The sequence below is a fragment of the Rhizobium sp. SG570 genome (assembly GCF_012275345.1).
Taxonomy (GTDB): Bacteria; Pseudomonadota; Alphaproteobacteria; order Rhizobiales; family Rhizobiaceae; genus Rhizobium; species Rhizobium lusitanum.
In genome coordinates, this window is the sequence record NZ_JAAZQI010000010.1 from 1 (window position 1) to 57,671 (window position 57,671).

At 57.9% G+C, this 57,671-nt stretch carries 43 protein-coding genes and 2 pseudogenes (1 of these 45 running past the window's edge); 22 read left to right on the forward strand and 23 right to left on the reverse strand.

The genetic code is table 11. The features are described 5' to 3' along the window. Window positions 1–96 precede the first annotated feature (96 nt). Window positions 97–1,128 (forward strand): annotated as a pseudogene (gene dinB, locus FHT28_RS20005) (DNA polymerase IV); the annotation flags it as partial. A gap of 122 nt (window positions 1,129–1,250) precedes the next feature. On the opposite strand, the gene FHT28_RS20010 reads toward dinB, so the two are convergent. Next, on the reverse strand, window positions 1,251–1,781 hold the full coding sequence (locus tag FHT28_RS20010) for a phospholipase D family protein (protein WP_168597131.1): 531 nt from the start codon (window positions 1,779–1,781) through the stop codon (window positions 1,251–1,253). A gap of 145 nt (window positions 1,782–1,926) precedes the next feature. Here FHT28_RS20010 and FHT28_RS20015 point away from each other — a divergent pair, with 145 nt between their 5' ends. Next, complete coding sequence (locus FHT28_RS20015) at window positions 1,927–2,142, forward strand: hypothetical protein (protein WP_168597132.1); 216 nt, start codon at window positions 1,927–1,929, stop codon at window positions 2,140–2,142. Then, window positions 2,135–2,719 carry a hypothetical protein gene (locus FHT28_RS20020; protein ID WP_168597133.1) on the forward strand — a complete coding sequence of 195 codons (585 nt, stop codon included), beginning with the start codon at window positions 2,135–2,137 and terminating at the stop codon, window positions 2,717–2,719. Before FHT28_RS20015 ends, FHT28_RS20020 begins: the two co-directional genes overlap by 8 nt. Window positions 2,720–2,743: 24 nt before the next feature. Here the strand turns inward: FHT28_RS20020 and FHT28_RS20025 are convergent, their stop codons facing one another. The 4 genes from FHT28_RS20025 to FHT28_RS20040 all read right to left on the reverse strand — a co-directional run bounded on the left by FHT28_RS20025 (window position 2,744) and on the right by FHT28_RS20040 (window position 7,097). Beyond that, complete coding sequence (locus tag FHT28_RS20025) at window positions 2,744–3,097, reverse strand: hypothetical protein (RefSeq protein WP_168597134.1); 354 nt, start codon at window positions 3,095–3,097, stop codon at window positions 2,744–2,746. Between the two features lie 237 nt (window positions 3,098–3,334). Continuing rightward, complete coding sequence (locus tag FHT28_RS20030) at window positions 3,335–4,591, reverse strand: MFS transporter (RefSeq protein WP_168597135.1); 1,257 nt, start codon at window positions 4,589–4,591, stop codon at window positions 3,335–3,337. Window positions 4,592–5,222: 631 nt separating this feature from the next. Then, a complete protein-coding gene (locus tag FHT28_RS20035) occupies window positions 5,223–6,401 on the reverse strand; it encodes a Fic family protein (protein ID WP_168597136.1) in 1,179 nt (392 codons plus the stop codon). Between the two features lie 456 nt (window positions 6,402–6,857). Further along, window positions 6,858–7,097 (reverse strand): helix-turn-helix transcriptional regulator, encoded by a 240-nt coding sequence (locus FHT28_RS20040; RefSeq protein ID WP_081938754.1) that lies wholly within the window; start codon window positions 7,095–7,097, stop codon window positions 6,858–6,860. A gap of 134 nt (window positions 7,098–7,231) precedes the next feature. Here FHT28_RS20040 and FHT28_RS20045 point away from each other — a divergent pair, with 134 nt between their 5' ends. From FHT28_RS20045 to FHT28_RS20060, 4 genes are all read left to right on the forward strand, one after another. After that, entirely contained in the window at window positions 7,232–8,359 is a 1,128-nt protein-coding gene (locus FHT28_RS20045) for a hypothetical protein (protein ID WP_246704902.1), read from the forward strand. 426 nt (window positions 8,360–8,785) lie between these two features. Beyond that, window positions 8,786–12,022, forward strand: a complete 3,237-nt coding sequence (locus FHT28_RS20050) for a site-specific DNA-methyltransferase (protein WP_168597137.1) — start codon at window positions 8,786–8,788, stop codon at window positions 12,020–12,022. Between the two features lie 4 nt (window positions 12,023–12,026). Continuing rightward, complete coding sequence (locus tag FHT28_RS20055; RefSeq protein WP_168597138.1) at window positions 12,027–14,993, forward strand: DEAD/DEAH box helicase family protein; 2,967 nt, start codon at window positions 12,027–12,029, stop codon at window positions 14,991–14,993. After that, on the forward strand, window positions 14,986–15,366 hold the full coding sequence (locus FHT28_RS20060; protein WP_168597139.1) for a DUF6883 domain-containing protein: 381 nt from the start codon (window positions 14,986–14,988) through the stop codon (window positions 15,364–15,366). Before FHT28_RS20055 ends, FHT28_RS20060 begins: the two co-directional genes overlap by 8 nt. 627 nt (window positions 15,367–15,993) lie before the next feature. Here FHT28_RS20060 and FHT28_RS20065 read toward each other — a convergent pair. The 4 genes from FHT28_RS20065 to FHT28_RS20080 all read right to left on the reverse strand — a co-directional run bounded on the left by FHT28_RS20065 (window position 15,994) and on the right by FHT28_RS20080 (window position 24,232). Beyond that, a complete protein-coding gene (locus FHT28_RS20065; protein ID WP_168597140.1) occupies window positions 15,994–17,814 on the reverse strand; it encodes a DUF262 domain-containing protein in 1,821 nt (606 codons plus the stop codon). Window positions 17,815–17,899: 85 nt separating this feature from the next. Then, entirely contained in the window at window positions 17,900–18,505 is a 606-nt protein-coding gene (locus tag FHT28_RS20070) for a methionyl-tRNA formyltransferase-like protein (protein WP_168597141.1), read from the reverse strand. 10 nt (window positions 18,506–18,515) lie between these two features. Then, window positions 18,516–21,674 carry a UvrD-helicase domain-containing protein gene (locus FHT28_RS20075; RefSeq protein ID WP_168597142.1) on the reverse strand — a complete coding sequence of 1,053 codons (3,159 nt, stop codon included), beginning with the start codon at window positions 21,672–21,674 and terminating at the stop codon, window positions 18,516–18,518. Beyond that, complete coding sequence (locus FHT28_RS20080) at window positions 21,674–24,232, reverse strand: PD-(D/E)XK nuclease family protein (RefSeq protein ID WP_246704903.1); 2,559 nt, start codon at window positions 24,230–24,232, stop codon at window positions 21,674–21,676. Before FHT28_RS20080 ends, FHT28_RS20075 begins: the two co-directional genes overlap by 1 nt. Before the next feature lie 481 nt (window positions 24,233–24,713). Between FHT28_RS20080 and FHT28_RS20085 the strand changes: the two genes are divergently transcribed. The 7 genes from FHT28_RS20085 to FHT28_RS20115 all read left to right on the forward strand — a co-directional run bounded on the left by FHT28_RS20085 (window position 24,714) and on the right by FHT28_RS20115 (window position 32,457). Beyond that, window positions 24,714–25,511 (forward strand): hypothetical protein, encoded by a 798-nt coding sequence (locus FHT28_RS20085; RefSeq protein WP_168597144.1) that lies wholly within the window; start codon window positions 24,714–24,716, stop codon window positions 25,509–25,511. Continuing rightward, window positions 25,508–26,155, forward strand: coding sequence for an acetoacetate--CoA ligase family protein (locus tag FHT28_RS20090; protein WP_168597145.1), 648 nt, complete (start codon window positions 25,508–25,510; stop codon window positions 26,153–26,155). The genes FHT28_RS20085 and FHT28_RS20090 overlap by 4 nt, the downstream gene beginning before the upstream one ends. After that, entirely contained in the window at window positions 26,152–29,514 is a 3,363-nt protein-coding gene (locus tag FHT28_RS20095; RefSeq protein ID WP_168597146.1) for an ATP-dependent helicase, read from the forward strand. The genes FHT28_RS20090 and FHT28_RS20095 overlap by 4 nt, the downstream gene beginning before the upstream one ends. Before the next feature lie 86 nt (window positions 29,515–29,600). Next, on the forward strand, window positions 29,601–30,098 hold the full coding sequence (locus FHT28_RS20100) for a hypothetical protein (protein WP_168597147.1): 498 nt from the start codon (window positions 29,601–29,603) through the stop codon (window positions 30,096–30,098). Window positions 30,099–30,102: 4 nt separating this feature from the next. Next, a complete protein-coding gene (locus tag FHT28_RS20105; RefSeq protein WP_168597148.1) occupies window positions 30,103–30,591 on the forward strand; it encodes a hypothetical protein in 489 nt (162 codons plus the stop codon). Next, the gene (locus tag FHT28_RS20110; RefSeq protein WP_168597149.1) at window positions 30,584–31,066 is read left to right on the forward strand and encodes a Mov34/MPN/PAD-1 family protein; all 483 of its coding nucleotides are present in this window, start codon (window positions 30,584–30,586) and stop codon (window positions 31,064–31,066) included. The genes FHT28_RS20105 and FHT28_RS20110 overlap by 8 nt, the downstream gene beginning before the upstream one ends. Continuing rightward, window positions 31,063–32,457: a ThiF family adenylyltransferase gene (locus FHT28_RS20115; RefSeq protein ID WP_168597150.1), complete on the forward strand. Its 1,395-nt coding sequence runs from the start codon at window positions 31,063–31,065 to the stop codon at window positions 32,455–32,457. Before FHT28_RS20110 ends, FHT28_RS20115 begins: the two co-directional genes overlap by 4 nt. On the opposite strand, the gene FHT28_RS36860 is transcribed toward FHT28_RS20115, so the two are convergent. The 6 genes from FHT28_RS36860 to FHT28_RS20150 all read right to left on the reverse strand — a co-directional run bounded on the left by FHT28_RS36860 (window position 32,454) and on the right by FHT28_RS20150 (window position 40,999). Then, window positions 32,454–32,588, reverse strand: a complete 135-nt coding sequence (locus tag FHT28_RS36860; RefSeq protein WP_348645001.1) for a helix-turn-helix domain-containing protein — start codon at window positions 32,586–32,588, stop codon at window positions 32,454–32,456. The two genes, FHT28_RS20115 and FHT28_RS36860, sit on opposite strands and share 4 nt — an antisense overlap. Before the next feature lie 494 nt (window positions 32,589–33,082). Next, window positions 33,083–33,721 carry a hypothetical protein gene (locus tag FHT28_RS20125; protein ID WP_168597151.1) on the reverse strand — a complete coding sequence of 213 codons (639 nt, stop codon included), beginning with the start codon at window positions 33,719–33,721 and terminating at the stop codon, window positions 33,083–33,085. 10 nt (window positions 33,722–33,731) lie between these two features. Then, window positions 33,732–34,925, reverse strand: coding sequence for a hypothetical protein (locus tag FHT28_RS20130; RefSeq protein WP_168597152.1), 1,194 nt, complete (start codon window positions 34,923–34,925; stop codon window positions 33,732–33,734). Window positions 34,926–36,207: 1,282 nt separating this feature from the next. Next, the gene (locus tag FHT28_RS20140; protein ID WP_168597154.1) at window positions 36,208–39,087 is read right to left on the reverse strand and encodes a LodA/GoxA family CTQ-dependent oxidase; all 2,880 of its coding nucleotides are present in this window, start codon (window positions 39,085–39,087) and stop codon (window positions 36,208–36,210) included. A gap of 89 nt (window positions 39,088–39,176) precedes the next feature. Continuing rightward, window positions 39,177–39,536: a hypothetical protein gene (locus FHT28_RS20145; RefSeq protein WP_168597155.1), complete on the reverse strand. Its 360-nt coding sequence runs from the start codon at window positions 39,534–39,536 to the stop codon at window positions 39,177–39,179. Further along, entirely contained in the window at window positions 39,533–40,999 is a 1,467-nt protein-coding gene (locus FHT28_RS20150) for a hypothetical protein (protein ID WP_168597156.1), read from the reverse strand. Before FHT28_RS20150 ends, FHT28_RS20145 begins: the two co-directional genes overlap by 4 nt. Window positions 41,000–41,335: 336 nt before the next feature. Between FHT28_RS20150 and FHT28_RS20155 the strand changes: the two genes are divergently transcribed. From FHT28_RS20155 to FHT28_RS20165, 3 genes are all read left to right on the forward strand, one after another. Beyond that, window positions 41,336–42,949: a hypothetical protein gene (locus FHT28_RS20155; protein WP_168597157.1), complete on the forward strand. Its 1,614-nt coding sequence runs from the start codon at window positions 41,336–41,338 to the stop codon at window positions 42,947–42,949. After that, window positions 42,949–44,052 (forward strand): hypothetical protein, encoded by a 1,104-nt coding sequence (locus FHT28_RS20160; protein WP_168597158.1) that lies wholly within the window; start codon window positions 42,949–42,951, stop codon window positions 44,050–44,052. Before FHT28_RS20155 ends, FHT28_RS20160 begins: the two co-directional genes overlap by 1 nt. Before the next feature lie 190 nt (window positions 44,053–44,242). After that, entirely contained in the window at window positions 44,243–44,887 is a 645-nt protein-coding gene (locus FHT28_RS20165; RefSeq protein WP_168597159.1) for a hypothetical protein, read from the forward strand. A 130-nt stretch (window positions 44,888–45,017) separates the two neighbouring features. Here FHT28_RS20165 and FHT28_RS20170 read toward each other — a convergent pair whose 3' ends face one another. Next, window positions 45,018–46,160 (reverse strand): RHE_PE00001 family protein, encoded by a 1,143-nt coding sequence (locus tag FHT28_RS20170; protein ID WP_168597160.1) that lies wholly within the window; start codon window positions 46,158–46,160, stop codon window positions 45,018–45,020. Between the two features lie 229 nt (window positions 46,161–46,389). Here FHT28_RS20170 and FHT28_RS20175 point away from each other — a divergent pair, with 229 nt between their 5' ends. Both FHT28_RS20175 and FHT28_RS20180 read left to right on the forward strand, forming a co-directional pair. Beyond that, a complete protein-coding gene (locus FHT28_RS20175; protein WP_037200943.1) occupies window positions 46,390–46,632 on the forward strand; it encodes a type II toxin-antitoxin system prevent-host-death family antitoxin in 243 nt (80 codons plus the stop codon). Continuing rightward, window positions 46,632–47,051, forward strand: a complete 420-nt coding sequence (locus FHT28_RS20180) for a type II toxin-antitoxin system VapC family toxin (protein ID WP_168597161.1) — start codon at window positions 46,632–46,634, stop codon at window positions 47,049–47,051. Before FHT28_RS20175 ends, FHT28_RS20180 begins: the two co-directional genes overlap by 1 nt. A 446-nt stretch (window positions 47,052–47,497) precedes the next feature. Here FHT28_RS20180 and FHT28_RS20185 read toward each other — a convergent pair whose 3' ends face one another. The 6 genes and pseudogenes from FHT28_RS20185 to FHT28_RS20205 form a co-directional block, all read right to left on the reverse strand. Further along, a complete protein-coding gene (locus FHT28_RS20185) occupies window positions 47,498–48,259 on the reverse strand; it encodes an ABC transporter ATP-binding protein (protein WP_037200940.1) in 762 nt (253 codons plus the stop codon). Continuing rightward, a complete protein-coding gene (locus FHT28_RS20190; RefSeq protein WP_092574540.1) occupies window positions 48,256–49,296 on the reverse strand; it encodes an iron chelate uptake ABC transporter family permease subunit in 1,041 nt (346 codons plus the stop codon). Before FHT28_RS20190 ends, FHT28_RS20185 begins: the two co-directional genes overlap by 4 nt. After that, window positions 49,293–50,291: an ABC transporter substrate-binding protein gene (locus tag FHT28_RS20195; RefSeq protein WP_245297512.1), complete on the reverse strand. Its 999-nt coding sequence runs from the start codon at window positions 50,289–50,291 to the stop codon at window positions 49,293–49,295. The genes FHT28_RS20190 and FHT28_RS20195 overlap by 4 nt, the downstream gene beginning before the upstream one ends. Before the next feature lie 569 nt (window positions 50,292–50,860). Beyond that, a pseudogene (locus tag FHT28_RS36275) lies at window positions 50,861–51,066 on the reverse strand (IS6 family transposase); the annotation flags it as partial. A gap of 63 nt (window positions 51,067–51,129) precedes the next feature. After that, window positions 51,130–52,485, reverse strand: a complete 1,356-nt coding sequence (locus FHT28_RS20200; RefSeq protein ID WP_168597162.1) for a GntP family permease — start codon at window positions 52,483–52,485, stop codon at window positions 51,130–51,132. A 48-nt stretch (window positions 52,486–52,533) separates the two neighbouring features. Continuing rightward, the gene (locus tag FHT28_RS20205; protein ID WP_210255809.1) at window positions 52,534–53,106 is read right to left on the reverse strand and encodes a gluconokinase; all 573 of its coding nucleotides are present in this window, start codon (window positions 53,104–53,106) and stop codon (window positions 52,534–52,536) included. Window positions 53,107–53,285: 179 nt separating this feature from the next. Here FHT28_RS20205 and FHT28_RS20210 point away from each other — a divergent pair, with 179 nt between their 5' ends. Further along, window positions 53,286–54,302 carry a LacI family DNA-binding transcriptional regulator gene (locus FHT28_RS20210; RefSeq protein ID WP_168597163.1) on the forward strand — a complete coding sequence of 339 codons (1,017 nt, stop codon included), beginning with the start codon at window positions 53,286–53,288 and terminating at the stop codon, window positions 54,300–54,302. Between the two features lie 472 nt (window positions 54,303–54,774). On the opposite strand, the gene FHT28_RS20215 is transcribed toward FHT28_RS20210, so the two are convergent. Further along, the gene (locus FHT28_RS20215) at window positions 54,775–55,638 is read right to left on the reverse strand and encodes a DeoR/GlpR family DNA-binding transcription regulator (RefSeq protein WP_168597164.1); all 864 of its coding nucleotides are present in this window, start codon (window positions 55,636–55,638) and stop codon (window positions 54,775–54,777) included. Between the two features lie 197 nt (window positions 55,639–55,835). Here FHT28_RS20215 and FHT28_RS20220 point away from each other — a divergent pair, with 197 nt between their 5' ends. Together FHT28_RS20220 and FHT28_RS20225 are read left to right on the forward strand one after the other, a co-directional pair. Next, window positions 55,836–56,621 carry an SDR family NAD(P)-dependent oxidoreductase gene (locus FHT28_RS20220; RefSeq protein ID WP_168597165.1) on the forward strand — a complete coding sequence of 262 codons (786 nt, stop codon included), beginning with the start codon at window positions 55,836–55,838 and terminating at the stop codon, window positions 56,619–56,621. A gap of 55 nt (window positions 56,622–56,676) precedes the next feature. Then, window positions 56,677–57,671, forward strand: partial view of a questin oxidase family protein gene (locus FHT28_RS20225; protein WP_168597166.1) — the 5' portion only. It continues 91 nt past the right edge of the window; 995 of the gene's 1,086 nt are visible here — the first part of the coding sequence; the start codon lies at window positions 56,677–56,679; its stop codon lies off the right edge, out of view.

The following is a 57,671-nucleotide window of genomic DNA, read 5'->3' on the forward strand; positions in this document are numbered from 1 at the left end:
CCGGATGCGTAACGAAAGGCGCACGTCCGGTTCGGCGAGAGGCGATGAGAGACCACCCGCTGCGAGGCGGCTAGGCGCTCATCGCCTACTCTACCATTCTATGCCTCAGTCGAACAACGCGACAATCCCGAGCTTCGAGGCAAGCCGGTTGCGGTCGGCTATCCGGAAGCGCGTGGCGTGGTCGCCGCGGCGAGCTACGAGGCACGCAAATTCGGGGTGCATTCGGCCATGCCCTCGGTCACCGCCAAGCGAAAATGCCCTGAGCTGATCTTCGTGCCGCATCGCTTCGACGTCTATCGCGCCGTCTCGCAGCAGATTCGGGAGATCTTTGCGGACTATACACCTTTGATCGAGCCGCTATCCCTGGACGAGGCCTATCTCGACGTCACCGAAAACCTGAAAGGCATCGAGATCGCGACCGAGGTCGCCGAGCAGATCCGCGCCAGGATCAGGGCCGAGACTGGCCTCACCGCCTCGGCCGGCGTCTCCTACAACAAGTTCCTCGCCAAGATGGCCTCCGACCAGCGCAAGCCGGACGGTCTCTTCGTCATTACCCCGAAGAATGGGCCGGCCTTCGTCGAAGCCCTCCCCGTCAAGAAATTCCACGGCGTAGGGCCGGCGACGGCGGAGAAGATGCAAAAACTCGGGATCGAGACCGGCGCCGATCTGAAGGCGCGCGACCTTTCCTTCCTGCAGCAGCATTTTGGCAAGTCGGGACCGTATTTCTACTGGATCGCCCGCGGTGTCGACGAGCGCGAGGTCAACCCCGACCGCATTCGCAAATCGATCGGCGCCGAGGACACATTCCGCGAGGACATTCATGATCTCGAGACCGCTCGCGCCGGCCTGCAGCCGCTGATCGACAAGGTCTGGCGCTATTGCGAGGCCAATGGCATCCGCGGCAAGACCGTGACGCTGAAGGTGAAGTGGGACGATTTTACCCAGATCACACGGAGTAAGACCGTCGCCGCGCCGGTCGCCAGTGCCGCCGAAATCGCCGAGATCGTAGACTTGTTGGTGTCGCCGATCTTTCCCGTTCCGAGGGGGATTCGATTGCTTGGCGTGACGCTTTCCTCCCTCGATACGGCCGACGAAGGAAGCCAGCCCCAGCTCGCCCTTGCCCTTTGAGCAATCTAGCTAAGTTTAAACGAAAAGCCGGCCGCCGAATGAGCTGCGACAGGCTATTCTGGAAGCTCCGATCAACAGCTTGGAAAGGATGCCTGGCTCGGCCAGCCTTGCGCTACGATCAATCAATTCCCCCGCACGGCCCCCTCAAACGCCCTGGATACCTTCAGCCGGCTATCCCAATTGTCGGAGAACTGCTTTGCAATCTCCGGACTATCCGTGAAGGTGACATTCTCGGCATTCCGCTTTTGCGCTGCCGCCGTGAAATTATAGGAGCCTCCGATCACCAGATGCCCGTCGATCACGATGATCTTGTCATGGGCAATGGTCGGTTCGAAATCGATCCAAACCGGTACGCCGGCTGCTTCGAGCAGAGTCGCGCCAGAGTATTTCCGCTCGTTCACCTTATCGAGGATCGCCAGGACCTCGACGCCCCTCACCGCAGCTCGCTGGAGCGCGTGGATGATGGGCAGCGACGTGAAACCATATGCCTGAACGCGGATGGCGGATCTGGCTCGATCGATCTCCGCGACAATCCGGCCCTCGCACTGCTCTGCAGGCGTGAAGCAGACGCCAACTTCAGCCGTTACCGCCTGAGCAGCGTCGAGCGGACTGGCAAGGATCAGAGCCGCGATGGTGGCAACGGCGATTTTCATATCGTCTCCATAGCATTTCGAGAGTCATCTTGACTCAATCGCTCAACGTGAACATAATAAGAACAAACGAGGCTTAGCAAGCCTGAGTTTTCCAGAATTCTCATGGTTAAGACCGCCGTTGACCGGCGGAACGGAGACGTGCGCCATGCAAACGACCGCTTATACGATCACGCTCCACGACGCGGAGGTCTTCAGGGATCTCGTCACTTTCCTCGGTGAGGACGTCTTTGACCAGCGGCAGCGAAACGGCGCTATCGCCAAATCGGACGCGTTTCGGCGGCGGATTAGCGAAGCCCGAAGCGTGCTCAAGGGCATCGGCGCCTACGAGGGAGTGAACCTGAAGGAGAACCACAATGGATGACTTGATCTATCTGGAAGACGATGCTGACCCGTACGGCGACGAGCCCAAGCCGAAGGCGGACGTCATGACCATCAGCGGCGCCGATGCGATCGCCCTCCATGAATTCGTGCGCCACGTGAACATTCGCTGTTATGACGAACGGTTCAAGGATAGGGGGATGATGAAGTCGCGGGCCTTGCGCGATCAGCTCGACCGCATACGCGAGATCCTCCATACCTTGCTGGACTATCCCTATTTCGAGCCGTTCTACTATTGGTCCCCTCCTAGCGATATGCCTCCAGACCAGGCAGAACCGGAATTGATATCGGCAGTCGCGGATCGATCTGAAGTTCAATTCCACTCGGTCGGCATTTACCTCGCTCCTGACAGCATCCCAGTTGGTACGTTGGAAATCGCCGTTGACGATGAAACCGGCGAAGCATGCGGCATAGTCAGTACGAGGGGAATGACGAGCGCTGCGACATGGACGAAAGCTGGGGCGAGCCTGGACGAGACAATCAAGACCTTCGTCGACGCGATATCGATCGACAAGGATGCCCTCGTTGCCGTCAAATTAACGATGCCACCCCAGGCCTAGACGATGCCGTCAGCAAGGCGCTGATTAACTAGGATGTCTCACCGTTTTGGCGGTGGTCACTTTCTTGCGCGGCTTCTTCGGGATCACCCGGGCGAGAGCGTCCGTGCAGCCCGGCTGGGTGAAGTGGCAACTGACCGACGCTGGCGAGTGCCCGCCACCGCCCAGGCATGTCGATTGAGATTTCGTAAAATAGGGCGTCCGGCGCCCAGTCAGTCTCGCTGTGCCGGTGCCGCACGGCTTGTAGAAGGTTCCGACTTGCGTCTTGAGCCCGTATTCCTTGTAATATGTGACTTCATAATCGCGGCCAGCGGCTGCTTGCGCCTCACTACCGGCGACGATTCCCAACGTCGTTATGGCAAGAAAAAGACCGAACCTCATGGATACTCTCCCTTAGACAGGCGGCGATCGTGACAGGTTTGGATAGTTCTTGCACCATCTTTGAAATGTTTCATCGAGGCCATAGATCCCGTCAACGCATGTGAGGCAAGGCTGGGGTCTTGCAACGAGCTTTGTAAATCACGCTACGCGGTCGTGTCTGGTTTCCTCTTCATCCAGACCATCGATCTCATGAATTTACAGCTCCCCGTCTCCGATTCCGTGCCGACTCTCGCCGCGTCAGTCATCAGGAACCAAGTCATTCCTATTGTTCACTCGACGCCGTACAAAGAGCAACACAAATGCCAAACAGGCGGTAGCGTAGCCACTAACCAGATACGGTGCGGCCACCCCGGCAATCTCCGCTAATCCGGCCCCAAGTGGCGGGGCAGCCATCATCGCCGCTGCGCTGAGCCCTTCGCCTACCGCCGCAACGCGCCCTAAAAGTTCAAGTGGTGTCTCCTTCTGTAGCACCACTCGATAGGGAACGAAGAAACCTGCGCTGGCCAAACCTGTGGCAAATAGAAGTAGACAGAAGGCCGCAGCAGGAATCACGATATCGCCGCGCCCAACATGTCCCATGAAGGCAATTAGCAGACCTCCGACAAGGCCCGAAGCGATCATCAGTTGAAAAGGGTCACGTTGTCCAAAGAATTGTCCGAGAAGCAAAGCACCAATTACTCCGCCCGCGCCTGCGGATGCCACGGATGCCCCAAGTAAGGCGCTCGAAAATCCAATTTCTTTGACTAGGAGTGCAATGAGTCCGTCGTACAGGAATATTAGGAAATAGCCGAGGGCCATTGCCAGAATGGAGGTGGCAAGGATCGGCCTACGGCGAATGTGAACTAGGCCGTCGATAAACTCTTGGCCAAACTTCCCCCGAACCGCTCCCATCCGATCCGGGCGCAGACCGCTAGGCAGGCCAAGGAGAATCAAAGCCGCTATGAGCGACAAGCAAGCATTCACTAGGAAAATCTGCTGCAAGTCGAGGAATACGGTCAAAATTCCACCCAACGCCGGGCCGACAATTTTGGTCAGCTGGTTGATGACGTGGCTAAGACTATTTGCCGACAACAGTCGATCGTGGGTCGCAAGGAGTGGAATTGCAGCTTGCTTTGCGGGCGTAAACAAAGCGTCAGCGCTGGATTTAATGACAACGCATACAAGGAGTACTACCAGATTTGGCGCCAGAACAAACGCCGCCGTCGAAATAGCGCGTATAACGTTACTCGCAATTAACAGTGTTCGCTGATCGGCTCGGTCCACTAGAACGCCAACGGCGGGGGCTAGAACGACATACGGTAAGGCTAGCGCCAAAGTTAAACTCGCGACTGCTACTGGTCCAAGCTGCCATTGAAATGCCACGAGCGCGCTTAGCGCCACAAAGTCCAACCAATCGGCAAGATCAGAGGGGATCTGGGCGAAGAGCAGCCGTCGTAGTTTCGGCACAGTGAGGGGCGTAAGGCTATCAGGCAATCGTTGCAACGCGACCACCATCGATATTGATCTTCATCACAAGGCTGTTCCCTTACTTACCTCGAGCATCTCCTCGCCCGCAACCACAGATTATGATGGAGGATGGGGAATGGCACAATTGTCCAGTATGGCGGCACTGCCAACAATTCTGTCCCGCTTACGAAATATTCGCCCAAACCGTCGCGGCAGGAGACGACGTTTTCCACCTTGAGCCGCTCGGTCAGTTCGAGCTCGAGGCCGAACCGGACTTCGACATCGCCGCAATAGTTTGCCCAAAGTGAATTCCCCGAGCGAACTCTGGATCGCATCAGTGAATGCAGGCCCAAAGCGCATGGCTTCACCGCCTGTAATCACCATCTCGGGATTCAGCATGTTAATCGTGCCGGCGAGGTGTTGACCGATGCGAAAATCGCGTTCGTGTAGGAAGACGCCAGAGCGTGGGTATCTTGATCAGCCGAGGCTGCTCCTAACCCGTCGTTAGCGCGAGCTTCTTTCTGACAAAGTGTTTGACGGTCTGCCTCCATCGCCGGCTCCGAAAACATGTCGCTCCATGAGCGCCCCGGGTAATCAATGGTATAACCGACGAGCTTTCCGACGAGAGTCGCGAACGGCGGTCTTGAAGGGATCAGAACTTTCAACCCACTGATTTTTGTCAGGTAGCAGGCAGCGGATCAGTGCCTTCGTTTAGGATTGCGATATATCTGCGATAGCTGAAGACACGGCCACGTTTACGGCCTGTCACCTCCTCGACAATGCCCAAACGCTCCAAATCGGCGAGTGCCACGTTGACAGTGGGCGCAGACAGGCCGGTCATTTGAACAATCTGGTTTGCTGTATGAAAGGGATTTTGCTGAAAGAGCTCATGAATACGAAGGGCCGATCCAGCTCTGTCGCTCTTGCTCGTGATTTTCTCCCTGTCCTCCTTGAAAAGGTCGACGATCTGAGTGGCGGCTCCAAATGCCTGATTGGCAGTGTCGGCCACACCTGTCAGGAAGAAGTCTAGCCAAGCCTCCCAGTTTCCATGTTCACGGACCTCTTGTAGTAATCGATAATATTCCCTTCGATGGGCCTTGAGGTAAAGACTGAGGTATAGCAGTGGTTTGCGTAGAACGCCGTTCATGCAAAGGTACAAGGTCACAAGCAAGCGACCTATACGGCCATTGCCATCGAGAAATGGATGGATCGTTTCGAACTGGACATGTAGTAGGCCGGCTTTGATCAATGCCGGTAACCGGGATCGATCATCGTGCATAAAGCGCTCGAACGCATCCAGGCAGCTCGCCATTTCCGTCACGGGTGGCGGCACAAAGAGCGCATTACCGGGTCGTGTGCCTCCAATCCAATTCTGTGAGCGCCGAAATTCTCCGGGATCTTTGGTGCCCCCCCGCCCGCTTTGAAGCAGTCGTGCGTGCATCTCTCGGATCAGGCGCAATGACATTGGCAGCGTTTCCAAACGCTCCAAACCGTACATCATCGCATCAACGTAGTTGGAAACCTCACGAATATCATCGACCGGTTGCCCCGCTTGAGCTTCGGTTTCAAATCGCAAAAGATCCGAAAGCGTCGACTGTGTCCCCTCAATCTGCGAGGAAAGAACTGCTTCTTTTCTCACATACATGTAAAGGAACAGCTCCTGGCGCGGGAGCAGCATTGTGATACCATCCAGACGGCCGAGCGCACGCTCGGCCAGACTGAGGCGCTCCAGTAGCGAAAGCACATCGATGGGTGGCTCGGGCGGCAATGGCGGAGGCACAAACGCCCGCACTGTCTCGCTTGCTGCTGATGTTTTGACAAAATGGCCGAGGCGCGGGTTAGGACTGGAAACAGACATATGCTTAGTATGATTTCCATCCACTATTTAAGCAAGTGGCACTTTTTTTAAATAACAAACGACCTTAGATAAGCGCCCTTAATTAGTGGAGATCGTCCTCTCGACCTCAAGAGCAGACGCCAGATTCCGTGCCCACCATGCAATCTTGCTGACGATCGATATAGCCAACGTTGAAATGCCGCCTTCGCCATGCATATTTTGTTAATAGTCCGCTCCAATTTCCGCTCGCCCTCGGCATTGGTGCCTGGTGACGGAAGTGTCGAAATCCAAGGCATGTTGGCCCCGGCACCAGAGAATTTGCCTTCGGCTTTGATATTTGAGCAAAGCTAATGCTTAGCGTCCTCGGTCCTAGGACAACGGACGGAGATAAACAGTCAAGATATACAACATATAGTTGTCAAAATGAAGCTGATCAGCCTGCAAGATCAAAAACTCGCAAAGGGGACAGTCAGTTATCTATGATGGCGGCAATTGCGGCTTCTTGATCCGGATTCCATAGCCATCGCCGTCTTCCAGAATGAATTCTATACCAGCATCTTCCAACACCTGCCTTATGCCGTCCACAGTGCCATTTCGTAATTGTTCTCCTCGTTCCAACCGACTTATTGTCTGGGTTGAAACATTTGCTGCCTGCGCAAGTTCTCGAACTCCCCAGCCTAATGCTATACGGGCTAGTTTGCACTGAATGGCGTTCATTTCACAACCCTGTTGTGATTTCTCTTGCTCAATTGCACCGGCAACTGTACCCTCCTAAGCTGCTGTCGGCTGGCCTTGGTGTTTGCACCACCTCGGCCAGCCTAACCACAATCTAGCTATCTGGAGCTTGGATCATGGCTGATTCTGAGAATAGCAGAACTTTGCCTGCAATTAAGCGTAGAAAAGAAAATCCAGAGCGCGGCACGTCAGAAAACCTGCCGCACATTATCGACCGCCGAAACCTCCTCTCCGTCGCTTCGCGCTTATTGAACTCTCGCATCGAAGATCCTGACGGTCCGCGAACAGAGCCAGGCCCGACGCCCGTCAGAGAAATGTGGCCTCGCTGGTATGCGTGCCACCAACAGCGCGTGAGGGCCACCCGTCTTCGAGAAAAGCTGGAAAAGGAAATGCTCGACGAGGCCGGTGGTCTGCCGGTCGCGACGCTACGGAATGTTGGAATGGATGGCGCCGTCGAGGTTCAATCTTTTGCCGACATCAAACGAATGGCCTCTCAGCTCGATGCCGAACACCTGTCTCAGGCCCGAGCCGAACTTCGTCGGCGCCGGAGACGATGGAAGGAAGCGGATCGGCGATTGGGATACAGTGCCGCAGTCGCGCTCGAACAAGAACTCGCGGAACGAGCTGGAATATCCGGACGTGTCATGTGGATCACACGGCCCTCGTCGCTGACAGAAGTCACTGCGAAGCTCCATTGCCTCATCGTCATGCACGATCCCACCCTGAAGTTCGAAGATGCACCGTGGCCCGAGCTGCGGACGATGCTGAAGGATCTCATCCGCATTGCGGAGAAGTGCCGGCCAAAATCATGCAATGGATTTGCATACCCTGGAAAAAAAGCAGGCGTACGCGGCATTCTAAATTTGGCGATGCAGTACCAAGACGCAGCCAACAAGCTTGGCGAGGGCTCGTCCAAGCCCAACCAGGCACCACGGCGTCTTCTGGCGCTCCATGCGATGGAGCTTTATCTGAATGCATTCTTGCTCGCCAAAGGCGTGGACCCCGCAACGATCCGCGGTTTTCGGCACGACCTCGGCGAGCGGACGCGTTTGGCGTCTGAAGCTGGCCTTGTTCTGCGCAAGCGTACGGTGGCGCATCTGGCAACGCTTTCCGCAAGCAACGAGTATCACGTTGTCAGCTATGTCCCAGAGCTCATGTCCACGCTGTCACAGGTGAACCGAGTGATGGCGACTGTCGATGAGCTCTCACGGAAAGTGCGAAAGGCGTTGCGGGCATCGTCGTGATTACGCCTTACCCAGCCGGCGCTAGCTGGGTTTACCTCACGCCTGCAACATTTGGGTTGCTCTTGAACGGATATGAACCAACGACCCGCCATAATTTCGGATGCAAGGCGGTAAATAAAATGAGCCAGATCAAGCATCTGGTCTATTATGAGCTGTCCGGAAGGGGGCCGCAACCTGTCAGGCCGTTTCTTAGAGGCCAACGGGTAAAGCAGACGTTCTGCGTTGACAGGGACGGCACCACGTAGAGCCCTTAGCGGCCATTTGCGACAACCCTCGATACTGCGCTGAAGCTCCGCCGAATCGGCCATTCGCATACTCGCCTTCTGATCTTCGGTCGGGCGTAAGTAAATTGAATTTCTACGTGCAAACGGACTATTGGCGCGATAGGTAATGGAAAATAAGACCGTTTCGTGAGTTCCTGGCCCCATGTCCGATATTTCCAATCTGATCCTGTCCCTGACACCCGAAGATGGTTCCACCATTAGCAACGGGGCCATGCTAGCGCTGCTGCGCGAGCACATGCCGGACCTTGCCGAAGACGACTACATAGCCGCGCGCGATGCGCTGATCGATGAGGGCGTGCTGGGGCGTGGTAAGGGACGTGGCGGGTCGATCTTCCGTGTCACAGATGAACCGGACGATGAGGATGACGACCTGGACGAGGATGAGAGCGACGAGGACGACGGGTTCGAACTGACCCACACTGAAGAGGCCGCCTCGCGTCAGCGACGGGCCAAGGCCGGAAAGAAGGTCGCGCGCAGGCCGGACGGGCCGGTGCAGGTGCTGTCCTACCGCCACGGCGAGACGCGGGTGAACAACCCCGAGGTCGGGATGGTCCATGCCGGCACCGATCCGGATGGCGACAAGACGGTCTGGGCCTATGACCCGCACCTCGACCCGGTGCTGAACTTCGACTCTGCGCGCGCGGGGATCGAGAAGCTGATCGACGACGCGCTTGCCAGCGACGATCCCGAGCAGATGAAGGATGCATTGCAGGAGCTGAAGCGGCTGCAGGCGCCCTATCTCAATTGGACGGGCAAGGCGGAGCGGACGAGCTTTGAGGTCGATACCGTCTCGCTCCATGTTCATGAACGTGTGGATCCGGCGACGGTCCTCGCCAATGCGGCGAAGCGGCTGAAGGGCAAGAATGCCGCGGCGCAGTGGCAGCAGCCGGACCTGTTCGCGGCGCCGTTCGAGAACCTGCCGCTGCGCCAGGCGCTGGATTTCTATCACCACGAAAAGGGCTGGTCGAACCGGCTGGTGGCGGGGGACAGCCTCTTGGTAATGAACTCCCTCCTGACGAAGGAGAGCATGGGCAGCAAGGTTCAGATGATCTACATCGATCCGCCCTATGGCATCAAATACGGGTCGAATTTTCAGCCCTTCACCAACAAGCGCGATGTGAAGGACCGGTCAGACGACGACCTGACCCAGGAACCCGAGATGATCAAGGCGTTCCGGGACACTTGGGAACTCGGCATCCACTCCTATCTCACCTATCTGCGTGACCGGCTGGTGCTGGCGCGGGAATTGTTGACCGAGAGCGGGTCGGTGTTCGTGCAGATTTCGGATGAGAACGTGCACCACGTCCGTGAAATGATGGATGAAATTCTCGGCGTCGAGAATTTCTTGGGCATTATTTCATTTCGGAAAACCACCGGTCAGGCAGGAAACTTTCTTCCTGACACCAACGATTACATTGTCTGGTATGCGCGGAATAAAAACGCTGCCAAGTTTAATGTCATGTATCAGGAGCGCGAGGGCTTCGGATGGGTTAACTACGATTTCGTCCGGCACGATGAGATCGCCTATCGAAAGATGACGAAAGCAGAGAAGAGCGATCAGACCGCTTTGCCTGAGACTGCGATCGTCTACCGGCGCTCTCCGCTCACCTCTGCTTCCAGCAGCGAATCTACTCTCGTTCCGTTTGATGCGTTCGGGCAAACATTCAAGCCGGGAAAAGGTGGCTGGAAGACGAATTCCGAAGGACTGTCAAAGCTCCAGCGTAGCGGACGATTGGAAAGCTATGGCACCACTCTGGCGTTTCGCCGATACACAATTGATTTCCCGTTTTTCCCTTTCTCGAACAACTGGACGGACACTGCAAGCGGAGGATATGGTGCAGACAAAACCTACGTGGTTCAGACCAATGCTAAGGTCATCGAACGCTGCCTTCTGATGACCACTGATCCGGGCGATCTGGTGCTCGACCCGACCTGCGGCTCCGGCACCACTGCCTTCGTCGCCGAAAAATGGGGGCGGCGCTGGATCACCTGCGACACCAGCCGCGTGGCGATCACGCTGGCCAAGCAGCGGCTGATGACCGCGAGCTTCGACTACTACGCGCTCCGCTATCCGCATGAGGGGCTCGGTGGTGGTTTCGACTATGAAACCGTGCCGCATATCACGCTGAAAAGCATCGCCAACAACCCCGACATCGATATGATCTGGGACGAAGACCGCCCAAAGATCGCGGCGGCGCTGGCCGACCTCAACACCGCCCTGACCGCCAGCCCGCCGAAACCACTCAAGCCCACGCAGGGCGTGCGCAAGGGCAAGTCGGTGGATTTCGCCAAGGGCGAGACCCTGCACGAATGGGAGGTTCCCTTCGACTGGCCGGGCGACTGGCCCGAGCCCGCCCACACGTCGTTCGACGCCTTCCATGCCGCCCGTCAGGCGATGCAGCGCCGGATGGACCAGTCCATCGCCGACCATGCCGAGCAGGAGACGCTTTACGACAAGCCGCGCATCGACCGATCCAAGCTGCGCATCTGCGGGCCATTCTCGGTCGAGGCGGTGCCGGCGCCGACTGTCCTGTCGCTGGACGACAGCATCCCGCCGCAAGAGGCCAATGAGACTGTCGCCCGTTCCGGCGAAACCTCGCGCCAGGCGCTGTGGCGCGACGAGCTTCTGAAGACCGGGGTGCGCGGCAAGGGCGGCGCCATGCTGCGCTTTGCCGAGTTCGAGACGCTGCCGGGGCTGAAGCACATCCACGCCAGCGGATCGCTGACTGATTCGGGCGAGCGTGTCGTCGTCAGCTTCGGCCCCGAACATGCGGCGCTGGAACAACGGCAGGTGGAACTGGCGCTGACCGAGGCCGAGACGCTGCGCCCGTCACCCAAATTCATCCTGTTCTGCGCCTTCACCTTCGACCCGGAGGCCGCGAAGGACATCGACGAGGTGAACTGGCCGGGCGTAACGCTGCTCAAGGCGCAGATGAACACCGACCTTTTGACCGAAGACTTGAAGAAGGGCCGCAGTTCCAACCAGTCCTTCTGGCTGATGGGCCAGCCCGATGTGGACCTGCGCAAGCGCAAGGACGGGCTGTGGGAGGTTCAGGTCAACGGTTTCGACTATTTCGATCCGCGCAAGGGCGATCTGGTCTCGGGCGGCACCAAGCAGATCGCCATGTGGTCGCTTGACGTGGATTACGACAACCGATCCTTGATGCCGCATCAGGTGTTCTTCCCGATGGCGGATGCGAAGGGCGGCTGGAACCGCCTGCGCAAGACCGTGAGGGCAGAGCTGGACGAAGACATGCTGGAGCAGTTCCACGGCACCGTCTCGCTGCCCTTCGAAGCGGGCGAGAACCGTCGCATCGCGGTCAAGATCGTGGACGACCGCGGGATCGAGTCGCTCAAGATCATGTCGCTGGAGGGATAAGCCCATGTCCCTCATCATCAATTCGCCCTTCGTCTGCCCGGCGCAGCATTGGGTCGAGGCCAAGGGCGGCAAGCTGGAGATCAAGCCCGAGCGGCGACCGGCAAGCTACGAGGTCTTTGACGCGCGTAACAACACCAAGCGCACCGATGTGCTGGTTCTGGTGAACACGATCCGCACCCGCGTGGATCAGTGGCGCGAAGACGGCTGGCCCGGCGTGACCATCGTCACCCGCAAACTGTTGGAGCACTGGCACGACCGCGAAGCGCGACAGCATCCGTTCTATTTCTGCCAGCTTGAGGCCATCGAGACGCTGATCTGGTGGGTCGAAGGCGCCGAGGCCTATAAACAGGGCATCGCGATCCCAGGCGATGGTGGCGTCTGGGAGCGGCTCTGCAACAAGATGGCGACGGGCGCGGGCAAGACCACGGTGATGGCGATGATCATCACGTGGCAGGTGCTGAACGCCCTGACCTATCCTAAGCGGAACAAGGATTTCAGCCGCGCCGTGTTCATTGTGGCGCCCGGCCTGACGGTGAAGGAACGGCTGCGGGTGCTGATGCCCAGCGAGGGCAGCTATTACGACGAATTCAACCTGTGCCCGTCCGAGGCCCTGCGCCAGAAGCTGAACCAGGCGGAGGTGATGATCGAGAACTGGCACACGCTGATGCCGCTGAAGGAAGCGGACCGCTCGGTGGTGAAGAAGGGGCGCGAATCCGACGAGGCCTTCACACGGCGCGTGCTGGGCAAGCTGGCGGCGCACAAGGACATCATCGTCATCAACGACGAGGCGCACCACGCCTATCGTAAGCCGCCCGAGGTGAAGATTAGCAAGAAGCATGCCGAGGAGCATGGCATCGACCTCGACGAGGCAACGCGCTGGATTGAGGGGCTCGACCGCATCCACAAGACCCGGCGCATCCAGCGCTGCTTCGACCTGTCGGCCACGCCCTTCGCGCCGACGGGTAAGAAGAGCACCGATACGGCGCTGTTCGACTGGATCATCTCGGATTTTGGCCTGAACGACGCGATCGAGGCCGGGCTGGTGAAGACTCCGCGCGTGGTGGTCAGGGACGATGCGGTTCCGGATGCGAAGACGCTGCGCTCGAAACTCTACCACATTTACCGCGACCCGACCGTTTCCGAAGATCTGAGCCGCAAGGCCAAAGCGCATGAGGCGCTGCCAAAGCTGGTCCAGGACGCCTATACGCTGCTCGGCGCCGACTGGCGGGAAACCCGGGCGCAATGGCAGGAGGCCGGGCATCATGCCCCGCCGGTCATGCTGACGGTCTGCAACCGCACCGAAACCGCAGCCCGCATCGAGACCTATTTCAACAAGGGCGATGCGCACTGGCCGGAATTGCACGCGCCGACCCGGACGCTCCGGGTCGATTCCAAGGTGCTGGAGAAGGCTGAGATCGGCGAGACCGCGACCTCCGACAAGGATTACGAGGCGCGACTGAAGGCAATCATCGACGCTGCGACCATCCCCGAGACCCGCCGCCAGCAGTTCCGCGCCCTGAAGAAGGAAGAACTGCTGCGTGAGATCGTGGACAACGTCGGAAAGCGGGGTGCGGCCGGACAGGATCTGCAGAATGTTATATCGGTTGCGATGCTGTCGGAGGGATGGGACGCCAAGAACGTCACGCATATCATGGGTCTCCGGGCCTTCACTTCGCAGTTGCTCTGCGAACAGGTCGTCGGGCGCGGATTGCGTCGGGTGTCCTATGACACGGACGATAATGGTCTGTTCCTGCCCGAATACGTCAACGTTTTCGGTGTGCCGCTTTCCATTTCGGAAACAGGCGAAGGCGGGGAAGCTCCGCCGCCTCCGAAGCCGACCACCCAGATTGAAGTCCTGCCCGAGCGGGCCCACCTGGAACTTCGCTGGCCGAACGTGCTACGGGTTGAAACGGTCGTGAGACCGCAACTTTCCATGGACTGGAGCAAGGTAACACCGCTCGTGCTCGACCCTGCCAGCACGCCAATCAACGCTGAATTGGCCCCCGCGCTCGGCGGCGCGACCGACATGGGCAAGGTGACAGCCATCGACCTCGAGAAACTGCCTGACGGCTTTCGTCTGCAACGTCTCGTCTTTCAGGCCGCGCGGAAGGCCTTCGCCGAACTCGGCCACGGTTTTTCGGGTAACCACGAGTATCTTGCGGCGCAGTTGGTCAGGATCGTCGAGGCGTTCCTCGACTCCGACCGCCTCGACATTCCGTCGCTGTTCCACTCCGACCCGCTTCGGCGGCGGATTCTGATCGCACTGAACATCGACCTTGTCGTTCAGCATGTTCTGAGCAACGTGACCGAGCAGAACACGGAACGTCTGACGCCGGTGTTCGACGAGGAAAACCCGATCGGCGCCACCGGCCAGATGCGGACCTGGTACACCACCAAACCGTGCTTTCCGACCACCAAGTCGCATATCAGCCACCTGGTTGGGGATTCATCCTGGGAGGGACATGCAGCGAACATCTTCGAGAAGCGCGACGACGTCATCGCCTACGCCAAAAACGATCATCTCGGCTTCCAGATCTACTACATGTGGGCCGGTTCACGGCGACGGTATGTTCCGGATTTCCTCGTCCGCCTTACAGGTGGGACGATGCTGGCGCTGGAAGTCAAGGGCACTGACAGCCCGCAGGACAAGGCAAAAAGGCGAGCGCTCGACGAGTGGATCAAGGCAATCAATACTTCGGGTGGCTTCGGTCGCTGGGATTGGGACGTAGCGTTTGCTCCCCATCAAATTGAGGACATTATCCAGAGGAGAGCGGGCCATCGGTTTGCCGCCCATTCCCTAGTCAGGCTGCGGCGTGCATTCACGGCCGCGAGAATCGATATTCCCGCAGGCACCGAAGGAGTCATCGTCGATAGCTATCCGTCGCGAGATGCATACGAGGTTGAGGTTTCGCTTGCCCCGGCCCTGACAGTAACGGTTTTCGGGAGTGATCTGGAGCCGATCGATGCATGACACCCCGCCTCGGCAGCCACCAGACCAGCAATTGTGGATTGGGAACCCCCAAGACCTTCGCATCGCTGATAATAAGGTCGCTGACTACCTTCTCAACAGTAACCATCAAATAGGAGCGGCGAAGGCCAAATTTTTTGAAGGCGTTGGCCACAAACGTGAAGACATTGAGTCATTTAAGGAAACGATGCGAGAGCACGCTGCTTGCAATCCTATCGCTTCAGTAGAGAAACATGCCTTCGGAACGAAGATGGTTGTTGACTGCTTTGTCGGGATGCCGAATGGCCGCGGTTATTGCATTAGGACGGTTTGGAATGATCACGGAGACGGCCTACCACCTATTTTGATTACCGCGCATCCAATCGAATCAGCCTAAGCAGGCGCTATTTCGGGACGAGGAATCAAACAACATCAACGCTGGGTGACTCGAATCAGCGCGCAATGGAGACCAATGACTAGGCGGGACCTCAACGGTTCCATCTGGCTGAACAAACTGCCATTCACTGACGGAGAATTATGGGCGTAATGAACCTATAGAAACAAACAGAGATTACTGAAACGAACGGCTGCTCTTAGAATTGGAGACTAGGCATCCGAAGGACCGCAATGGGGGCGCAAAGCCTTAGTTGTCTCGCCTTAACGGGAATAGAACCATCAACCCTGTTATTCCGAACTCCATCTGAAACGAATTTGTTGGGGAGGCCAAGTGGTTGGCTTGATTGTGATGACCGGGTTGGGTCCGGAGACGGACCAACCGGTCTTGGCGTGACGGTCGAGATCTGCAGATCTTGATAGAGATGCGGCCTGTAATCAAGCAGCCCTAACGATTTGCATACAGAGTCCCACGGAGCGATATTCAACCCGGACATTTTTGACGGGCCAGCCCGCACTGCAGGTGGGGCTCGAAGCGCTTTATCGCATTTGGTTACCTGCACTGGCTCAGCACCTTAGTCGTGTCAGGTAGTCCGCGCATAACCCTTCGTGCAGCCGCTGATACTCCTTGTCAGTTGCTTGATGCTAAAGGCATTGGGATGTCCCAGACGACCTCCGCCAGTTTACTCAGAAACTCCTGACGCTCTGTGACAGCTACCGCATTCCAAGTTTGCCAGCTTTCAAGCTTGCGCACGGTTGCCGTAATCCTGTCGTCCTTGCCCACCTCGTGCGCTGCAGCATCCGCCTGACACTTCGTTAGCAGAAATTTCGACTGCTCATACGCTACGATTTTTCCGGAATACCGGCCGTTCTGAAGCGCCCTGTTGATCGCTTTCTCGATGAGTAACAGGTTGCCGAGACACTGGCGAATATGAATATCGGCGGCACCCTCGCCAAACTCTTCCATAGCCTCGGAAGAAGCATTCGATGCCAAGATGTGCTCAATGTCGTTGCCGCCGGCCGTGTAGTCGGACAGGCGGTCGCGCGATGCACTCGGGCCGTATGCCTGTAGGTCGATGTGCTGCGTAAGCTTTGCCAGGAGATAGCGAAGACGGAAGCTGCGGAGCTGCCAGGTCTTCAGACCAAGCAATGTCCTCCGGAATTCAAGGGCCAGCGTTTGACGCTCGGCACGCAAGGTCTTCTCCAAAAACAGTTCGAACTGCGCATCACCGATTTTGTTGAGCTGATGAGCAGCTTCGATAATACGTCTTTCGTACTCTTTACCTGACGTGCCGGTCAGTAGCCAGACGAACATGGTTTTCTCCAGTTCGTCGGCAAGTTTGCTGAAAGTCGCAGGGGACAGCGAGCGACCAGCAAGCAGGAGAATAAAGTGCTGTTTTACGGACTTTCCGCCGAGGAGACGGATGTTGATGATTCCCGCCTCTTCTTCGCCAGATATGTTCAGGCCCTTTGAGAAGTGGGCATACGCCTTGGCAGCGTCAAGGAGCTTTCCGGCAAAAACGAGCGGTTTTTTCTCGTGATTGGTTTGCTCCGCGTTCTTCCGAAACCAATCGTAGATCGCGTCTTCACGAAGACTTCCATCTACGTCATGCGCCGCCAGCAGATAGTACCTCAAGAACCGTAGCGGCTTTTCGTTCGCCTGATAGATAGCATCGGTGAGCTGTTTCCACACAGCTTTCAGCTTGCTAAACTCCTCACCCCTCGCGTTCATGAAAAGAAGATTCTTGAGCAGGTCCATGGCGTCGAGGCCGACGCCGCGATCATTGATTGTCTCGAATATTTTCAACGCTACGGCTACGGTCGGAGTTTCGATCCGGATGATCTTCACCTTGTTGGTGAAGTAGCCGTAGAAACGGCGAACTTCGGCTGGATCGTTCTTAAGCGTGGTCTCAATGAATTCCTTGATTGTCTGATAGGCGTTGTAGAGATTTCGGATCGACCTTGTCCCACTGCTGGGGGCGTCGGTGCCTGCACCTTCCGCATACTTTCTGAGGACGTCGCCTGCATCTTCGTATTGAAGGTCAAGTCTTAGACTTTGCGTTGTCTCACCCTGCCAGTTGGTGGAGCTATAAATGATCTGTCCGGGAAGCTCCTCTGGAACTTCTGCCTTCAAAGCGACCAGCTTATCGCGGAGCGCGCATAATGTGAGATAGGCGGTTGTGGTTCGCTGCTGACCGTCAATGAGGTCGAAAACATCGCCTGCCTCGCGGCAAACAACGACGGTCCCGATGAAATACTCAGGCGCGTCGTTCTTACTGGCATTCTGGTACTCGTTGTAGATGTCGCTCAGAAATTGTTCGACCTCTTCGCCACCCTCACCGCGAGGGTCCGTCTCACCCCAAACGTACTCCCGCTGATAATCGGGAACGCGGTAAAAGTCTTGGAAAAGAGATTTAATGTTCCGGTCTTGCGGATCGATCTGTTTGTTCATGCATAAAGCCCCGTGTGATGATCTGCTTGTCCCCTTTCAGGACAAGATTAGTCAACTCCCCTACGCGTTAGCGCGCCCAGGCATTTCAAAAGCCCTTGGACGCAGAGTCACCGTGAATCAATGTGCCGACTAGCTCGGCCGGTGTTCCGGGATGAGGGTGGAACCACAACTCTATGGGAGTGATCGGCCCGTTGACTTTTGTGACAATCTCGATCGCTCGGGTGATCAGACGTTCTGGAAGTTCGCCATAGAACAGGTAAATAGCGCGATGGTAGCCTACGAGGCGACAGTATTCAGATAGCGTTAGAATATCCTTACATATGCCGCCAAGCCGCGCAGAACCAGGTTTCACCTCAATGATGGCATGATTGTTTTCCATCGATCCGGGGATGTGAACAAGCAGATCCGGCGACGCGAGACGGGCGCCGGTTGCCTTGATCAGAGCGTGTCCTTGTTTGTCTACTTCACCGTTCAACACGAACGCAGTGTCCGACGGCCAGATCTGCCGAAGTTGGTGATACAATTCATAGCAATATACGCGTTCGCGAAATTTAGGATCGCTTCCATGGACTGGTAGATGAAAGTAGAGGCCTCCGATGGAAGCCGTAGCCTGACAAAAAACGTCGTTAAGTTGCTGCACCTTAACCTCAACACTTTCGAGGAGATTGGCCGGCGTTGCGCCGGCGGCCATGGCTTATCTTTCAGGGATCGCGCGTCACTGGAGCCAATCGAAACATTGTGCCAACTACGGGCATATGGATCCAGAGTTCAGAGCAATGCCGTCCGGTGATTGATTCCACCGCACCTGCATAGGCAGCAAGTTGCGGCGCGTGGCCAACGGCTCGTTCTTCCCAAAGCTCGAAACGGCCGGGAAAGCTCTTGTGGTCGATAATAGCGAAATCAATCCCGGTTTCGACCAGCATATCAATGCGGCCCTTGAGAAGCTGATCGGCTGCGGGTGACGTGACGGGCACTTCAGCAATGCTCCTGGTCACCGGCCATCGGCCGCGGCGCCAGGTTGCTAGTCGGTCACTGGCGATAAGCGCATCATCTGCTTTGAAGCCAATCACGTTCCAACGCGTCAGGATAGACGACGCGTCGGCAAGGCGCTGACCTCGGTCGCGGTCTGGATCATCATAGCCGATTATGGAATGGAGCGCTTCGCCTAGCGCTGCAATGTCGGCGATCCCGTCAATCGGGAGCCTTCCGCCAAGGTCAACCCTTTCGACGATCTTCCAGCTTCCACCTTCCGCCTCGCTTGGTTTCAGGAACAAGGGCGGACGGACCTGCAATTCGAGTGTTCGCGTTCGAACGAAGGTGGGCGGCGCGTCACGCTCCGCGGCCACCCCGCTCGTCGCCAGAGCCCTTACGTCGATTGTGAAATTCCTATTCCCGATACCGATCTGGTTATCGTCGCTCTGGGGAGGAACGACATGCGCTGCGGCCTCCGGCGCATTGAGCAGGCTCAGCCAATTGAGGGGACCTTTCGCTGGCGGAGCAAAGATCAGATAGTCGCGGGCTCGCGTGGCGCCAACATAGAGAAGTCTGGTGTCTTCCTCGACAGCGCGTTGCAACGCGCGCCGCCCCGTCTCTGAGTTCGCGACTTCCACATCGATCGTGCTGCCTTTTCCGCTTTGACCATAAGGCCACGGCCAGAAGCGAATCCACCGCTCCGCCAGAGGGTTGCGCCAATCGAGGTCACCGGTCGTCTCGGCGACCGGCTCGAACAGCCGCGCTTTCGATTCCCAGGAAAGTCCGGTCAAGATAGTCATTGGCCATTCGAGGCCTTTCGATCCGTGGTAGGTCATGACCTGGATCGCATCGCTGGCAAGGCTCGGGGGCCGTTTCGGCTCCGCGCCGTCAAGCGCTAGCAGAAGTCCCTGCAGGGTCGCGGGCGAGCCGGATGCGGCGCACTCTTCCTCATAGGCACGCGAGAAGCCGCGCAAGGCCTCGAGGTCGTCGAAGCGCATAGCGGTATCGCCCCAGCTCTCGATATGGCTTAACAGTGCTGGTAACGCGAGTACGGCGTCAACCAGCTCGGCCGGCGTGAAATTGAGCAATTGAGCCGCAAGCCTATCAAGCGCATCCGATATCGGCACGGCTGCCCGGAGCGCTGCGTCGGCATCATCAGAGGTAGCAGCCTGGAGCCAAGCATCTGAGCCGGAATCATTGGCGAAGAAGCGGGCGAGTTCCGCGAGGGCAAGGCGATCCGTCGCGTCAGCCACGCGCCGACATGCGGCGAGCACGAATTCCACATGGGGTGTACGCGCAAGTCCCGATCGTTCAACTGCCACCGGAAGTCCAGCACGGCTAAGAGCGAGGGCAAAACGTCCGACATCGGTATTGGAACGGCAGAGAATGGCGATGTCACCTGGCGTGATTGGCCTGTGATCGCGCTTGTCGTCTCCAACAAGCCATTCATCGGCTTCGGCCAGACATTGCCGGATCCCCTCCGCGAGGGCCTGCGCCTGCTCATCAACTTTGCCGATCAGCCACCACCAGCCGACCGATGGCATGTCAAAGCCAGCGTCGGATCGCGCCGCGCCCGAAAACGCATGCTGCGCCGCCGGCAGTCCCATTCGTTCGAAGACCGGCGTAAACATCGCGTTGAAAAGGTCGACCAGGCTTTTGCGGCTTCGCCATGATTTGGACAGGACCGGATTGTCCTCGGGCTTTCCGCCAGCGCCGAGAAACGCAGCCTGGGTCAGCTCGGTGTCGGCGCCGCGAAAGCCGTAGATGGCCTGCTTCGGATCACCAACCCAGGTGCTCTCATCGACCAGTTCCCCAAGAAGTGTGAACACGGCAAGCTGCAAGGGACTCGAATCCTGGAACTCATCGACGAAGACACGGCTGACGCGTTCCTTGAGCCTTGCGGCCAGGTGAGGTGTTTTGAGGATGTCTAGCGCGAGAGCTTCCTGATCCGTAAAATCCAATAGCCCACGCTCGGCCTTCCAATCCTGGTAAGCGGTCAACGCCTCGGCGGCGCAATCAAACGTCTCCGTGATGAACTGCTCGCATTCGAACCGGAGCCGCGGATGCTCGCTGTGCCGCCCCGCCGCGGCGATAAGACGGGTCAATGCCTGATTATAAGGTTGCCCGTCTTTGGTGGGCGCGCATTTCACCTTGGTCAAACGCGCCCAAGTCGACCAACTGAGCGTTTCGCCGCGTAAAATGCGTTCATGCGCCGCTCTGATCGTTTCGACCGAATCCGCTCCCGTGCTGCTCACGATGGCCGGGCGCATTTCAAAGGCATCCTTCAACGCGTTGGCCAGTGCTGCGTCTAGGTCCGCGGCGTCTGCCGCAGGAGGTGGAAAGCATGCTAGAAAGGTCTCAATTGATCGCTGCGCCGACGAGGTTAGCTGGTCAGCCTCAATTCCATTTGCCCGCGCGAGGGTCACGATACTACGCACCGACCGGCGCCAGTCAGGCGGTTCTCCCGTCCCCGGCGCACGAGGATCATTGTAGCCGAAGTGGTCCGCGAGTTCGTTCAGGACTTCGGCACGTGCGGCGATTGCACCGTCCGCGGCCACGCTGAATAACAGCGACATGTTGGATTCACCGATGACATTGGTCGACGGCGAGCGCCCCAGGTCGATGGCAAATTCGCTGACGATTTGGCTGCAAACGGCGTTAACAGTGCCGAAGCGCGCACCGAGCAACTGGGCAGCTGCGTCCGCCTTGTCTTGCTCAAATAGTTTGGCGCGGGCGCGTTCGACAAGTTCATCCGCCGCCTTGATGGTGAACGTCGTCGCAAGGATCTGTTCGGGGGTACGCACCAGAACCTCGTCGGCGATGTCATTGACGATCCTCGTCGTCTTTCCGGCGCCAGCGGCGGCGGTAATGGTCGTCAGTCGCGACATCAAACAAGCTCCTCGTAGACGCGACAGAGGCCGCGCAAATTGCAGAAGCGGCAGGGTTCTTTCGCTGCATCAATCGCAAGCCCAGCAGGTCGCAGATCACCGGTATCGGGGAAACCGGCCGCAATCAGCGTCCCCTTCGTGGTGAGATCGTGCCAGAGACGCCAATCGTTTGTCACATGCCCAAGCGTAGCGAGGTCATCTATATCCGCTTCAATAGGATTGCCGGTCAGAATGGAGCCCGGACCGGCTACTATGCGTCGCTGGCGCAGCAGAAAATAGCCCCCCGGAGCACCCGTCCCGTCGCTGGCCGAAAGCCCGCGATAGATGGCTAGCTGGATGGCACGCCCGGACGCGACTTCCTCCCTATATCGCCGTTCAGAGCGGGTCCATTTGAGGTCCAGAACGGCGATCCGGTCGCCGCGACGAACCAGGAGGTCGAGTCTGCCCTGAAGCAGGAGCTGCCCCTGGATGCCTTCCCGATCGAGCTCCGACCCGACGATCTCCAGACCTTGAGCATGGAGCAGGCGAACGAGCGCCTCCAAGGCACGTGGCACCATTTCGCGAGCGGCCGCGAGTTCTCCGGCATGTTCGGGCTGGAGCAACGGTGCTGCGATCTCGGGAAGCAGGCTTTCGAAATGTCCAATAGCCGCCGTCCTGACACCGGCTTCGGCGGGTGGTGCACCCGGAAGGAGGAGTCGGCGAGCGATCTCGTGGGCGAGATTTCCGAAGAGCTGGTCGGTGCCTGGGATTTCTGCAAAACGACCCGGCCGAAGATTGAGAATATCCTGGGCGAACCAGCTCAATTGACAGTTCAACATCCGTGTCAACGAAGTCGCGCTCTCACGACGGGTGTCGGTGAGGCGTGTCGTTCCCGGCGGTATTGCCCAGACTGGAATCCCTGCTGGCGGCTGCGCTTGCCGTTCAACAAGCTGACGAGGAAGTATCCTGCCGGCGAGCACGGCATCAGGTTCACGCAGCAACCGTTCCGCCTTGAAGGTGATCGCCGATCCGCTTTCCCTCAAAAGAGGACGCAAACGATGCGCCATTGGATGAAGGGTTGTCTGCGCGTCGCGCGCAAGCGCCGGGCGCACGAGAATGAGGCTTCCAAGGGCACGCCGGATGACGCTGCTATGGGCGGCTTCGATCCGGCCCGCAATCGCCGGTGACGGGTCGATCTCCACTCCATTTGCCATGAGCGTTTCACGCTCTGCATTGTCCCATGGTAAGAGGGTGATCTTCTCGCCAGGACCGACAAAATGCCACCAGATGACGCGCTGGGCCGAGGACCACAATGCTCCCGGCGTCTTGACGGCACGGATAGCACCCGCTTCCGCAAAATGGTCCGGATTGGGAACGCCCTCCGACAAGACTTGCAAGACAACCCGCTCGAGTAGGAGGGCGGGAATGACCGAGAGCTCCAAGCGGCTCAGGGCGTCAGACACAGCGGCTGCAGCATTCGAGACTGCCATCAGCAAGCGGTCGCCCTCGCCACCGTCCGAACGCATCGCCCAAGCGGCCACTCTCCCGCAGATAGCCATCGCCTCCGACAGTGGCATCCCCTCGCCTCTCGCAAAGCGCCCGACCTCCGTCCATGCGCGCCATTCCGCAAGCGTCGTGTCGGTTTTCCGGCGCGCTGTATCCGCGTCGGATCGCGCATTGATTTCGAGCAGGCGATCCTCGATTTGGGCCCATGCTTCTCTCCAGACGCGGCCACCGACGCCTGGCTCTTCGCTGAGAGCACGAGCAAGCCGACGCGCAACCCAGGCCGCAACAGGAGGCCGCGGAAGGAGAAAAAGGTTCAAAAGCACGCGTGGGTCGAATGGCTGCCACGCGGCGGCAAAAGCCAGAGGAAGAACCTGCAGTGCTCCGCGCCAAGGTGATGAGGCGGAGAGCCCGAGAGCTGGAATGCCCCTCGCGCGCAAAGCATGGTCCAGGAGCGCTGTATCGCCCTCGGAAGCGAGAATGACGGTTCCGCGCAGGTCCTCCGACGGCAAGGCTGCTAACCAGTCGGCGGTCGTTTCAGCCGCCATGAGTTCCGTATCGGCTTCCACCATTGTAAAAGTGCCGTCGCCGGCTAGTGGCTGGACGGGCTCCCCTGACAGAACCCGCTGCACTATTCGCAAGTCGGAGCCCTCTTGCGCCAGTTCGGGCTGCTCATGTTGGAAGATGGTGACCCCGATGGATTCGAGAGCGTCAACGATGCATGCCCACAGTGGCGGCGAAAGATCCCGCCGGTCTGCCAAACCGAGTTGACGAATTCTCAAGCCAGGTCTTGTCTTGAGGACGTCGAGCAAAGCAATGGCGCGGTCTTCCAAGCCCGCCTGCAATGTTGGCTCGACTGCCTCTGCGGCAGCGAGATCATCGAGGCGATTGCTACCGATCTCCTTACCACGCCACCCACTGCCCACCAGCGTATCGCGCCATTCGAGGATAGTGCTGGCTGTAGACCAGGGATCCTTCGAAAATGATGAGGCCCAGAAACGATCGCCACCGCAAGAGCGAAGCTTTGCGAGATAAGTCGAAATGCGCACTGCCTTCGAAATGCTCGGCGTAAGCATTCCTAGCTGGGTTTCAAGCGTCTGGACCAGTCCGAGGGGACCGACAATGTCTTTATCCAGCGATCCGGTCGCATCATACGAATCTGGATATACTCGACCATCCGCTGCTAAGCCGAAAATGAGTTGCATTTGCCGATTCCCGATTATCCTACTACAGATTGCATGAACCCGGCTTTGCATGCGAGATCTGCCCTGCCTGAAACACAGATATTATTTCGCTCGTATTATTAGAAACTGAGGGCGGTCGATTCGAATGCCCTATTTCGAAAGGGAAGCGAATGCGGGCATTCGAGACAAGCGAGAGAGAATCATCCTCAATAGCATCAAGAACCACCAGAGCGCTTCTCCATTATTTCAGGATATACAGATGATCTAGTCTCGGCCGGGACGTATTCTGAGGTGCTTGACCACTTTCGGCGGCTTGGCAAAATATTTTCGATCAGTTTTTCCGATTCGGTCCTGCCAGGGGTTGTAGGAAGGCATGAGCGTTCTTGTCACAAGCAAACCTGGGCCGCTGAAAAGGCCCGTCCCGCTGACCCAGCACAAACGGAGCGGTGCGCCCTATGTCCGTTTCGCCGACGTGGAGAGCCAGATCACGGAAGTGATCCAATATCCCGTTTCCGAATGGACACGGATTGTCTTCGCTGACGCGAAACGTTGGAAAACTCAGACACTTGTCTATCTCTCGCGTCACGCCATGGACGAAGAGCAGGTTTTCGGGCCGCTCCTTGCGGAAATTTTCCGGCGAGCCAGTAGGGTGCTGGGCTATTTGGATAGAGTGTTCGATCCGACGACGTTGGAAGTGATTGACGCTGAGTTGGCCAAAATGCTCGCGGCGCTCATCGTGATCGAAAACCCCACACGTACTTCAGAATATCTCGAGATCGACTTCAAAGGGAAAGTCAAACAGCTCGCCGACAAGGTGGCTGCCGCCTACAAGGCCCACCCTTCACCGAACCAGATACTGATGTCGTCCAAGCATGGCGACCGGCCAGATCCCCTCGATGCAATTCCCTCCGATGATACCCCGTACACTCTATTGGCCGCGAAGGCGGATCGGGGTTTGATCCGCCGACTTTTGAGGGCGGAGACCGATCCGCGTCATCGCAAGGCGTTCGTCCTGCGCAAAATGCGCGGCTGGCCGATGTATGATGAAGATCCGAATATTCCGTCAGTACTGCGCCATTTTGGCTTCCGTCCCGAACAGCGCCGCACTGTCCAATATTGGATCGCACGCGCTGAAGACCAGATGCGCGAGGCCTACGGAGAAGAACAATGATGACAGATCCCACCATGACCTTCGATGACATCGTGACCTTTCTCCTGGAAGAGAAGGTTACTCCGACACACCAGCAGCTCGTCCAATGGATCGACCGGTATCCGCAATTCGCCGACGAGCTTTCTGACTATTTCGCGGAATGGGCGGTCCGAGAAGAAATGGGCGACGACGAGGTCATAGAATCCCGGTCGGAACGTTTCGCGAACATTGGCGTCAGCCATGCCCTGAACCTCCTGCATGCGCGCAAGCCAAAGGCCGTCCTCGTCCCTGCCGCCGAGGGTAAGACGACGACGCTGGCGCAGCTATGCAAGGGCGCAGGTCTTAGCCTGGCATCGCTCGCAGATCGTGTGCGTCTGGACGAGGAAATTCTGATGAAGTTGGACCTCTCTCGCATCGTGGTCGGCAGCATTCCAAGGCGTGTCGTCAGCATGCTGGCGACCACACTCGGCACCTCGGCTGCCGAGATCTGGCACATCCTTGCAGCATCACCTCGGCCAACGTCGAAGGGTGCCCTGCAAAAAAGTCAACGACGCGCCCAGGTAAAGACCGAGAGCTTCGAGGACGCCATTAGATCGTCAAGCTTGCCTTTGGAGCTCAGAAACGAGTGGCTCCGCTCGATCGATGAAGGAACTGGACCACCATGACCAGCTGGAATGAGGTTCGCTCGCAGGCGCGCCAGTGGCACGAGGAACTTGCCGGGGAAACTGGGGAACTGGTTCCGGCGAAAGTGCTCATCTTGCGTGCGCGGGAAAAGAGTAGCGTAACAATCAAGATGCTCTCGCCGGACAGCATCCTGCTCGATGGGGCACGGGCCACCTATGTCTCTGCCGAGGATCCGGAACCTGCCAAAATCCTCTGTGCGAACAATCTTGAAATCGAAGACGAAAATTTCTGCCTGGCGCATGAGTTCGGTCATCACCGCCTTCATGATGTGGCGGGGCACTGCACTCACGGCGATATCAACGAATGGACGCCCGCCGAGCCAGAGGGATCTGCCGTTGGTGAAAGCGATGCCTATAGCCCGAAGCAAAGGCGGGAGGCCCAGGCCAACCTCTTCGGGCGCGAATTTCTTCTTCCGCGCGACAAGCTCAGGACCAGGTTTCTGGCCGGCGGAACGACGGCCGCGCAGATCGCGCACGAACTAAAGGTGCCGGGACATCTCGTTCTTCAACAGCTTGCCGATGCGCTCCTTTTGCCTGACGACCCACCTGTCCGGCCGCATCGAAAGGAGCCTGATCCCGATGCCAGCCAGCTTAAGGCGATCACCGCGCCCGCAGGTCCTTATCAAGTGCGAGCAGGGCCTGGCACGGGCAAGACACGAACCCTCGTTAGCCGTGTGGCGCACTTGATCGACAAGGGGGAGGTTCCGAGCAGCATTCTCGCCCTCACATACTCGAATGACTCCGCGTTCGATCTTGCCTCGCGAATTCAGGCCACCATCGGGGATAAAAGCGCTGGCGTCTGGACCGGTACGTTTCACGCTTTTGGCTTGGAGACCTTGCGCCTGTATTGGTCCGATATCGGACCGAACGACGCGCCTAAGCTCGCGACCAGAACGGACCAATTGTTCCTCCTCGAGGAACTGATGCCCTCTCTCGACCTCGACCTTTATTTCGATCTTCATGAGCCGCTGCGAGGTCTCAAGTCCATTGTTGCTGCGATCAGCCGCGCGAAGGACGAAATCTGTAGTCCATCGAGATATGCTGAGCTGGCCAGTGCTATGATGGAGTCAGACCCCGATGCCTCCTTGAAAGCCTCCGAGGTGGCGCGAGTCTACGCAATCTATGACGATACGCTGCGCAAGCGAGGAATGGTTGACTTCGGTGACCTCATCATCCGCCCGATCGAGCTGTTCAAGGCACGGCCGGATATTGCCCAAGAAGTCCGCACAGCCTACCGCAATGTCCTGGTCGACGAATATCAGGACATGAACCGTGCGAGCGGTGAATTTCTGCGGCTACTGGCTGATCCGGAATATGGGCCGTGGGTCGTCGGCGACGTGAAGCAATCCATCTACCGTTTCCGTGGCGCTTCCCCTATCAACATGTCGAAATTCAGAGATCGTTTCAAGGCGCCGGAGCCTACGGACCTCGAGGTGAACTATCGCTCCGGCGGCCGGATCGTGTCGATCTTCGAGGCCTTCGGCAGAACGCTAAATCTCGCAGAAGGGTCCGGGAGCAAACCACTTCATCCAGACAGAGGATCTGACACAGGGGTCGTCGAATTCAATGTCGCCGCCTCACGCGAGGCCGAGCAACAGGGTATCGCGGCTCGCATCCAGCAAGAGGTCTCCAATGGAGGGGCTTATAGAGACCATGCAGTGTTGGCCCGGTCGCATGGCACGCTGGTCAGAGTGGCCGCCCATCTTGAACGGTCGGGCATTCCCAGCCTTTATTTCGGCGATTTCTTCGAACGACCGGAGATTCGTGATTTCCTGTCACTTCTTTCTGTTACAGCCGACCATGATGGCCTTGGCTTGATGCGCGTGGGCCAGTGGCCAAAATACGCGATACCTGCCACCGACATCATCGAGGTTCTTCACCGGGCAGCTGGCGGCGAGAAAAGCCTCCTCGCCATGCTCAAGGTAGGGATCGACCCGAGCGGCCTTTCCGACGAAGGTGTAGAGGGTCTAAAGCGCCTCGCTACGGACGTTGCCGACGTCGAATTCAAGACATCCCCACATTTTCTGCTGGCAGACTATCTTTTCAATAAAGGTGGCGCCTTGGCGCAAGGTCTAGTCGGAGATACGGTCATCGCTCAGCAGCGCCGACTCGCGATATACCAACTGCTCCAGATTGCCTTTGAGCACCATTCGGCCAAGGGAGATCCAAAGCGGGCGTTCCTGGACTACGTGCGCAGGCTTGAGATCCTTGATGAGGAAAAGGAATTTCGTAGGCTACCGGCCGCCGCCGCCGGGATCGACGCCGTGCGATTGATGACAGTCCACGCTAGCAAGGGGCTTGAGTTTCCGGTCGTCCATATTCCGAGCCTTAGCCCATCGCATTTTCCTCCCAACAATCGATATGATCCTTGCCCACCACCGCCTGGGATGATCGAAAGCGATCCATTGCTGACGACCGATGTGGAGGAGAAAAGCCTATTTTTCGTCGCGCTTTCGCGAGCCAAGGACGTATTGAGTTTGTCGCGATCAAACAGATACGGAGGCCAGCCACGGCCCAATCCCTCTCCGCTTCTGGATCCTATCAAGAACATGATTCCGAGGCCGAGTGCTCCAACCTGGGTTTCGGAGGGTAAGCAGGCTTCACCCTATCCTGGGCTCCAATCCGACATGACCGGGCTTGAGGAGATAACGGTCGAAGCACTCGAACGCTATGGCGAATGTCCGCGCAAATTTTACTATCAGGACATTTTAAAGCTGCGCTCCCGAACCGAGCGCGGGCCATACCTGCGGTTCATCTCGGTCGTGCGCTCGACTGTAAAGTGGTTGCAGGCCACGCCGTCGTCAGAATGGGGCGGCATGGGCCAGCAGTTTTCTGAAAACTGGCAAGAGCATGGGCCCGTCGATCATCCTCATGGCGTTCTTTATGAAAGAACAGCAATGCAAATGCTCGCGCTCGCCCAAAAGGAACTTGGCGCACCGGGCCTTCCGACCGCGTTGGGACTGGTCGTCGCCGGCAAGAAGGTCGTGGCCAGCGCCGATAATATCCAGTCTAGCGGGTCCGGAATCATCATTCAGCGGCTAAAGGCAGGCCGCCTCGCCAAGAAGGAGAAAATGCGAGTCCGCGACGCGCTGATCTATTCGATAGTTGCGAGGGAAAACCCGGGCTCGCGCGTTGGCTTCGAGCATGTCTCGTTGTGGACTGGTGAGCGGTCAAGTGGCGGCGCGGTCAATCATGACATAACCGGCGACATCGAGGACAGTTTTGAAGGTATTGCGCAAGGGCGCTTCGATCCTGTCACCTCAGACCGGAGCTGTCCGACGTGTCCGTATTATTTCATTTGTGCGGCCGACGGCGTCCGGCTTTCGGCGCCAGCAAAATAATTACCGGGAGCTTTTTCCGATAGGCGCGAAATGCCGGTTGTAGATGTCGTGCGGCAGAGAGCCGCGGCAACGCAAAAGGCAAAACAATGAACAAAATCACGCTTTTCGTCCAGTTCGAAGGCTCTTCCACCATCGAACTGATTGAACTTTCAGACACTGCAACCTTTGCTGATCTCATCCGCTCCGCCGTTGAGCGCGGCCTGCCGGATGACATCCGCAACGAAGCGCTCATCTTTCTTGAAGAGAAGGAAGATCCTCTCGATGCCGCTATTCCGCTGATTGCGCAGGGCGTCAAGCACAAGGATCGCGTCATTCTTCACCGTTGCAAGCGCGTGGAAGCAAGCGTTGCATTCAACGCACGTCTTGAGCAGCGCAAGTTCAACCCCGCCGCGACAGTGGGCCGCGTCAAGCGCTGGTTCGTGAAAGAAATCGGCATGACCCCGGTCGACGCTAGCGAGCATGTACTCCAGATCACTGGTACGAGCCATCGCCCCGATGAGGACGTGTCTATCGGTACCTTGGTGGCAAAGGGCACCTGCTCGGTGGAATTCACCCTTGTTCCGCGCAAGCGCGTAGAGGGCTAGTGCCATGAACGTGGCTTTTGTGTCTCCGGACCAGCGCTCGCTTATGGCAGATTTGGTTGGCGGTGCCTTCCTTCTCGGGGAACACTCAGGCCGGTGGCGTCTGATTGACGTGGCTTGGCCCTATGTCTTGATTGAGGTCGCGGCCGCGCCGCGGCCTCAATCACCAAACAGCTATTGCCTGCGCTTGAACTGCGCCGGCTATCCCCAAGCAGCTCCGACCGCCTGCCTTTGGGATCCGGGCAACAATCGCCCTCTCCCCTTTCACCAGTGGCCGTCCGGAATTAGCCGGGTTCCGGCGATCTTCCGCACCGATTGGAAGAACGGCAGTTGTCTTTACATCCCCTGCGATCGCGAGAGCTTCGCGGGACACGAGAACTGGCGACAGGAGCACGCCGACCTGATTTGGCGCCCGGAGGACGGCATCGCCCAATACCTTCGGGCTGTCCACGAACTGCTCAGTTCAGAAGACTACCGCGGAGTACGCCATGGATAGAATCAAGATTGTCATCCCTCGGGCGATTTGGCTCGCCGGTCTGGCCGAGCTTCATCGCCGTGGCGGTGAGCGCCACGAGTCGGGCGCCTTTCTGCTCGGAAAATCCGAGAAAGGAAAGCGTGTCGCGTCGCATTGGGTTTTCTACGACGAACTCGACCCTGACGCATATTCGACCGGCGTTTGCGTGCTCTACGGGGAGTCGTTCGACCGCCTGTGGTCGATCTGCCGAAAAGCCGGGCTTGCAGTCATAGCAGACGTTCACACCCATCCCGGCTCCCCTGCGCAAAGTCATTCGGATCGGACGAACCCCATGGTCTCGACATCCGGGCACATTGCACTAATCGTCCCCAATTTCGCACGTGGCCCGCACTGGCGCCATCAGCTCGGAATGTACCGGTATGAAGGCGATCACCAGTGGACAAATCTTAGTGGTTGGAGTGCGCGTGGCCTCCTCAAAACGGGAACCTTCAGATGACCATCGACCCTCGTCAAATTTCTCCGGACAATCTTCATCGCGGCGTCAAGATGGCGCTCGATACAGGCGAGGTCGCATCGGTGGCGGACGGATATGCCCTTTTTTCGCGCTATCGAGTCAATATCATCGCTGGGCCAGAGGTCGAAGCATCCCGGGCGCATCAGGTCGCCTTGCTTACGATGGTGAACACGGGCCGGCGATCCCTGCTCGGTGGCGTGCATGTAGCGGGTGCGCTGGATGTCCCGCTTTTGGTTGCTTTGCCCGGCGTGGGCGACACGCTGTCCCAAGCGGTCGCATCGCTCGGCGGAACCTGGGTCGACAAACCCCACGACGATTCGCCGACCATCATCCTGGGCAGCGCGACCCTTCCGACGACAGTCACTGTACCGTGTTTCGTTGCTACTTTTGATGGCTGGCGAGGCGGCGTCGGACCTGTCGGCGAATGCGAACGGCTCTCGGAGCGCGCGGATTCGACGCTTGGAGCCATCCTGGCCGGGGCGATCGCTATGAGCGAGATCTTTCAGAACCTGCGCGGTTACGTCCTTGCGGGCCATCGTACTGTTGGGATGTCGCTGTGGGACCCGGGAGCCCTGGACTGGCACGGCGGTGACGACGCTCCCGCGATCCAGGCAGCCCCGAGCAGGCTCTGGCTCATAGGTCTCGGACATCTGGGTCAGGCGTATTTGTGGACCATGGCTCTGTTAGACTTTGAACAGCCTGAGGCAGTCGAGATTACCCTTCAGGATTTTGACAGGCTCACCGAAGCGAATGATAGTACTTCCCTTCTTACGACTTTGGATCGCGTTGGCGAGAAAAAGACCCGCGTCATGGCGGAATGGTTGGAAGGACGCGGTTTCCAGACGCGTATCGTCGAACGAAAATTCGATGGCGACCTTCATCTTACCGACGACGATCCGCAGGTGGCATTGTGTGGCGTGGACAATCTCGAAGCCCGTGCTGCGCTCGACGAGGCCGGATTAAAGCTGGTAGTCGAGGCGGGCCTAGGGGCCGGGCCGGACGAATACGTTGCCGCTCGTATTCACTGTTTCCCGGCCAGCGTGACAAGCAGGTCCAAGTGGGGTGGTCTGGATCGAGATCGTGCCAAGGGCGAGGGACGCGCTTACGACACTCTTTTGGAATCCGGCGCCATCGACGCGTGCGGACTGGTTCAGTTGGCAACACGGACGGTCGGCGCACCCTTTGTCGGCCTCGTGGCCGCGTGCCTCGTTGTCGGCGAATTGCTCCGCAGGCTGCATGGCGGTCCGGAACTCGAGGTAATAGATCTATCCTTGAGGGCACCGAACCAGCGCATGGTTGTTCAGCTCGACAAGCCTAACCGTCCATGGAGCTATGGATTCACCACTGTGCGCTCTGTCGTATCGCCAAGTTAGTCGGAACATAGTCGCGCGCTAGATGTGACCCCATGCGCGAAACCTCCCCTCCCGGGCATTTCCCGCAGGCCGAGTTCCAACACGATCCGCCGCGGTGTCTGCGGCGTCACGTCGAGCGTTTTCGTCACCATCGCGGCCGACACCAGCGGTTTTATCCATCACAAGCTCAACCGATCCAGCAGTTCTAAAAGGTACGACGTTCCTTCCAGTTTTGGGTACATCATCGTCTTCGCCAGCGCCAGCCGATCATGTCCTTCAAGCCGATCTCGGCACCCTAGATCAGTGGCCGCGATCTTGTCCTTCAAATGCGAATTCGGGGTCACAACAAGATTAGTGCGAAATCGTACGTTTAGCCGAGAAAGGGATGGCCGAGATCGATATTCGTTCCAAAAACAGGAGCGCAAATAGCATGCCCCCTAAAACTTTTTATTCAGGATAGGCAGCAAACTCCGAAAACATGGGCGATTTTGGCTAGCGCTCGATTTCGCACTAATCTTGTTTTGCCCTTAGCTTGAGGCGTGAGGACTTACAACCCAATGTTCTCTTCCTCGCGAACGAAAATACGCTTGGGGGACGCGTTGATCGTTTCCACCGCCGCGCGATCTACGCCTGGCTGTGACGGATTTCATTTCTTGAACAGATCGACCACCTCTTCGGCAACGACCTGCTCGCTAAAGCCGGTTGTACGGAGAACCTTGACTTCGGCCTTCGTCGCGCCTGCGAACTGGTTGCGATCGATCTCAATTGCAGGAGTGGCGCGACCGACAGCGATCGTGTTCCAGTAATTGCTGTTGTCAGGTTTGACCTGAATCGAATAGGAAATACCCGGTTCCGCCTTGATCTGAGAGGCTTCCGCCAATGTCAGCGCACGACGATGAGGGGCATCTGCATTTGCCTTTCCAAGGCCCATCGTCACGGCGCTTTTGGTTTCAGGGAGCGCGCCGGCATCATATCGGCTCACTTCCTTACCATCGACGAGAAGAAGGATTGAGGACATCCCAGGCTTTACGGGGATGTCGGCCTGGATCATACCAACGTCTCCCCTCCCCTCCCCTTCACAGGACGAATGGCGAACCACGACTGGCTCCAGATAGAGCTGCTCACCTGATCCATCCGTTACCATCAGCTTGACTTGCTGATCAGGAGCAGCATCGCTCTCTACGGTGGTCGATGACGGATTGACGTAGAGAATCTTTCCTTCAGTTGCCTTGGTGTTTACAGTCGCGACAACATGGACAAAATCGCCAGTTACAATCGAGGGCATGTCGGCATCCTCATACGGTTGGAGGAATGAGCGCATCTTCTTCAACAAGGCGCCCGAGAATGGCTTGATAAGTATAAGGCGAAATCCACTGATTGTCCGCATATGTCATAATATCGTGATGATCACTGCCTGACAGGGCCTGCAATGGGAGCCCCAGGGTTGGATCGCCAACGTCTAAGCCGACAAAACGACCATCCGCAGTGCTGATGCAACCATCCGGATAGGGAAAGGTCTGATCACTTGCGTCTTGTTGGCCTGGGGGGAAGCCCGGGTGGTAGCGGCCAAAAGTGTGACCGAGTTCATGAGCGCCGTACCAATCCGCATAGGACGCGTCATGATCCCCAGCGAAGCCATTCGGTACGCCAGCTGGCCCCGACGCCACCACATCAGGCTGCGCGGTACCTGGGATCGAGAATGCCTTTCCGCGCATAAAATTGCGACCTGAATCGTCATCGACGAGCCCAAAATAATGAGTTCTCGGATCGACGCCGTTGCTGACTTCGCGACTTCGAAGAGCTGCGATCTGGGCGTTCGCAAGATCCGCAGTCGCTTCGTTCAAGGGCGCGCTAAAGTCGGCGTCAACCACAATCTGCGACCATTGAATTTCGGCTATCGGATAGGCTCTCAACAAGAACGACTTTAGGTAGGCGAAATGGATCGCCGCGGGCGAGACGTCTGCGGTACCGTTTTTGTAGCGGAGACCTATCACCCTTATTCTCAAGGGTGGCGCTGGCGCGAACGTAACGGCCTTGGAGATAACCCCAATTGGCAGATCTCCTCCCCCCGGCTGGAATATTCTGCTTATTCGAATGTTGAGATCGCCCGATACAATTGCTTCTGGAGGCAAAATGAAATTCAGGCTCTGTGCGATGTCGTTACGCTGGCCGTCCATCGACATGGGCTTGGAGGGAGTGACACTCACGGTCGCCAGTCCAGGAAGGTAAGTTTCCGCTCCGCCACGGTTCCATGCAATCTCGCCGGCGATCTTCCCCGCTCGCCCGACGGAGGTCGAATCGATATAGACCCTCACTACCGTCGTCTTGTTCGCGATGAGCTTGACGCTGCCCTGGACATCCTGAATGCATTGGACGACTTCCAAACCAAGAATATTGATGTTGCCTGTAGGGCCAGCCGCAACCATCGAAGAAGGACGTCGACGATAAGGTCGCGGATACCCCAGGGCTTGCTTGGCATTTTTAGCCATGTCGCACTCCTTCCTCTCGTTGCCGATCCAAAAGGCCCACGGTTTAATCAGTTGAATGCGCCGGGTGCCGTTTCACTGCTTGCCGGGGTCGCTCGGAGACCGCTTGAGGAAAGCAACGCGGCATTGCCTAGCGCTCCCTTCATCGCCCCGTTCCCCGACCTCCAGCTCGTTTTGCTCGACTGGCGCCGCGCCCAGAATTCGTTGCGATAAAAGCGTTTCTCGAGGGCGTAGCAGGCGGTTAAGTTACTCCGATAAGTGGTCACAATGCCTCGTATCGTGTTTTCGTAGTTCGCCAATGCCGCGGTGTCGTCTCTGCGAGACGCATCTGCCAGTGCTTCGCCGGCACTGATTCCAGTGAAGAGCGCATGGAACAAACCTTGGGACGAGAGTGGGTCAAAAGCGCAAGTCGCATCCCCGACGGCACACCAGCCAAGTCCATAGGAGTTTACCGAACTTTGACTCCGTGCGGATGCCCTCGCCACATCAGGAACCTGGTCGGATGCACAGGAGGCGAGGAGGTATGTCTCTTTCAACATTTCCAAGAAGCCCGATCGACTGCAGGCGCGTCGTGCCGTAGGCATGTCGGCATCCGTGTGGTAGGCTAGTATTCGTCTCCCATCCGCAGTTGCTCCTGCATACCACCAACCCTCCTCCACCGCTTCGGTGACGGTGAATGCAGAATAGGGGGCTGGGACGCCCCGTGGAACTCGAACGTATCGACAAACGAGCTTGTCGTGAGCGATTTGATCGACCCCGGCTCGCCGCACTGGCGGGAAGCCGCGGCGACCGTTCGCCAGAATAACGAACCGCGCGGCAATAGATTGTGGACCGTCTGCCGACTGAATTTGGGCAATCCATTCCAGCGGGTTCCGATCTAGATTCACGACTTGCCCGGGGGCAATGATGCGGACGCCTCTTCGCGTTGCCGCCTTGCGAAACATTCGCTCGAAGCGAATCCGGTCGAGGCTCCATCCTAGTCCGGAGGGGTCGAGAAAGCCGTCGCGAATTGTCGGTCTCGAGCTCCCCCAGCACGAGATGCTTCCAAGCGTCCTGGTGTGATTGTCCGAAAGAAATTCGTCCCATAGGGTCAACCGACGGATCATTCGCTCAGCAGAAGCCGGCAAGGTTTCCCCTATGCGCGGCACTGGCTCTGCAAGACGATCGATAATTACGACTGAGTGTTGCGCGCAAAGTGCCAACGCGGCCGAGCATCCAGCCACGCCTGCTCCTATTACCAGACAATCTACATTCACATCGTTCATGGCTAGGATCCCCTGTTCGTCTATTCTGGCGAACCGAAGGGGAAATTTCCTAAGCGCTCCTTGAAATCGCCGGTGATGACGGTCGCCTGAAGTGTTGGCCCGGCTGCCTGTGGTAGCTTGCCATCACTGACATAGACAGCAGCGGGAATAGCAACATCGCCCTCGACGCCCTTTCGGAGCTCAACCAGGCCCAAGCTTGGATAGTTGGTGAGCATCGCGCGGATCTGTGTGAGATAGTCGGAATCGCCGAGTCCTTCTTTGACCCAGTCAGTCCGCCTCTTAAATGCCTCAAGGCGTTCCTGGCGAGTGCGTGAGGGATCAGAGACGATTGAGTAGTCTGCCTGAGATAGAACCTGATTGGGTACGCGGGCAGGCCAGAATGTCGGGACAAAAGGACTATAGTCAGGGCCGTAGTCCGCTTGCGACCGGCAACTCGCGGTATCGGCGTGCCACGGTATCGCCATCCAGCGCGTCAACCATCCAGGCCTCTGACCATAGAGAGGGCCGTTCGATCTCAGCACCTCAAAAGGCGACAGAACGTCCCCTGTCGTCTCGATGACTTCGTCACTGCGTCGATGCTTCACGCGAAACGGAGCCATGTAGAGCGTGGAATGGCGCATTGGCCACGTCACCTCGCAACCGGGATGGAATGCGTCGGCCAAGCAAAATTCCAGGGCCGCGCGATCCAGCATGGCCGGGCGATCTGCCAGCGCAAGTTTCTCGATAGAATCCGGTTCGGGCAATGAGCCATGAAGGTCGGATTCGAATTTTCCATCGGCCCATTGCTTCAGGCAATACATCTGATTTTTCGCGAGCATGGTGTGTTGCCGTGGGGTCTGCGCGAACGGAATTTCCATCGCATCCCCGTAGAGCCAGGGCCAAACGGATGGAGACCATCCGTCCTTGTCGAAGTCGCGAAAGCTATTGAATATATCGTAGCGAAACGTAAGCGCCGCATCTGAAGGATCGGCCAGTCGCCCAATAAAATCGGGAGACATAAGGTCTGTAACACCGCCGTGTCCAAAGGCAGTAGCGAACCCGGCATTTACCCATTGCAGACCAGCAAGTCTCTGGAAAATCGGAAGTATATCGTGAACGAAAGACACGGTCGTCGGAAGGTTCATGGAACCTGAATCGATGAACACATCTTTCAGAAGGTCATACAAGGTCCTGACACTTTTGAGGTCAGGCGCGTAATTGGGGGGCGCGACGACGACCCAGGCAGGATCGACATGAAGATCCTTGCCTCCGATGGTGACATTGGCGGTTACAGCCCCGTCGCAGACGTCATCGTACCAGCCGTCATTATTTGCGAACGTCGTCAGCTGTGCGCCGTCGACACTACCGGCTTTTCCATGACCGCCCAAAACGATCAGGTGGCCGTCGTCGTCTGTGAAGGCTTCACCGAGATAGACACTCTGGCCCGCGAACGTTCCCTGAAGGATCGCAGGCGTCGGCTCGGGAGCGATAATGGTCTGCCTGCTCGGCCGGATCGCCAGCGATGCTCGATCCGGATAATCCTTGTTACGTCTTTGCGAAGGATCCGCGGTTGCTGCTTCTGGTATGTCGAGGGCAATTTGGAACTGATACCATGTGGCCTTTAGGTTCGCGACCTCCACGCCCCACTCAATCCGAGCGTTTTCAGCCGTCAGTTCAGCGACCGCCTCCCCCGCTCTGTTATACCCATAGATCCTGAACCTAGCCGCCTGGCGTTTGAGCGCCCCTGTCGCATCACGCCGATCCCCGGGAACTGACGGCAGTGGCGTAGAGGTCTCAGGGCCAATGAAGTATTCGTCCGGCGAATTGCCCACCCGAGCGATGCCGATAGCTGGGTGGATCTTCGCGGACACTATTTCCGTATCTTTGGCTTGGGGATACGAAACCGCCTCGCGCGCGTGGATCGGCTCTCCATCAGCTATCCCGTTGACTGCGCGGCGCAGCTCGGAAGACGCTTGGTATATAACTCGCCTGGCATCGGCTACACTGCCCTGTGGTTCGTGTTCACCACTGACGCGCCACGGATTGAATGCCAGGTTCTCCCCGTATTCGCTTTGACCGCGCGCATTGACGTCCTGGCTCGGGATAATGAGCGTCGCCACTTGCACAGGCGCGCTAACCTCTTCGCTCCAGCGAACTGTCGCCCGGTCGAGCGGCATTTCCGCGTCCGTGGTCTGAAACTGAATCAGGAAGCGAAAGCGGGTCTCGCCCTTCAAAACGCGGCTATGAAGGTCCGCGGCAAGATAGTTCGGATCCGCTTTGTCTGTCGGGCCATCGCTCGCGGGGGCGGATTCGACTTCAAGCTTGTATTTCGCAAGGCGGCCATTTCCGAAACGGTAGGGTAGGACGCTCCAGTAACTGGAGCTGAGCACGCTTTCGACCTCATGCTGCATATCCGCAAGTATCTGATCGGTCGTCGGATGCTCGCGGAGATATTCCTGATCGTGTCCTTCAAAACTCGCCTTGGTGAATTCACACATGGCAACAGCGTCATCCACGAAAAAAACGTCGTGATTTTGCAAGACGAAATCGAAGGTCCTATCAGCGGGATTTCCAATCAGCTTTTGCAAAGGAACGTCGAAAAGCTTGATCCCCACGCCGACCGTCGTCTTGAGATCGCGCAGCATCGGTACAGTGTCGCTCGAAAACCTTATCCAGGCAGGGAAGCTCGTGCCGCTCGCGAAAAGCCCGACGCGAAATTCGGCGGGCATACTGTCGAGAAGCTCGAAGCGGCCGCGGGCGACGCCGTGCTGCTTGAGGAATACTGGACGCCGTGCTGGTGCTTGGCCTCGCTGTAAACGCGGACCTATGGTCTGATCCACGAACATGGTTTTGAGAGCCCCGATCGGATCGGCCTTACAATCCAATGCGGTTGGTTCGGAAGTGGAAGTGTTACTCGGCATCCGTAGCTTCCTCGGTGTTCTGTTGAGTCTTGGCCGCACGTTCGATTTTTGGCTGATTTTGTTGCCCAAGGGGGCGCCCCGGAAGCTCGTCAGGCCAAACCCGCGTCGAACTCGGGACAGCCTGCGTTGATCCATCCGGCGATCTCAGCGATCTGCTGGTCGCTCATGAATGGTCCACCGGAAGGCATGCGATCGAACGGATTGCCTGCGAACTGGCCTTCCCCCTTGAGGGCGTGGATTATCTGAGACGATGCTGCGTCGCCGGGAAGCAGAATCCTCACCCCTCCGCCGACGCCAGGAACATTGCCCTGTGTAAACTCCTCGTAGCTCAGACTGCTCCAAAACTCCGCATGCGGCGCAAATTCCGCATCGACTCCAAGCGTCTTCAGGGTGTCGGAAATGAACGATTGCAGTTGAGCGTAATTTGAGATTGGCATCGCAAGCCTCATTTTCCGGAGGGGTTTTCTGCGCTCTGCATCAAGTCTTTCAAAGCTTGGAACTCATCGAGCTGCTGTTGCGGAATGGAAAGCTTTTTGGTGGTCGGAAATGCGCCTGATAACGTCTTCGACCTCGTGCGTGGCAACGATAGCGATGTGATCGACGGGCTGCCTGCTGCGACCTGCGTTGCCACTGCCAAAACCGACGGCCAAGCACGTGTGTTGAGCGACCAAAGAAAATCCGAGCTCGCTTTGGTCCTCGTGTGACAGTTCATGCAGCCGGTGGAAATCGATTTCTGATCGAAGGTTTCCATCGTTGTGTTGGCGAAACTCGTGGCGTCCGTACCCTGTCCGGGAAAGGTGTGATTGGGTCTGCCATCGAGCGATGGATCGCCGGCGGTTGTCGGCCATTGCGTGACGACAAGTTTATAGAACTGCCAAGGCCCACCGTTTTTCGCGAGCAACGCCCGATAGGCTTGGTTGGTTTTTTCGGTTTGCGGATGGACTGGCTTCAGCCGTTCGACGTTGAAGGGCGGTGGCGTCTCCACTGGCGGCGGAAATTTGTAAGGATTTTCATCCTTCGGCATTGGTACGCCGTCGTTCGCGTTGAAAGTCAAAGGAGCCAAGCTGTGTGGATCCGCAACATTATCGACCTGCTCGAAAGACGACCAGATCCACTGGGGCCGGCTGGCGGTCTTCTGCACGATATGCAGGCCTACCAATCCCACTCGTTTTTTGGAGCAGGTTTCGCTAGCGAGATCGAGCAGATACGCGTCCCGCGTATAAAAACGTTCGGGATGGCCTATTCCGGTCATATCAAGCCAGGATGCTTTTATATCAATAGCACCAGCGTCAAAAACGACGTTGTTCAGATTGCTTCGAAGATAGAGCTTGTCCTTGAATATCTTGTCAAACTCGTTCTCGTTGAAGGCAGTTTCGAACCTGATGTACGTCCTGTTCTGTGCGATAAGAGGTCCGACAAGATTGCCAAATCCAGCTTGGGCGAGGTTTTCGAACTTCGAGAAGGCTGCCAGAACCAATTCGCCCTTTTCAAGTTTGACGCCGCAAGGATTGTTCGTCCCAATCTCGAGCCAATCTGACGGTGCGGCACCTCCGGGTTGGAATACCTCCCAGTCCGATTTGAAGGTTTCGAAGACAACAGGCCTGCCCGAGGCGCCGAGCTCCGCTGCCGGATCCGGCTTCCCACGCTCTTCATCCTTGGCCGGCCATACAAGGCCAAGAAAAACGCGCCAGGAATAGTCGTCGAAGAAGTCGATCGGGTTGCCGTTGAACCCGGTTGGGATACAGACGTCGGCAAGCCCTTTTTCGCTGATTTTTGGAGTGGGCGCATTTGGAGCGCTCACCGGACATTGCTCAAGTTCTTGGGCTCGCACAAAGCGTGCGGGCGTGGCGAAGGTCAGGATTGCTAGGCAAATCTGGCACGACAAAAGCATCTTCATGAATTCGCGCATCATGCGCCCTCCGCCGAAGTCCTACAGGAATCGTCGCAGCGAACCGTCGCGCAAATTTCAAAATGCGCACCGGCCGGATGAAATAAAATTGGAATCCCTCTATCGGTTTATACTTGCATTTCTACAATGGGTTGTGAATACTGAATCTGAGGGAGAGAAAACTATTTTAATAAACCGCATAAACGATAGCCTAGCTAAGAAATAGTCGCCCCTATTAATTTAAGGGTTGTGGCGGCAGTTTCATGCGTTTTCGAGTGTTATCGGGGTCGTCAAACCGCCTCTAGGATAAAGCAACGAGCGAATTCATTGGCCAACCACCAAAACGCAGTGGTGACGAACATGACGTTTGACGGCACTCCAAGATTTCCCACGCGCAATTTTCCTTACCAACGGAGAGCGTCTGGCCTGTCTCGTGACGGGCTTGCCGATCCGCTGAACGACATTCCCCCCGACGCCGTCGCGCGCTTTATCCTAGGGATCGACGGAACGGCATCACTGCTCGATCCTGGAGCGGAAGCTTCGCCAGTCAACGATCCTTTCGCCAAATTGGTGCTTGCCCCTGGGCACCGGCCAAAGACCCTGCTCGAATTGTTGGCAATCCTTGACAGCATTGTCGGTACCGACGCGCTCCCAGAACAGCGGATCTATCGGGTCGCAGATGGCGGACAGATTGCTTGGACGGTCTCAACCGCGGATCTAGATCGCCACCTTCGGCTGGTGGTCACCCGTCACCGGGAACAAGACGCGGAGGTGTTCGTATCAACTGCGCCACCGTTCAATTCAAACTCCATTTTTTTGCAAGTTTTCGCCTGGGATCCGGTTGCTGGTGCCTATAATTTTTATGAGCGGCGCAATGGAACATGGTCCTGGGCCGGGAACTCGTGGCACTCTTTGGAACCACCAACAAGGGGGCGCGGTCCGTTCGACAGCCATGTGAATGGCGCGCCCGTCATGAAAGAACTGAAAGTGCCGTGGCTTCACTGGCACTCCCAAGCCTCGACAATCCAGGACGAGATTTTCGCTCCTGACGATCCTTTACGATCGGACACTCTCTACCACAGTTCACAGGTCAAAGGGGCGGAGGATCTCGAACATATCGTGCGCTCCGGTACATCCCGTTGGACGAAATCGCGGTTCGACCGCGATGCCCAAGATGGCGTCCTCGCAAATGCCCGGAGTTTCTTTCGACAGGTCGTTACAACGACCACCGTCAACCTCACGTCCTCTCCTCAACAGTCGGCGTCACTTGGTCCTGACGAGTTGCTTCGTTTGCCGATGACGTTCTTCGTTAATACGGACTGCCTGCTCGAAGAACTGAACATACCGGCCAACATCCAGCGCCTGAAAATTCCGGGATCGTTTTATTTGAATTGCCTTAATCAATATGCGGTCCAGCGGCAGGACGGGGGCGTGGTGGTACCGGGAGATGTCGATTTTGCCTTCGTCGTTCCGGAGCCGCCCCTTGAAGATCGTGTCATTCTAGCCGGCCTCATTGAACGGGGCGCCTTATCGCGACGCCTCGCAGCCTGTCTGCTTATGGTCGATTTCCAGAACCCAATCTTTTCCAGAAAACGAGAACATCTGCTTCAATTTTTCCCTGACCGAATGAAGCTGGATGGTACCGACGAGGCGTCCTTCGCGCAGGCTGTCCGTGATGGCGGAGGCGCTATCGGCGCAGAGTTCCTGTCGCTTTGGAGTGTTGATGCTGGAGGCTGGGAACAATCGTTCGCGACGATGATCGAGACATATTGGATGAAGCTCACCGAGAAGTTGGGCACGCAGGATGGTTTTGACGAGATCTTTCAACTGGCCGAATCCAGACGTCGGCAATTCCGTAAGCGTCCCCTGTCTGAATTCGGTCTGACCCTGCCGATCGCCAGTACCCTGGATATTCCCGTTTTTCTGCGCATAGACGCAGATGCCCATGTTTTACCCGACCCGGAGAAAGTGTGATGCCAAGCTTTGACCCGCCAGGATTCTTGCAGGACTTCAATCAGCAGCAACAAGAGGCGTGGAGTGACTGGATGTCGCAACAGCTCGATGATGCAAAGGCTGGACAGCCCGACGTGTACGACTTTGATGCTCCACGCCCACGATTCTTCAACGCCTCGAGAACGCCACTTGCTGCCGATGCTGTCGAGCAGGATATAAGCTGGACCGCGTTTCCACGATTGGTGGCAATTGACGCGGTAACGGATGAAGAGCGTTGGAAGACTGCTGATGGAAGCCGGGATGTTCAAGACGAATATTGTGAGTGGAGTGTAACCCGTCTGGCCGATGGGCGAATTTCTCGGGTCACTTTCACCTGTGAAGGGCCTGAATACTGGCAATTTCTTGCGGCAACAGAACCTGCCAAGGTTTTGCAGCTTTACCGTGATCACGTGGATCCAGCGGTTCAACAGAAGGACCTTTTAACCTCGGCGGGGACTTACAACCCGCGGAACAAGTGGAACAGCGGTACTTCCAAGGGAGCAATGCATCTGATTCAGCAGAACAACACTCTCGGTGCAGAGATCGAGCTTGCAGCTGGGGCGAGCAACACGCGTGCGCCCAAAGGGGCGCTTCTGACCAACGATCAGGACCTCATTAGGTGCGGTGCCTATGGTCAACCCGAGCGGCACAGCGATCCGACCATTGGTGGAGGTGTCAATGCGTTGGCGCGCAAGGACGCAGACATCTCGCTCGCTAATCCAGTTGGGATATATTTTGCTGGTTTGAACACGGCGGGTTGGGCAAGTCCCGATGGGACGCAACCGGCCCTCTTCTGGAAAATTACTCGTGGTACGGCTCAAAAGGCGGTGCGCGCTATTTTCGAAGTGCCCGCCGATCGAGGCTATTTGGTCAGCGACGTTACGATCAACGGAAAACCAATTCGATACGGTGGACAGATTGCCGATTTTATCTCGATGAAGTTGACCGGGGTGGCCATGAACATCGGCAAAAGTGTTCACCCTCCGATTGTTGGATGTAAGAGCAGGGTTGCTAAAACCTCCGGGCTTGCCAAGGTTGACGTCGCCTCGACGCTTCACCGACCTGCTGCTCCCACCCGATACTGAGGTCACGGTCGTTGACAGCCGCGCTCAAGTGAAAAGGCAGTCCGCCCGGATCCATCCGCCTAATTCGTCGGAGGGTTAGAGATCGTAAAGATCTTAAGAGGCGCTCCCTCGATCGAAATCGGAATATTTCCGGAAGTCTTCCAAGGATTATCTGCGATCGATTACTGAAACGTCTCTAGGATCTCCCAAAATGTCAGTAGAACTTCTCGCTTCATTCGAAAAATTATTCAGCATCCTGGAGAAGGTCAAGACACTGCCGACTGAGATCCCGGGACGTGGCAAACGGCTCTTCAAGGACGTCGTGAATCCCTCCAACGATGCCCTGCGTGAAGTGCACGTGAACTACACCGCGATCTTCAGTCATGCCCGAAATACAATCCGAAAGCTTGATTTTGAAAATTCGGGTGATCAAAAACTTGGTGTCCAAGACATTCTGAAAACCGCCGTTACGCAGATGCTCTGCGAGCGGGAGCCTTTGGAGGGGAAGCGCGATCTGCTGCGGTTCGAGAGCCAGGCTTTTGCCAGTAGCGTCGAGATACCTGTAATCCGTCGGTATCTGATAAGTATCTGCGATTACTTCGTCTTTGATGCGGACTACGCTCCGTTAACGTTCTCGCCTGAAGACAGGGACGGTTTCATCATCGGACTGATGGAAAAAGGCGGTCTTGCGAAATACGATACCCCCACGACGGGTTTTCTGAGGGGGATCCGGGACAAGGAAACTCTGCTAGATGGCATAGACGCTCTGAACGAAGCGATTTCAGCCTTAAACAACAAGTACGTTACAACCCAAGTCGCCTATCAGCGTGTGGTCGATCAGATCAAAATTTTCTAGATGAGAATCTGGCTCATCTACGTATGGGCAGTTATTTTCGCCCATCGTTTGATACAAAGTACGATAAAACGGCGGCCGGTACATTTAGGGGTATTGTTCAGCAGATCAGCCCGCACATGGCCTTACCCGGTTAGATTATCCCCCACGCCCTAAACCTCCCCCTGCCCGTCATCTCCCTGAGGCCGAGCTCCAAAACGATCCGCCGCGCCGCCTGCGGCGTCACGTCGAGCGTTTTCGCCACCATCCCGGCCGACACCAATGGCTTCGCCATGACGAGCTCGACCAGCTCCGGCAGTTTTGACGACGTCCGCCGCCCTTCGAGCTCTCGCTCAAACATCGTTCTCGCCAACGTCAGCCGGCCATGTTCTTTCATGCCGATCTCGGCCGCCGCCAACAAACCGTGGGCGATAGCCAGCAGCCGCGTCTCCCGATCGCGATGCCGGCGCCGATCAACGGGGATGGTTTTCAGGCCGAGATTGATGGCGGCGAGATGAATGCCGGTGGTGATGCCGGCTTGACGAAGGATCGACGCGCAAAGCAGCCGTCCAAGCCAGGGTGCATGTTGCAGCACCGACAATTCGTTCCAGGCATCGAGGGCAATCATCGCCTGCAGCACTGCCGGCAGATGTTCGGCCTGACGCAAGACGCTGCGCCACTCCTCAAGCCGGGCATCCTCGTCCCAGTCGAGATCGTAGACTAGTGGATCCTTTTCGGCACGCCCGCTCGCTGCTCCTGCGCGACCGGGCCGCGTTGCGTTCTCGATCGCAGCCTCCGATCGGGCGAGCACAGCATCGATCGCGGCATAGTCGACACCGGGCAGATCTTTGGCGTCGTCATCCTCCTCCCCCTCCCCTTCCGGATTTATCGGCGCCGCGGGGCGAATGACGACGGCAGTCTTCCCCTCGCCCGCGCCGGCCGAATTGATGTCCGATGTTTGTCGCAAGGCTCGGATACCCTCTGCGGACAAGGCCCAATCCGGCGACTGCGCGGCGATCCGCCGACGGGTGCGAAGCACGTCGCGGGCGATGGTGAGTTCGTGGGTTGGGGTGCGGGTATCGCGGGTGGCATCGTGCAGGACGAGGTCCTCGAGATGGACGAGCTCGCCGTCGATCCACAGGGACGCACAGGCGTCAGTGAATTGGGACCGTTCCAAGAAGCCCGCGCCGACGGGAGAACGGGCGATGCGCTCGTCCAGACGGGTGAGCGCCGTACCGGCGTCGAAAACCGGCCGCAACAGGGTGCTCATACTGATTCTTGCGAGATCGTAAGCCATTGAAATTATGGTAAATGATTTCTTACACGAACTCTATCTGAATATTACGATTCGCCACATAGTATGATCGATGGTTGATGGTCTAACCATCGATAAGTACAGGTTATCGATGGTGATATGGTTAGTCCTTGACCAACTTACGGAAACGGCCATACGATCGGGCAGAATGTTGAGAGTGGTGCAAATCACCGTCTGCTCGACGAGAAACACAAACTTTGGGGCATTCATCATGACCGTTACCGTCAAGGTCGCCGAAGCCAAAACCCATCTGTCGGAGCTGCTGGCGAAAGTCGAAGCCGGCGAAGAGGTGATCATCTCGCGCGGGAACACGCCTGTCGCCAGGCTTTCGCGTATCCGTCGCGACAACGACGTCGATGCGCTGATCGCCGAGATCAAGGCCCAGCGCGCTGGCCGGCAAGTCACCACACAGGACGAAATCCGCGAATGGCGTGATGAAGGAAGGCGCTACTAATGGCCTTCGTTCTCGATGCCTCCATCGCCGCCGCCTGGTTTCTTCCCGATGAGCAACAAGACGCCGCCGATCGACTGATATCGGAGATGCGTTCGACAGTGGGTCTCGTGCCGGCATTGTTCTGGTTCGAGACACGCAACCTGTTTCTGGTGGCCGAGCGACGTGGTCGGCTCAAGCAGGGCGAACCGCTGCTGCTGATGACACAGCTGCGAGGGCTGCCGCTGGAGGATGCGGGATCGGGAGGGGACGGCCTCGTCCTGGAACTGGCGACCCGTTACACGCTGACCGCATACGATGCGAGTTATGTCGCGCTAGCCAGAACGCAAGGTTTGCCTTTGGCGACCGGCGACCGGAAAATGGCGACCGCCGCCCGCGGTGAAGGGATCACCATCGTTGGGCCGCTCGAGCATGAGCACTGACCTGTCGCCCTCTGGAAACACCGTTTCAAAGCGTGCCGAAGAGCTCGATGCGCTCGACGCCATTCTGCCTGCATGATCGATTGGGGCGTTCGGACCAATCATTACACAAAGTGGAACGAACTGCGCGGCGTCCAACCGAGTTGGGCTGGCATACTGGCGGGTTACGAGAGACAAAGAACTGGGCCGATGTTCAGGGAGTAGCGGTAGTCCATGTCGAAGGAGACCACTTTATCCTCTACGATGCCGATTAACGGAATTTTCTATGATCCTGGTTAATCAGATGGCCCCGATCTGCACACTCGCCTCGTTCCTATGAGCTACCTTCCAGTGCAATCGCCAGATAATGGCGGATAAATCAGGCAGACGGTTCGTACTGGTGTCCTGCGTCCCCATCTGGAGCGGCGACCACAGCATCACGAGGGCCGCGACCTTGCCACCGCGAGGGGTCACCGTAGATAGTGGATATGCGGCCGAGAGTGATGCTGTGAAATTTCGATCCGGGCCTCCACCGAGAAGATGTTCTTCAGGAGGCTTTCCGTCAGAACTTCCTCCGGTATGCCAGAGGCCACGATCCTGCCCTGCTGCATGACGATCAGCGTGTCACAGAACATGGCGGCATGGTTGAGATCGTGCAGGGCGACGATGCTGGTGATCGGCAGGCCGGAGACGAGTCGCATCAGGCCGATCTGGTGCTGGATGTCGAGATGGTTCGTCGGCTCGTCGAGGATCAGTTCCTGCGGCGACTGAGCGAGCGCCCTTGCGATATGGGTGCGCTGTTTCTCGCCGCCCGATAGATTCTGCCAGCGCTCGTCGCGTTTCTCCGCCATGCCGGCACGCGCGAGCGCACTTTCGACCGCTTCTTCATCAGCCCTTGTCCAGCCCGAGAACATCGACCGGTGCGGAAACCTTCCGAGCTTAACGACATCGACGACCTTCAGATTGGCATTCGTCGTGGCATGCTGCTCGACGAAGGCAATGCGCCGGGCGATCGAGCGGCGGCTGATCGTGCCGATATCGCTGCGGTCGAGCGTGACGCGGCCGGCATGCGGCCGCTTCAGGCCGGCGAGAAGCCGCAGCAGCGAGGTCTTGCCCGAGCCGTTCGGTCCGAGCAGGCCGAGCATCCGGCCGGGCTGCGCCTCGAACGAAACGCCGTCCAAAATGGTCTTCCTGCCAATTTTCCAGGTGAGGTTGTCGGCCTTGATGCTCATGACGTGCGCTGGAACCGGTAGAGGATGATGGAGAAGAAGGGAACGCCGACCAGCGCAGTGACGACGCCGATCGGCAGGATCTGGTTCGGAATGAGGGCGCGGGCGGCGATGTCGGCGAGCACCATGAAGATCGCGCCCCCGACGGCGCAGGCAGGCAGCAGACGGATATGGAGCGGCCCGACGACAAAGCGGGCGACATGCGGCACGACGAGGCCGACGAAGCCGATCGACCCCACCATGCTGACTATCGTCGCCGTCATCATGGCGGTCAGAGCGAAGAGCACCAGGCGGGCGCGGCCGACATCGACGCCGAGCGAGGAGGCGGCCTCGTCGCCAAACGCGAAGGCGTCGAGCACGCGGGCATAGAACAGACAGGCGGCGAGGCCGAACCCGACGACGATCGAGACCAGTGCGAATTCCGGCCAGCGTACACCGCCGAAACTGCCGAGCAGCCAAAACATGACGTCGCGGGCCTGCTGTGCATTGGCCGATGTCGTGACGATATAGGAGGTCGAGGCATTGAAGAGCTGCGATGCGGCCACACCGGCAAGGATGGTGCGGTCGGCGCCACCGCGCGTGCCGTTCGACAGCAGCGCGACGAAGAAGAAGGCTGCGAAGGCCCCGGCGAAGGCCCCGGCTGATAGCGATACCGCGCCCGAGCCGACGCCTAAGATGACGATCGCCACGGCGCCGGTGGAGGCGCCGGCGGAGATGCCGAGCACATAGGGTTCGGCAAGCGGGTTGCGCAGCAGCGACTGCATGATCGCACCCGACAGAGCAAGGCCCGCGCCGCAGAAGGCGGCGACGAGCGCGCGGCTCAATCGATAATCCCAGATAACAGTCTCGTGGATGCGGTTCAGCTCGACCGCGGTCCATCCGAGCCGGTTGGTGACGGCCGAAAATGTGGTCGCAAGCGGGATCGGCAGGTCACCGATCCCCACGCTGACGCCGACGGCGATCGCGATCAGGCAGAGGGAGGCGAGCAGCAGTGCTATGACCGCTCCCAGTTGCCGGAAGACACTGCCCACTTCCGTCACTTCAGCAGACCGAGAGCCTTCAACTGCTCCGCCACCTGCTCGGCGCCGTAGATCGTGCGGATGGTCGGGTTCATCGCCTGGCCGTCCATGACGACGATCGCCTTGTTTTTGACTGCCGGGGTCTGGCTGACAGCCGGGTCGGTGTTCAGGAACTTGATCTTGGCCTCCGGCTTGTCGAGTTCCCAACGATTGCGGTCAAGACTGGCAACGACGATCACGTCAGGATTGGCGGCGATGATGCCTTCCCAGCCGATCGTCGGCCACTCCGCTTCCGCTGTTATCGCATTATGCCCGCCGAGCAGGTCGGCTATGAAGCCGGAGGCGCTGTTCTTGCCGCCGACATAGGCATCGGCCGACGGGCTGGGACTGGAGAACCAGAAGACGTAGGACAGGTTCACGCCGTCCTTGGAAACGCTGGAGCGAAGCTTGGCCTCACGCGCCTTGAAGTCGGCGATCAACGCCTGACCGCGATCGGCGACATCGAAAATCTCGGAGAGTTCCGCGATCTCCTTGTAGAGAAGATCCATGTTCCACAGCTCGCCACGGCTGCCGTACTGGTCCTTGACGTCCTTGGTGCTGAGGCAGGTGCTGGGCGAGAGATAGGTGGCGACACCGACCTTGTCGAAATCCTCGCGCTTGGCGATCTTGCTGTTCGGTCCGACCAGGCTCGGCAAGGCCACCGCCACGAAGTCGGGATTTTCGGCGAGCATCGACTCAAAGGTCGGCATTTCCAAGGTCAGGAGCTTGATTTTGGCATTGGCCTCGGCGAGCTGCGGCAGGATCTTGCTCGGCCAGAAAGCGGTGCCGACCATCTTGTCCTGAAGGCCGAGCAGAAGAAGAATTTCGGCGCTGTTCTGGCCAAGCCCAATTGCCCGCTCAGGCGCTTTCTGGAAGGTGACCTTGGCACCGCAATTGTCGATGGTCAATGGATAGCTGGTCGAGGCTGCGGACACTTCTGTCGTGGCGATGCCCAGAGCGGCGCAGAGGCTTGAAATAGCGAAAAATAATTTCAATATTTTCACGGGAAATCCTGATCGGGTGTAGGCGAGCGAGCCGTGGCGGAAAAATGTCGGCGCGATATAGCCCATTTGTCAGGCGAAAAACAAGAGTATAATTGTCATATTTTAGCTCGTAAATTCGATGGTTGACAGGCAAAAGAAGCAATATGACGCTCTCCTATGTCAGCCAGTTTTCCAGTCAAAGCAACGACTACGACCGAATGGCCAAGGCTCTCCATCGGTTGTCGGAAGGGAATTTCGACGGGAAGCTTACATCGACCAGTGGGCAAAATTGACGAGTGCATCCCAGGACACGGCCTCACGTGACATCGCAGACCTCTTGGCTAAGGGCATCCTGCGCAAAGGCGAGGCCGCCGGCCGCAGCACAGCTTACGAACTGGCTTTAGATCTCGATACGGACTGCCAATTCCGATCCGAATAAGATCGGCGCGTATGCTTCGTCATCCGGCTCGCTTCTTACATGACTGCCAGCGTCTTGCGTATCGTCTGACCGCGCGACCGCATGGACAGGCATTTGTTCGCATTCCTCCGAGCCGCCCAGATGAGCGCTGGCGGATCTCGTTAGCCAAGGTGCGCCCGAATTTCTCCGCCCACAGTCGGATCGTCCGATGCGAAACAATGATCCCCCGAGCCGCCAGCAGATCCTCGACCGTCCGCAGGCTCAGCGGGAAGCGGAAGTAAAGCCACACCCCGTGGCGAAGATTTCGGCTGGAAAGCGATGACGGCGGTAGACCGGCTCACGATCTGTCATGCCCCATCATCGCTCATCAAATTACAGACTCCCTCAAGTTTTCGATGCCGTCGTCATACCGACCTAAACGACAAGTGACAGCAGCAAGATGAAGCCGAGGCCGACGACGGAGATGATCGTTTCCATAATACTCCAGGTCTTGAATGTCTCGGCAACCGTCATGTTAAAGTACTGCTTTACCAACCAGAAACCAGCATCGTTGACGTGGGAGAAGATCACCGATCCAGCGCCGGTTGCCAGTACAAGCAACTCGCGGTTGACGCCGGGGACGAGGGATATGACCGGCATGACAATCCCCGCGCCGGTGATTGTCGCAACCGTTGCCGAGCCCGTGGCGACGCGGATGACGGCCGCCACCAGCCAGGCGAGCAGGATCGGCGACACGGATGCCTGAACGGCCAAATGGCCAATGACGTCGCCGACGCCACTGGCAACGAGCATCTGCTTGAAGCCGCCGCCAGCACCGACGATGAGCACGATGGAAGCGACCGGCGCAAGGCTGTCGTTCAGCAATTTGATGATCTTGTCGCGCGAGAAGCCGCAATTGGAACCGAAGGTGTAGAAACTGACGAGGAGCGCCACAAGCAGGGCTGCAATCGGGTGGCCAATCAGGTCCATCCAGACGCGTACGACGTTGTGCTCGGCAAGGGCGATGTCGGCGAGCGCCTTGAGAAGCATCAGGAACACCGGCATTAGGATCGTGATAAGCGTCACGGTGAAGCTTGGCATTCTGGCTGTGTCCACGTCATCGCGCACGAATTGCTCCATCAATTCCGGCGACGCTTCGCCTGGAATTCTCTTGGCGATGAATGAGCCGTAGATTGGCCCGGCGATCAAAGCCGTCGGCAAGCCGACGATGAGGCCGTAGAAGATCGTCTTGCCGATATCCGCCCCGAAAACGCTAATGGCCAGCAGCGGGCCAGGGTGAGGCGGCACCAAACCATGGACGACCGAGAGACCGGCGAGAAGCGGAATTCCGACCTTGACGAGCGACACGCCCGACCGGCGCGCGACGATGTAGACCAGCGGTACGAGAAGTACGAAGCCGATCTCGAAGAAGAGCGGTAGCCCAACGAGGAAGGCTGCGAGCATCATAGCCCAATGCACCCGTTCCTTGCCGAAGGTGCGGATCAATGTCTGGGCGATCTGGTCCGCGCCGCCCGATTCCGCCATGAGTTTGCCGAGCATTGTGCCAAGGCCGAGCACGATGCCGACAAAGCCAAGGACCCCGCCGAAACCGTCCTGAAAGGACTTCATCACCAGGTCCGTCGCCATGCCGGAGGTGAGCCCCAAGAAACCCGCGGCGATGGTCAGCGCAATAAATGGGTGAATCTTGGAGCGCGTGATGAGAAGGATAAGGCCGATGATGGTCGCACCAGCATCAACCAGAAGATAGGTCTCTCGAGTCAGTCCGAGCATTGAAATTTCTCCGCGAAAAGTTCCGATTTGGACAGACGCCTGTCTGGTTTATGCTTTGAGCTCGCCGGATTGGGCCTTTGCCGGCCGCATTGGCCTGCCGCCGTCAGCACCTGGTGTCTGCTGCCACCACGCGACCGCGCCCCGCGCGATGTCCACGATGGGCAAGTTTGCGTCGACGGGATAAACGTTCGCCTCGCCATGAGGCGGTTCGAGGGTCGCAAACTGGCTGTCGATGAGGCTAGCGGGCATGAAATGGCCCGGCCGGTGGCTAACGCGCTCGCCAGCCACCTGTCTCGTCATTTCCAGAAACACGAAGCCGAGGTCGGGCGTCTTGCCACGCAAAATGTCGCGGTAGCTTTTCTTCAGCGCCGAGCAGGCAAGCACGGGCCGCTCGCCGTTCCTGACGGCGTCCTGTAAGATTGTCGCAAGGCGCGCCAGCCAGCCAGCCCGATCCTCATCGGTGAGCGGATGGCCCGCGCTCATCTTTTTGATATTTTCTTCCGGATGAAAGGAGTCGCCTTCGATCATCGTGCCGTTGACGGCTTCCGAAATCGCTTGGCCGACGCTGCTTTTGCCGCAGCCTGAAACGCCCATCACCACTAAGGCCGGCATCCTACCCATAATATCCTCCTCCGAGATAGCGCTATCTCATCCTTTTGAAGCAAATCGCCGGCAGAAGCCTGGCCGATTCAAAACGCGAGAATCGACGCTGTTTCCTCCCGCAAAGACGCCAAAACGACTTTGAGATAGCGCTACCTTATTAATCATTGTAAGATTTGGCAAGTCGGAGGAGATTCGTCATGAAAGACAGACCGTCGCGCGCCACCGGCCGGCCGACGCTTGCGCAGGTCGCAGCCCGCGCGGGCGTGTCGCAGATTACGGCCTCACGGGCACTACGCTCAATCGCAACGGTCGACCCGCAACTCGCAACCAGGGTCCATGACGCCGCCAAGGCACTGGCATATGTGCCCAACCCGGCGGCGCGGACGCTTGCTTCGGCGCGCAGTCATTCGATCCTTGTGCTTGTTCCCGCCTTGTCGAACCATCTGTTCATCGAGACCCTGGAGGCCATTCAAGATGTGCTGCGCCCGCGTGGGTTTGAGGTCTTGATCGGTAACTACCACTACCGCCAGGATGAGGAAGAAGAACTTATTCGCAACTATCTCTCGCACCAGCCATGCGGCATTCTGCTGACCGGCTTCAATCGAAGCGAGACCGCCGCACGGCTTCTGGCAAATGCCGGGGTGCCTTGCGTCTACATGATGGAACTGCGGCAGGAGGAGGGCATCGTCTGTGTCGGCTTTTCACAAGAAGCGGCCGGCGCCAAGGTTGCCGAGCATCTTCTGTCGCGGGGACGGCGAAAACTGGCTTTTGTCGGAGCCCAGCTTGATGCCCGCGTTCTCCAGCGTCGCGACGGCTATCAGCAGGCAATCGCCCGGGCTGGCCTTCCCCCGGCGCTCGAAATCATGACGCCGGAACCGTCCTCGGTGGAGCTTGGCGGCGATCTCTTCAACCGGCTCTTGACGGAGCATCCAAACACAGACGGGATCTTCTTTTGCAACGACGATCTTGCCTTCGGGGCATCCTTTGAAGCCCTACGCAAGGGAGTGGCAATCCCCGAGCAAATTTCGGTGGTCGGATTTAATGATCTGCCGGGAGCCGGGCAGATGGTTCCGCGCTTAACCTCCGTTCGCACGCCCCGCGCTACCATCGGACAGCACGCCGCCTCAAGCCTTCTTAGCCTTCTCTGTGGGGAAACGCCGGAGGTCACGGCTTTAGATCTGGGTTTCAAGCTTATGGTAAGGGAAAGCAGTTGAACCGTGTAAACGTGAGATCGGCGAATTCCGTTTGCGACGAAACAAAACTGACCATGGCAGCTTGGGGACGTCATGTCTTCCCAAAATCCCTCACCGTCCTGACCGACGCCGATCTGGCATGCGTCAGGAAGCCCCTGACCCGAGCGCATGAACGGCCGGCAGGGCGGGCAGCCAGCGGAAAGTGATAGGGCCGACCAACTCGGCCACGGTCTTGACGTCGTCATCCTGAGGGACAGCCGCCAATCTGGCTACACTCTCCTAGGCGCCGCCCATTACGTGGAGTAATCGCGGCGATGCCGTTCATGCGCTCGTCCACGGACATCGCGACCTGATAGAGCGGCGCTTCAAACCGAATGCAGCACGTCTGACGCTTCGCAATACGCCATGACTGAAGAACCATTCGCTTCTCAAGCTTTGCCTTTCTCGCCGCGGAATGATCTGGAGACTGTGAGAGTCGATTGGTCCTAACATTTCACGCGGCCACGATGATCCGGACGCCATGCTGGTTCAATCCGGCGGCGAGGTCGGCCGGAGGGGCTGCGTCCGTGACAAGAACACTTACCTTCTCAAGCGGCACGATGCGCGACAAAGCCCGGCGCCCGAATTTCGATGAATCACAGAGAACAATGACGCTGCCGGCGCTGGCGATGAAGGCGCGCTTCACCTCGGTATCCTCGGGAGAATAATCGTAGAAGCCATTGGCATCCACGCCGGAAACACCGATGAACACTTTATCGAGAAAATGGCTCTTCAAACCCTCGACTGCCTGTGGTCCGATCACCGAATATTCCGGCACGCGTACCTGGCCCCCCAGAATGTAGACGGTGCTCTTTCCTTCCGCCATCAACATGCTGACGCGCAGATTGTTGGTGAACACGCGCAGATCCCGGCGCGGCGCCAGGGCGCTCGCAAGCGCCAGAATGGAGGTCCCGACATCAAGGCCAACGGATTCGCCCGATGCGACCAACTTTGCCGCCGCTGCCGCAATCGAGGACTTCTCCACCGCCTGCCGACGCATGCGCTGTTCGAACGGCGGCTCGTCTTCATCGAAGGTGGGCGCCGCCAGCGGACCCGCGGCGACCGCGCCGCCATGCGTGCGCTCGAGCAACCCGCGCTTTCCCAGGAGATCGAGATCGCGGCGCACGGTCATACCGGAAACGCCGAGCTCATCGGCTAGACTTGCGATCGACACGAAGTCGTTGTTTTCGAAAGAGGCGATGATACGCGCGTGCCTTAGCGCCGCTGGAACCCTTTCAGTGCGGCCCTCGCCGTCACGCCCGGGGTTGGCCTCGAGGTCTGCGTTTGACTTGATGTCTGAGGGTCGGCCGTTTTCCATGTTTGCTTCCGTGAATACGCCGACAAAAGAGCGCGGGCGGTTCTCCCGCTGTACCTGGCCGTCTTTCCACCGCCGGAGGTTCAGCTGATGTTTGTGCCTAACACAAGCGCACGCGTGAATAAAGGTTGTTTTTTGTTATATAATGTTCAAAAGTGCAACAAATCGTCAAACGGCACACTTTCGGAATGTACTCAGTCATGGAGGCTTCATTGTCGGAATTCGCAGGAAAATCAGTCGTCGTCACCGGAGGTGCATCCGGTATCGGCGCGGCAATTACCAGAACCTTTCACGCAGAGGGCGCACGGGTCACGATCGTGGATCTCGATGCGGGCCGTGCTGCCGCTCTTGCCGGCGAACTGGGTGACAATGCCTTTTCCGGAGGCATTGACGTACGCGATCGCGGCTCTGTGCAGGCGGCGATGGATGCCGTGATCTCCCAGCAGGGCGGCATCGATATCCTGTGTGCCAATGCCGGGGTATCGACGATGCAGGCTTCCGTCGATCTGACGGACGAGGACTGGGATTTCAACATGGACGTCAACGCCAAGGGTGTTTTCCTTTGCAACCAGATCGTTGTTCGCCATTTTCTGGCGACGCATAACAAGGGTGTCATCGTCAATACCGCTTCGCTCGCCGGGAAAGTCGGCGCGCCGCTGCTGGCGCATTATTCGGCAAGCAAGTTCGCTGTTCTCGGCTGGACGCAGGCGCTTGCGCGCGAACTTGCGCCCACTGGCATCCGCATCAATGCCGTATGCCCGGGCTTCGTGCGCACGGGCATGCAGGAGCGCGAGATCATTTGGGAAGGCAAGCTTCGCAACATGACACCGGACGAAGTGCGCCAGGAATATGTTACCCTAACGCCGATGGGCCGGATCGAGGAGCCGGAGGATGTGGCGGTGGTCGTCCGTTTTTTGGCCTCAGATGGTGCTCGCTTTATGACTGGGCAGGGTATCAACGTCACCGGCGGCGTTCGCATGGACTGATGTCGTTGCGTTGTTCGGACGATGAAATAGGGCGGGGAATAAAAGGACGAAGACAATGGGACCGAGCATTCAGATCGCCGCCAACACGCAGACGGGTGCATCGAGTGGCATCTGTCGTCACCCCCGGGCCAGTGCGCGGCTGCGGCCATTGATTGCGGAGGTTGGCCAGCGCAGCGGCGAATTTCCGGATTTTCTTGCCAATCACCTGCCTATGGTGCTGGAAGCCATGGGCAGGCTTGGTGCGACGCCGGAGCGACTGGAGGCCTACGCCCGCCACTATACGCTCGCCCATTCCGTGCCGTTTCCACCGCCGGCTATTGCATCGCTAACCGATCAGACATGGCGATTGGCACTTGGCCAGCGCGAGCGGGAAACTGATTTGCGCGACTATTTCGCCGACGTGGTTTCACGTATCGGCGGCAGCCAGGCCATCCGTGACCATCTACCCACACTCTTGCCCGGTGTCGCGGCGTCAGCCACCCACGGCCTGATGCGCCTCGCCTATGCCGTACTGCGCCGTGACGAGACGGAGATCGGCATCGCGCTGGGTTATTGGGCTGCGACTTATCTTGCCTTTCCGCCGACCGCCGACGCCCCGACAGTGACGGATCCGGTGGAGCAGATGCTCTCGATGCAAGCGGAGCCTAGCCTCAGGAACATTGCTGTTTCCTCGACGCTTCTGTGGAAATGGATCGAGGCCGCCGGCCGGATTCCAGCGTTTCAGCGGCACCTCGGACAACTCGTGCCGGCCGACGATCTTCTCGTCCGGATACGACAGGCCTCCCTGGCACTTTATGCGGGCACGATGAGTTTCGAGGCACTTCACGCGCTGACCGGAAGCCATTGGCTGCGCCTCGTCAGCCCGCATCTCGATAAGTCACAAATCCTGGCAACGCATTTCTGGGAGGTGGTGCTGTCGCTATACACCAAGATCGGCATGCCAGATTTGCCCAGTGCAGAGATGCTGGATGCATGGCGCGCATTGCCCGTTCCACCCGACGAGGCCATAGCTTCCGCGGCTGTCGCGTCTGACGATGAACACGATCATTC

Coding starts and splice junctions, on each gene's coding strand:
- FHT28_RS20080 (WP_246704903.1), bottom strand. CDS start 24,232: ATGCTTACGCCGAGCATTTCGAAGGCAGTGCGCATTTCGACTTATCTC.
- FHT28_RS20040 (WP_081938754.1), bottom strand. CDS start 7,097: ATGAACGCCATTCAGTGCAAACTAGCCCGTATAGCATTAGGCTGGGGA.
- FHT28_RS20150 (WP_168597156.1), bottom strand. CDS start 40,999: ATGATGCGCGAATTCATGAAGATGCTTTTGTCGTGCCAGATTTGCCTA.
- FHT28_RS20035 (WP_168597136.1), bottom strand. CDS start 6,401: ATGTCTGTTTCCAGTCCTAACCCGCGCCTCGGCCATTTTGTCAAAACA.
- FHT28_RS20030 (WP_168597135.1), bottom strand. CDS start 4,591: ATGGTGGTCGCGTTGCAACGATTGCCTGATAGCCTTACGCCCCTCACT.
- FHT28_RS20085 (WP_168597144.1), top strand. CDS start 24,714: ATGAGCGTTCTTGTCACAAGCAAACCTGGGCCGCTGAAAAGGCCCGTC.
- FHT28_RS20155 (WP_168597157.1), top strand. CDS start 41,336: ATGACGTTTGACGGCACTCCAAGATTTCCCACGCGCAATTTTCCTTAC.
- FHT28_RS20185 (WP_037200940.1), bottom strand. CDS start 48,259: ATGAGCATCAAGGCCGACAACCTCACCTGGAAAATTGGCAGGAAGACC.
- FHT28_RS20200 (WP_168597162.1), bottom strand. CDS start 52,485: ATGCTCGGACTGACTCGAGAGACCTATCTTCTGGTTGATGCTGGTGCG.
- FHT28_RS20215 (WP_168597164.1), bottom strand. CDS start 55,638: ATGGAAAACGGCCGACCCTCAGACATCAAGTCAAACGCAGACCTCGAG.
- FHT28_RS20070 (WP_168597141.1), bottom strand. CDS start 18,505: ATGGCCGCCGGCGCAACGCCGGCCAATCTCCTCGAAAGTGTTGAGGTT.
- FHT28_RS20065 (WP_168597140.1), bottom strand. CDS start 17,814: ATGAACAAACAGATCGATCCGCAAGACCGGAACATTAAATCTCTTTTC.
- FHT28_RS20010 (WP_168597131.1), bottom strand. CDS start 1,781: ATGAAAATCGCCGTTGCCACCATCGCGGCTCTGATCCTTGCCAGTCCG.
- FHT28_RS20050 (WP_168597137.1), top strand. CDS start 8,786: ATGTCCGATATTTCCAATCTGATCCTGTCCCTGACACCCGAAGATGGT.
- FHT28_RS20020 (WP_168597133.1), top strand. CDS start 2,135: ATGGATGACTTGATCTATCTGGAAGACGATGCTGACCCGTACGGCGAC.
- FHT28_RS20015 (WP_168597132.1), top strand. CDS start 1,927: ATGCAAACGACCGCTTATACGATCACGCTCCACGACGCGGAGGTCTTC.
- FHT28_RS20045 (WP_246704902.1), top strand. CDS start 7,232: ATGGCTGATTCTGAGAATAGCAGAACTTTGCCTGCAATTAAGCGTAGA.
- FHT28_RS20115 (WP_168597150.1), top strand. CDS start 31,063: ATGACCATCGACCCTCGTCAAATTTCTCCGGACAATCTTCATCGCGGC.
- FHT28_RS20165 (WP_168597159.1), top strand. CDS start 44,243: ATGTCAGTAGAACTTCTCGCTTCATTCGAAAAATTATTCAGCATCCTG.
- FHT28_RS36860 (WP_348645001.1), bottom strand. CDS start 32,588: ATGGTGACGAAAACGCTCGACGTGACGCCGCAGACACCGCGGCGGATC.
- FHT28_RS20140 (WP_168597154.1), bottom strand. CDS start 39,087: ATGCCGAGTAACACTTCCACTTCCGAACCAACCGCATTGGATTGTAAG.
- FHT28_RS20130 (WP_168597152.1), bottom strand. CDS start 34,925: ATGGCTAAAAATGCCAAGCAAGCCCTGGGGTATCCGCGACCTTATCGT.
- FHT28_RS20180 (WP_168597161.1), top strand. CDS start 46,632: ATGGCCTTCGTTCTCGATGCCTCCATCGCCGCCGCCTGGTTTCTTCCC.
- FHT28_RS20025 (WP_168597134.1), bottom strand. CDS start 3,097: ATGAGGTTCGGTCTTTTTCTTGCCATAACGACGTTGGGAATCGTCGCC.
- FHT28_RS20145 (WP_168597155.1), bottom strand. CDS start 39,536: ATGAGGCTTGCGATGCCAATCTCAAATTACGCTCAACTGCAATCGTTC.
- FHT28_RS20175 (WP_037200943.1), top strand. CDS start 46,390: ATGACCGTTACCGTCAAGGTCGCCGAAGCCAAAACCCATCTGTCGGAG.
- FHT28_RS20170 (WP_168597160.1), bottom strand. CDS start 46,160: ATGGCTTACGATCTCGCAAGAATCAGTATGAGCACCCTGTTGCGGCCG.
- FHT28_RS20105 (WP_168597148.1), top strand. CDS start 30,103: ATGAACGTGGCTTTTGTGTCTCCGGACCAGCGCTCGCTTATGGCAGAT.
- FHT28_RS20060 (WP_168597139.1), top strand. CDS start 14,986: ATGCATGACACCCCGCCTCGGCAGCCACCAGACCAGCAATTGTGGATT.
- FHT28_RS20100 (WP_168597147.1), top strand. CDS start 29,601: ATGAACAAAATCACGCTTTTCGTCCAGTTCGAAGGCTCTTCCACCATC.
- FHT28_RS20075 (WP_168597142.1), bottom strand. CDS start 21,674: ATGTCGCGACTGACGACCATTACCGCCGCCGCTGGCGCCGGAAAGACG.
- FHT28_RS20110 (WP_168597149.1), top strand. CDS start 30,584: ATGGATAGAATCAAGATTGTCATCCCTCGGGCGATTTGGCTCGCCGGT.
- FHT28_RS20055 (WP_168597138.1), top strand. CDS start 12,027: ATGTCCCTCATCATCAATTCGCCCTTCGTCTGCCCGGCGCAGCATTGG.
- FHT28_RS20160 (WP_168597158.1), top strand. CDS start 42,949: ATGCCAAGCTTTGACCCGCCAGGATTCTTGCAGGACTTCAATCAGCAG.
- FHT28_RS20205 (WP_210255809.1), bottom strand. CDS start 53,106: ATGGGTAGGATGCCGGCCTTAGTGGTGATGGGCGTTTCAGGCTGCGGC.
- FHT28_RS20125 (WP_168597151.1), bottom strand. CDS start 33,721: ATGCCCTCGATTGTAACTGGCGATTTTGTCCATGTTGTCGCGACTGTA.
- FHT28_RS20210 (WP_168597163.1), top strand. CDS start 53,286: ATGAAAGACAGACCGTCGCGCGCCACCGGCCGGCCGACGCTTGCGCAG.
- FHT28_RS20095 (WP_168597146.1), top strand. CDS start 26,152: ATGACCAGCTGGAATGAGGTTCGCTCGCAGGCGCGCCAGTGGCACGAG.
- FHT28_RS20220 (WP_168597165.1), top strand. CDS start 55,836: ATGGAGGCTTCATTGTCGGAATTCGCAGGAAAATCAGTCGTCGTCACC.
- FHT28_RS20090 (WP_168597145.1), top strand. CDS start 25,508: ATGATGACAGATCCCACCATGACCTTCGATGACATCGTGACCTTTCTC.